The organism is Vibrio sp. Vb0598, assembly GCF_033338935.1.
In the GTDB taxonomy this organism is placed as follows: domain Bacteria; phylum Pseudomonadota; class Gammaproteobacteria; order Enterobacterales; family Vibrionaceae; genus Vibrio; species Vibrio alginolyticus.
This window is the reverse complement of the sequence record NZ_JAWOTP010000002.1, coordinates 346,029-392,364: the sequence shown is the minus strand read 5'-3', so window position 1 is coordinate 392,364 and position 46,336 is coordinate 346,029. Positions and strand designations below refer to the sequence as shown.

The following is a 46,336-nucleotide window of genomic DNA, read 5'->3' as shown; positions in this document are numbered from 1 at the left end:
TGGAGGCGCCTCCCGGAGTCGAACCGAGGTCCACGGATTTGCAATCCGCTGCATAGCCACTCTGCCAAGGCGCCTTTTTTATTACGCTTCAGGGCTCTACCCCGTTGCGTTGGTGGCTACTTTACGGATTGAGAGAAGATAGTCAAACAAAAATATTTCATTCTCTGTTCGTTTGATTTCTTTTAAGTCAATTCGACCAAAGTTCGATCTTATTGGCTTAAAACGAAGCAATATAAATCTCGCTTTCAGTTCGTTTTGTCCCATGAAACAACAAGGCGTTTAATAGTTGCTGACCCTTTTTAGCAATCTTCCCACAACATTAGGGTGATAAGACCAAGTGTGATCAAACATCGACATTAATGCAGGATTTCCGTATTTCGATAAGCTAATCGCGTGAAAACGGTTTTTCTTCGCTTTGAGCGCATCCACTTTGGCCAGTAACTCGTCTTGTTGTTTTGGCGCGATAAAGTCGGAAATGACTACCATGTCTGCGTTTTTATATTTATCACCGCTCATCAAGTCGATAGATTTAATCAAAGTTGGCTCTAAGTCTGTACCACCATGGAAGCTATAAGTTAGAAAGTCCGCCGCCTCGCGCAGACCATCTTGTTTGGTTAGTTCGTAGGTAATGTGTTCCGTAGAAAAAATAATGACATAGCAATCACGTTGCTCCGCTAGTGCGATTTGCATCAGAGCATAAGCCATGGCTTTGGCGCATTGCTCAGGAAAGCCACTCATGGAACCGGACGCGTCCACACAAACAATGAAGGGGCCTTTTTCGATATCTACCGCTTTATGGTCAGGTCGGTGAGCTTTAACTTTACGTAACGTGCGCGATTTGCCTTGTGTACGATAGTTCATGAGCCGTTTATCAACTAAGTGTTTATAGAACACAACTTCAAGTTCAGGATACGCCAAAAACATCGTTTCGTTGGGAAGTAGCTTATTTAGATCATCGCTTTCGTGAATACCGACAATATCATCCGTCGCCTCATCACTTTTCTCTTCGACCAATTGAAGTTCTTCAGTGGGCGCACGATTTAGTTCAGGATCATTTACTTGCCCCGCCATACGACCGAGTTGCTCCGCAATTTCTTGCAAGCCTTGGTGCTTCTTCAGAAACTCAGCATGGCGTTTCATCACCGTTAAGTCTGTTTTACTCAACTTGGCAGATGCCATATCCCACAGGCGCCCTACACTTTCAGCGTCACCCGACTCCGTGACTTTATCCATATTACGCATGGTTTCCATACGTTGATACAGGTCATTCAGCACCTTTTCTTTATTGGCTTCAAGCTCGCTTACTTGCGCTTGTTTTATAGCATCGGTGAGGCTTTGGTACCATTGATCACAAAAGTAATGAGGGAACATAGGGTTATTCATCCCTTTGTTCTTTTCCATCATTCTGCGAGCTTGCATGTAAAACGCAGAGTGCCATTCCAGCTTTTTAATCACATCTTCGATGTTTTCAAAAAACGCCTCTTCATCCCAATGAATAACCTCTTGATATAAAGACAGCTCTTGTTGGAAACGCTCTGTCTCACATACCTTGGTGATCCGTTTTTTGACGCTGCCTCGCCACTTTAACAAGTGACCTTTGACCGAAGATTTAACACCTCGGTTTTCTGCCATCATCATGACTTGTGAACGCGCCATCAAATCATTAACTGCGCTATCGATGATGCCGGAGTCGGCCACCATCAGCGCGAGGTTAAGTCCGTCTGCACCTAGCATGTCGTCTCCTTATGAGAAAAACTGATGTAAGTTTTTAAAGCGTTGGATAACTTTTTCACTTTCTGCTTGGATTGATTCAAGTCTCTGACTGACCTGTTGCAGACTCGACTCCATTAGGCGGGGTAATTCAGGATCAACAAAGCTATGCGGAAGCGCATCATGAAAGTTCGCTTTCACCTTACGCATATGGTGTTCTGCCTCACTAAGCTGATTTACGGCTTTTTCGCTCTGCGTTAACCACTTTTGGTAAAGCTCTACATCCAAGCCCTCTTGAGTCACTAGACTAACCAGAATGCCTCGGTTCGCGATATCACGGATAACTAGGTTGTTCGCCGCGTCAACGTCAAATCGTAAACGGCACATGTTGGTGTTTTGATTGACGTAACCATACACATCACCGCTTCCCTCTTTAATGACTCGATCTAACTCATCTTTGGGTACATAAACCCAGCGGCTATCACCTTTTTCTGATTCTGAAACCGACATGTTGCTTTGCAAGACAACCAATTTAACTAAGTTAACGGCTGCGCCAACTTTGTACATCTTGGCTTTAGAGGTATCAAAGCGCATGGTTTCTTTACGCAAAATACCCGTTGCCGCTTCAGACGTTAACGTCATGCGGTAGGCATCTTCAAGTTCATGTTGAACATCAACCAAAGACTCACGGCAGTACTCAATTTCCTGCTCCGCGTCTTGTTGATCAAATGCATGTTTTAAGGCGAACTCTTGAACCACTTCACGTACCACATCTCGCGATTCAGGACTGTTCCATAAACAATCTTGCAACAGTAGAAGGTCAAGCGGATTTATTTCATCGCGACCATTAAAAAACGCGCTCGCTTTTAACAACTTCACGGCTTTCTTCCAGCGGCGGTCAGAGACATACATGTCGGTATTGGCCACATCACCAAACTGAGCTTCAACTTTGCTTTCTAACATCGTTTTAAGCTGGAAAAGCTTTTCGAATGCATTGTCGGTTAACGTCAATTTGTCGAGCTGTTGTTGCCATTGATGATATTCTTCATCAGTTATCGCTAGGCCTTCTGGTACTTGTGCCTCTTGCGATGTGCCCACAGTCAACATCGACTTAAAGTTTTGTTTATTCTGAATTCGATTCACAAACACACGCACCAACATGCGGTCGTAGAGCGCATCCAATCCACTATCTTCATCGGGTAATTCATTGGAAGCCGATACCAACAAGCGCATTGGCACACGCTCGATATCGCTGCCATTTTTGAATGTTTTCTCATTAACCACTGTCAGCAATGTATTAAGAATTGCAGGGCCCGCCTTCCAGATTTCATCCAAAAATACGACTTGTGCAGTTGGCAAATACCCCTTAGTTAAGCGAACATAACGGCCGTTGTCTTTTAGCTCTTGGATACTCAGTGGCCCAAACACCTCTTCAGGGGTTGAGAAGCGCGTCATCAGGTATTCGAAGTAACTGCTGTTATCGAACGCTTGGATGAGTCGTTTGGCAATTAAGCTTTTTGCAATACCAGGGGGGCCTAAAAGAAAAACACTTTCACCAGCAAGTGCAGCAAGAAGGCAGAGCTTGATCGTATGTTCACGCTCATAAACGCCATCCGTTAACGCTTTCGCCAATTTATTGATGCGTTCTGAGAGAAGCGCTTTTTCGGCATTTGAGGCAAATAAGGTTTGTGTCATACGTTCTCCGGCTGCTGAAGTGGTATTGCGTTAACATTTTTATACACTTGTTATCACTTTGTTACAAATGTATTTTATCGAATTCCCCTTATAGCAGATGCTTTTCCCCATCTTGACGAAGCAATCAAAGTTTCCATTTATGAGACATTGCTCACTTAAAGTGCAAACGCTTTCGTCGTGTTGCAGTATTTTTTGCTTTTGTTTCCCACCATTTGTGGTTAATGTCGAAAAACGTCAAAAATGTGGTAACAGCTAGGGTTCATAACTGCATGAGCAAGATAATTCATAAATGGAAGCAAATTTCTCTGATTGAAGAAGACGTTATGCTTCCTACAGGACAGGCAATTACGCACACCAAAATCCACCATCCGGGCGCTGCAGTGATTCTCCCTATTACAGCGGAGGGTGAGATTGTCCTTGTCCACCAATTTCGGCCTTCACTTAATAAATGGCTATTGGAGCTTCCTGCTGGTACCAGGGAAGGCAACGAAGAGCCACTCTGCTGCGCCAAAAGAGAGTTAGAGGAAGAAACTGGGTTTAGTGCAGAGAAATTCACGTCTCTCGGCCAAGTCACCCCTCTTGCCGGATTTTGTGATGAGATACAGTATCTATTTGTTGCCGAAAAGCTCAATAAAACAAACCGTTACGAGTGCGATGAAGACGAAGTGATTGAGGTCGTCACCTTGTCAATCAAGCAACTCGAAGAAAAGATTGTCGATGGCACGATCACCGATGCCAAAACGATCGCTTGCTTAAGCAAAGCGCGCCTTTGCGGATATATTTAGGACTTTGACCAAGGAGACATTCATGGATTTTCGATCAGATACCGTTACACAGCCCACCCAAGCCATGCGAGAAGCCATGTTTAAGGCCCCCGTTGGGGATGATGTTTATGGTGATGACCCTACGGTCAATGAGCTTGAAAAATTTGCTGCGCAGCTTGCTGGTTTCGAAGCAGCTTTGTTTACCACTTCAGGCACTCAAGCCAATCTGCTCGGTTTAATGGCGCATTGCGAGCGGGGAGATGAATATCTATGTGGGCAACAAGCACATAACTACAAATACGAAGCTGGTGGCGCGGCGGTTTTGGGATCAATTCAACCTCAACCAGTCGAAAATAACCCAGATGGCACGCTACCATTTGATAAACTGGCTGCTGCGATTAAACCAGATGATTGTCACTTTGCTCGCACTAAGCTTCTCAGCTTAGAAAACACAATTAATGGTAAAGTACTACCTCTGTCTTACTTAGCAGAAGCACGTGACTTCGTGAATAAACATAACTTGCAGATGCATCTAGATGGCGCTCGCGTTTTTAACGCAGCCGTTGCACTTGATGTTCCGGTAAAAGAGATCGGTCAGTACTTTGATTCAATGACGATCTGTCTGTCGAAAGGTCTGGCTGCCCCTGTTGGCTCGCTACTGCTTGGTAGCAAAGACTACATCGCAAAAGCACGTCGCTTAAGAAAGATGGTCGGCGGTGGTATGCGTCAAGCGGGTATTCTTGCCGCAGCAGGCAAACTTGCCCTTACCGAACAAGTGGAACAGCTAAAACAAGATCACATCAACGCAAAAACCTTAGCGGAAGGTTTAGCAGAACTGCCTGGTTTTTCAGTCAACCCTGAATTTGTTCAAACGAACATCGTGTTCGCGAAGCTTGCTCCTCAAGTGGACATAGTAAGTATCGCTGCGAAACTAAAGGAACAAAACATCACGATAACCCCTGGAAATCCAATTCGTTTTGTAACTCATAAAGATATTTCAGCGAAAGACATCGACACTTTCTTATCAAGTATAAAATCTCTACTTTAATTTGATTTTGATCATTGAGCTTCCCCTAAGGGGAAGCTTTATTGTATCGGCATGATTTTTAGCGAATAGATAACCTCCATGCTCAGATTTGTACTTTTAATCTCTTTTATTTTCTCTTCCGCTATCTATGCCGAACCGTTTGGTGATGCTGATAAAGGTAAAATCAAATCACCTAGCTGTGTCTATTGCCACGGTGTTACAGGCATCGCAACGAACAACACCTATCCAAGCCTTGCTGGTCAAAATGCTCAGTACCTTTACAATGCAATGAAATCTTACCAAGCCGGTGAGCGTAAAGGGCCACTTGCAGAAATGATGGCAGCACAGTTAAAAATGTTAAATGATGAAGACCTTCGTGATGTCGCTGCTTTTTATGCAGAACAGACAGAAATCAAGTGATTAGATCACCTGCAGATGTACTATGAAAGCTCGTGAATCATCCAAACTCAACGCATATTGAAACATTAACCCAACATTTGACCACAAAACAATCAAATTAACTTCACTTCAAATATTTGATGAATTTATAGTTCAACGTAAGCATTAATATTGACTTTTTATTCTATTTTATCGATATTTCATGCTTTATTGAATTTGACGTGAAGTAAGTTATGTCTCACACACATGCGCAACCAGCAGACTCGGTTGCTACCCCTAAGTCGTGGCAGATGCCAGATACCCTCATTTTGATCTTCATTGTTGGTATTCTTGCTGCGATTCTTACCTACTTAATTCCTGCTGGTCATTTTGATAGCCAACAGGTGACCTACATGGTCGACGGTGCAGAAAAAACTCGCACAGTTATCGATCCTTCTTCTTTCTCTTATGCAACCGACGAAAACGGTGAACTGGTTTACAACAAGGTTGGCCTGTTTGCTTCTGGTGGTGGCATTGGTCTGATGAACTTCCCTTTCGAAGGGCTAGTTTCTGGCTCTAAATGGGGCAGCGCAATCGGCGTGATTATGTTCATGTTGGTTATCGGCGGTGCTTTCGGCGTTGTAATGCGCACAGGCACAATCGATAACGGTATCCTGCGCCTTATCGATAAGACCAAAGGTAACGAAGCGCTATTCATTCCAGTGCTATTTTTGCTGTTCTCGCTAGGCGGTGCGGTATTTGGTATGGGTGAAGAAGCCGTAGCGTTTGCGATTATTATCGCGCCGCTTATGGTTCGCCTTGGTTATGATGGTATCACTACGGTAATGGTTACCTATGTTGCGACTCAAATTGGCTTCGCTACTTCTTGGATGAACCCTTTTTCCGTCGCTATTGCGCAAGGCATTGCGGGTGTACCTGTTTTATCCGGCATGACAGTGCGCATGGGGTTATGGGCTGGCTTTACGTTAATCGGTATCGCTTTCACAATGATCTACGCCGCTCGTGTGAAGTCAAATCCTAAACTTTCTTACAGCCACCGCACAGACCAGTATTTCCGTCAGCAAGAGCTTGGCAATCAAGATTCTCGTTGGAACCTAGGTGACACACTCGTTATCCTTACGGTTATTGCGACCACGGTGTGGGTCGTTTGGGGCGTAGTCGCTAACGCATGGTACATCCCAGAAATCGCTTCTCAATTTTTCACTATGGGCTTTGTTGTCGCGATCATCGGTACGATTTTTCGCCTGAACGGTATGACGCTAAACTGCGCAGCTGATGCATTTAAAGAAGGTGCAGCTATTATGCTTGCACCTGCCCTATTAGTGGGTTGTGCAAAAGGTGTATTGTTGATCCTTGGTGGTGGTACAACTGATGAAGCGAGTGTACTGAATTCAATTCTAAACAGTGCTGGCGGCGTGATCAGTGGGCTTCCTGACGTGGCTGCGGCATGGTTAATGTATGTATTTCAATCTATCTTCAACTTCTTCGTCACTTCGGGCTCTGGACAAGCGGCACTAACGATGCCTCTATTGGCCCCTCTGGCAGACATTGCAGGAGTTACGCGCCAAGTGGCAGTTTTGTCATTCCAACTAGGCGATGGCTTTACTAACGTTATCGTCCCTACTTCGGCATCTCTCATGGCAACGCTTGGTGTCTGCCGTATCGACTGGGGTGACTGGGCAAAATTCTGCTGGCGATTTATTCTATTACTCTTTACCCTATCAAGTATCGTCGTTATCGCAGCTCATATTATGGGTTTTGCGTAAAACGAAACCAATTGGTAATTAAGGCGAGATATGTTCTCGCCTTATTAACATTCATGGTATGACGACGCTAAGGTTTTAGATTAGCTTATGGTTTTGGAGTGGTAACTTTAATGGCAACACAATTTCTCGATGACGTGATTCAGGGTCATCAAGTGATTCAATCTCTCAATGTAGCAGACCTAAATTCGGGCGAGCATAAGTTTTGGTTTCGCATCGCAACGAATGCTCTCTCTCAGTGGCAACACCTACCTGTGCTAGTGTTCAAAGGTGAAAAACCTGGCAAGAAGATCATGATTACCGCAGGGGTTCATGGTGATGAGTACAATGGTGTGTTAGCAGCGCAGAAAACTGCTCGAGAGCTCATCGGCACTGAAGTCGCTGGTACTGTCACTATTGTTCCAACCATTAACATGCCAGGTATGCTAAACCACAGCCGCGATTTCTATTCCGCAGACCCTGATGCGTCTCCTGCAAACTTAAACCGCTTTTTTCCTGGTGACCAAAACGGCAATGAGGCCCAACGTTACTTATATGCATTGTGGAATGATTTGCTCAAGCCAAATGCTGATTTAGCCATTGACCTTCACACTCAAACCAGTGGTGCGGCCTATCCACTTTACGTGTTTGCAGATTTCCGAATCGAGCAATCATTAGAAATGGCTCGCCTCATTAATCCTGATGCGATTTTAAATGATCCTGGAGATGCTGGCGTCCTTGAAACGGTCTGGAATAACCATGGTGTCCCAAGTATTACTGTTGAAGTAGGTATGGGGCGATATACCGAGCAAGAACTTATCAGTCGAACTGTAACAGGCATTTTTAATGTGCTGAAAGAGCATAACATTGTTGAAGGTGATGTGGACACTATTACGTCATGCTTGGAAGGAAACGAAATCATCAGTGTGAAAGCGACACACGGCGGCTTTGTACTGCCTCATGTCAGTTTGATGAATTTTGTCGAGCAAGGCCAACTTCTTGCGATTCAATACGACAGCTTTGGCGCTGAGATTAAACGCTACACCGCCCCAACAAGCGGCACAGTACTTAGCCACAATGTTGAATCTATTCGAGCACCAGGTTCCCTGATCGTTCGTTTGATTAAGTAAACCATAACCGTTTGTTGATAGATCAACCTTTCGACGCTCACTCAAATTTATATAAGCCCCATCACGAGTAATCACAAATGATGGGGCTATATCCATTTTGACCACATTAAGTTACGCGGTAACAAATTACTGTTAAGCGAAATGACAAACTGAGCTCTTAATTAGGAAGCTTCCCCTCTGTCCGCTTTTTCAGCCACGCTGATGAACTTAAAGCTGTCTTTGTTTCTCTTGTTCAACAAAAATGAGCTCGTCTATAGCGAAACCTTTCTCTTTAGCTACGTACTTAAAGCGCTCCACTACTTTCTCATCAACGTTAGGCGTTCTAGACAGTAGCCACAAATAGTCGTGGTTGTAACCGGAAACAAACGCATAGTCATAGTTTTCACCTAGCTCAAAAACAATGTAAGAAGAGTATATTGGCCCAAAAAAGGAAACCTTTAAGTGTCCAACCGTTTTATCTTCAACAAAATAAGCTTTGCCTTCAGCTTCTGACCACTGTCGCTCTTCTTCGGAATATCCACGGTTTATCACCTTAACCCCACCATCCTCGCGAACCTGATACTCAGCGGTAACGTTGGATAAGCCTCGCTCAAATGAATGGTCTAGGCGTGCAATTTCGTACCACTTACCTAGATATGGCTCTAAATCGAAATTATTCACGGGTTCCACCCCATCCGGCTTCGAGGTACAACCAAATAAAGTTGCAAGTGACAAAAGTAAAAATATTTTTATCGATTTCATACAACACCTAAATTTTAATTAGTGATTGATTTTACTCTAGAAGATAACAAATCGATCACTAAGCCGCACCATCGCCCTAATAGGGACACATCACAATTCTTCATCATCAATAGCGCGCTGAACACCGAAACCTCGTCATCTCAGCAAATCGTTAACAAGATTGCTCTATTTTTGACTTACAAGCTGACCATGCTTGTATATTTTGTCAGCATTTAACCCTATGCATATAGAAACTTTGCACAACATAGACATTCGTAGGCATATCACCCTCCTATAATACGTTGCGTTATAGACAGAGGTTATTGTTATGAAATTAAAAACAGTGTCAGTTTGTGCACTTTTGGTGTTACTTGCAGGTTGTCAGCAGGAAAAGCCGAGCGAAACGACACAATTAACGACCTCGGCAGATGTATGTAATGCACAAGGAAACATGCCAGGTGGGTGGAATGAGTTTAACGCGACCCCTGATGCACAAAAGGCAATGGCCTTTGTTTTAAAGAAAATGGACACAATAGCGTCGTTTAAACAAATACTGAATGTTCACGCGCAAATCGTTAGTGGCGTCAACTATGCTATTGAGTTTGAATTGGATGATGGCTCTGTTTGGAACACGATTGTTTATCGCAACCTCGATGGCGAATATGCGATTACCCAATCGCCAAAAGAAGGCCACTTTTGCGAACAGTAGCGACTTAGTCAGAAAGCCCCAACATTAGGGGCTTTTTGATCTAACAGTAGTCACTGAATTAGACAGCGAAGCGACATTGAGATTTAATCGACACCGTTGAACCAAGTCTTGATGGTTCTACATCAATCCTCTGCGCCATTTGTTCTTTCAACTCAGAAACGTGAGAAATAACACCGATCATGCGCCCAGTCTGTTGCAGGTCCACTAGCGTTTGAATAGCAAGATCTAAAGACTCTGGGTCTAAACTACCGAAGCCCTCATCAATAAATAAAGTGTCTAAACGAATACCGCCACTATAGGATTGCACAACATCCGACAAACCAAGTGCCAGAGCAAGCGCTGCCATAAATGATTCACCGCCGGAAAGTGTCGCAACATCACGCGTTTTTCCTGTGTAGCCATCTTCAACCATTAAATCTAAGCCGCGACCCGCAGCACCTTTGAAGCCCTCTGTTTTTCGAGCAAGAATATAGCGCCCTTTACTCATAAGGCTTAAACGTTGAGAGGCCTGAATCAGCACATCATCCAACAGTACACCAAGAACAAAGCGATGTAGGCTAACCCTGCTGCCTGTTTTACCACTAGCAACGTCGTACAACGTACCAAAGACTTTGTATTCTTCTTCTAACTTACTATTTTTCTCATGCAACACGGCAATATCTTTACGAACCTTTTCAAGACGTTCAAATATTGAGCGTGTGGTATCAAGTTGATTCCTTACTTCAATATATTGCGCCTGCAAAGTGGTTAACCTGTCGTTAAACGACTCTAAATTAGGCCTTTCAAGATCTTTCAATGCATGATTTAAATCATGTAGTGTTTGCTCAAGCTTGGTTTGTGCCTGTTTGAAGCTGTCTATTTCTTGCTGCCAGGCTTGAAGTTCATCATCTCCCACTCGACTACTTAGATAATGGCTTTCATCTTCAAATTTACTCGCCTGTAGTGCCTCATTCCACGCTAATTCTGCTTGGCTAAGTTTTTGCTCTGACTCAGATAACCACTGCTTGTTCGTCGCTAAGTGACTTTCCGCATTTGATTTCTCCAATATCGCTTGCTGCAAAGCGTTTTGCGCCTTTTCTAAGCCTGTGTTCAAACTCAGAATTTGCTCTTTTGTCAGCAAAATTTCACGTTCAAGCAAGTCAGCGGAACTGTATTTTGGGTCAATAAAAGCTTGTAATTGAGCCAATTGTTCTTGGTTCGCTTTAACGGTTGATTCATTTGCCGCCATTTGATTCTGCAGCTCATGAATTTTATTTTCACCCACGACGCAGCGTTGATTAAGCTGTTCAACGTTCCTTTCTAGTTTTTCAATATCAATAGCTTGTAGACGTAGGAGTTGAGCATTAAGCGCTTGCAAATCATTTTGAACCGTCGAGATCTCAGATGTAGCATACTCACCCAACTCCTCTTTCAACTGGTTATACTGATTCTGATACTGACTAATGACAACGTTATGTTGTTCTAGCTGATTGCTTAGTTGGTTCAACAAGGTTTGAGCTTCTCGCTCTTTCGCTCTAGCCGCCTGAACTTGCTCTTTTGTAACGGCTTCTTCAACAAACGTTGCGGGGTTAGGATGTGTTTCGCTACCACACACCGGGCATGCTTCACCTGCTTTTAGTCGCAGCGCTAATACTGCTGCTTGAGCGTTGTGCCACTTAAGCTCTATCGTATCAGCGTCTTGTTGACACTGCATATAGCGCTGACTGGCTTCGTTTAGTGACTGCTGCTTACTTACAGTTAGCGCATTGAGTTTAGAGAGCTCTAAAGTAAGATCATGCAGCTTTTGTAGATCCTGTAGCAGCCGTTGTTTTTGTTTTATTTCCGCATCGATGCTGCCAATAAGCGCAACATCAACTCGTGCTTTCTCTAGCTCCTTCTGTCCCTCCTGGGCCTGTAACGTTAACTTATCTTTTAGTTCTATGTACTGTTTTAACGTTGCTTCAAATTGTTGTTTTTGTTGATAACCCGCCGTTATTTTACTTTCCAAATTGTCTTTCTCGACCAACTTGTTTTTCATACTTTCAAGCTGATACTGCAGTTGCGTTAACTGCGGGACCTTTGCCGCGGCCTCTTTTGCACTTTGCTGCAAGTTTTCTTGTCCTCTCGCAACGACATGAGCTTTTTCGAGACTCTCTTTCAAAGCTACGATTTTTTGCCTAAGCTCTTGCGTTTGAGCTTTTGCATTTTGTAATGAGATGTAGGGCAACTCTATCTTATTGGCATTTTTAGCGTTTTCTAATTGCTGTTGACGAGCTTTTATCGAATCTGAGTGTTCTAGATGCAGCTTGAGTGCGCTTTCTGCTTGCTCTCGTTTCGAAAACTCTCCATTCAAGGTTTCCGCTTTTTGCAATTCAGATTTAGCAGTATTGAGCTTATCTAACGCTGCTTGCTCATTCTTTTTATCAGACTCTAATTGCTTAGTTACTTGTTCCAGTTGTTGTAATAGCTCTTGTTCAGAACTCGCTTCTGCAACTTGTAAAGCACCTCGAATTTGATTATCAAATTCGCCTTTCGCTTTACTAATTGCACTCGCTTTATCTTTGAGCGCGTACTCAATTTTTTTATATATGTCAGTTTGAAAGAGCTGGCCAAAAATTTCTTCACGCTCTTTAGAGCTAGCAAGCAACAGTTCTCGGAATTTTCCTTGAGGCAACACCATAACTTGACGAAATTGAGTTTCATTCAATCCAATAATATTGCTAACTTCAGTTTTAACCTGAGTCGTCTTGCTGGTGATAAGCGTTTCAGTCTCACCGAGTTCATAAAGAGCCGCAGTGTGCTTTTTAATCGTCACCCCTTCGCCACGGGCCTTGGGCGCTTCCTGCTCAGGAGATCGAACAACTCGGTATTGTTTGCCGTGTAACGAAAATTCGAGAACTACTTCGGTTGGTAAATCTTGCGCGGATAAGTCACACCGCATCTGAATACCTTGTCGCTCATTACCTGTGGTTTCACCATAAAGGGCGAAGCAAATGGCATCTAAGATCGACGTTTTACCGGAACCTGTAGGACCATTAATCAAAAATAGAGGGTTACTGCCAAGCTTCTCAAAATCAATGATTTCAGTTTTTGCAAACGGACCAAAGGCTTGCATGGTTAGTTTAATTGGTTTCATCTTTGGTCCCTATTGCTGTGATAATTGCTTAATAATGTTAGTAACAGCTTGCTCTTGCTCTTTAGACAACTGGCCATCTTGCGCCTCAATAAAAAAATCTCGGAACATATCAATTTCGCTTCGCGCCAACTTTGCTTGCGCCATTTCCTGCTCTACCCCAATTAACATGCCAGGTTTCTCAAGGTGTAAAACGTTTGGATACACTGAACGAAGTTTTTCCATTGGGTTTAAAATCGCATGTTTATCCATCAAACGAACTAACAAATAATCTTCATTCTTGGGGTCTGTTTTCCCTTGCTCAATAACTTTATCCAGCTCGCCCTCTACAATACGCATTTCATGAGGAGCCGTAAGATCAATATGCTCTGCAGAAACGAATCCTTTCTTGTCCAGTTCAACTAACGTGAAACCTTTTCTCTGGTTCTGTTCACCAAAGCTATACTTCATGAGAGAGCCAGAGTAACGGATATGCTCTGCGCCTTTCTTTTGAGGCTGATGCAAATGACCAAGTGCGACGTAGTCAAAATCTACGAAGTGTTCATGACTCACGCGATCTGAGCCACCAATAGATAATGGTCGTTCAGAGTCTGACTCGATGGCCCCATCAACAAAACAGTGACTCACGAGCACGCGCTTTTGCTTAGAGATAAAGCGCTCTTTAATTTGCTCAACAAGCAATTGATGAGCCTCATCATGAGTGGATACCGAGGCTTTGTAGGCAAACCTGACCTGTTCAGGGTCGTTATAAGGCATACCATAAAACGCGACCTCGTCCGCAGAGTCCGTTTTTATGATGATGGGAGTGAGCATATCTTCAAAGTTGCTAACAATATGGAGACCTGCATTTTTCATTTGCTTTGAGCCGAAACCTAACCTTTCTGCACCATCATGGTTGCCAGATATCAATATCATTGGTGTTTCTAACTCGGTACAAATGCGTTTCACGACTCGATTTAACAGTTCTATTGCAACCGTTGGTGGCACCGAACGGTCATAGATATCTCCCGCCACTACAACTGCATCGACGGGGTTGCGTTCAATATAGTTAATCAGTTGTTCGAGTACTGCTTGTTGATCTTCGAGTAGTGATACGTTGTGGAATTGTCGACCAAGATGCCAATCTGAGGTGTGGATAAACTTCATTCGAATTCACTTTCCGCCAATTCTATGAGTAGGCTTGCTTCTGTCAGAGTCCGTGTACCGTTTATAAAAAGGAATGCGTCACGGGTGGGATCTCGAACAAGCCAAAACTCAAGTTATTTTATTTCGGTAAGGATATCTTGAGTCGAACAGCTTTTCATGTGGTTTGTGTTCTATGGCTGGCTATTTAATCAGAAAGCGAGAAGAACACTGTAAAAACGCGGTGAGCAAAGCTATTTTGAAAAGCAAGCTGCGCCTAGTCATTGTCCAAACATCATTAAAGGGCCAGTTTCGAGTCAATCCCCCATAACATTTGCATCACTAAAACCTCAGCTACTACTAGAAGGAAAAGCAATAGCCAGACCTATTCACTACGCCAATTGTATATTACTCCTACCGCATAGCCATCTGACTCGATGTCCGCTTGCAACACGTGAAAGTCTGGGCAGGGGCTGCTTCTTTGAAGCTCATCAATCACTAACGCTTTTAAAACGCCGCCACATGCACCCAATCCGCCAAGTTTGATATCAACAAATTGATACTGAGTTTGATCGGTCACCCACGGAGACAAGAATTGCATTGAGTTTAACCATTGCGGTTCTTCCTTATTAACGGATAAATACAATTGACTGAGTGGATGTTCACAACTTACTCCTAATTGCTTAAACACCTTGTCCACGGCGATGCGTTGTTGTTTGGCATCTAAATCAATTCGAACAACATCAGGCACAAGACCTGAATGTCGAAAAAAACACTTGGTTAAAATGATAGAGCTTTGAGGTTTGACATGCCCTTCTACATCACTCGTAACCTCTATAGCCAGTATCCAAGTCGCTTGCGTTTCATTAACTTCACGATTTATCCGATTTAGTGCCATCAAAAATGCAGCTTGGCCATAAGGATAAAAGTAAATTTCAGTATTGACAGTTTGGCCAACGAAAATAGAAAGCTCGCTTATCAATGCTTTAAGCAAGCTTTTGTCTACCGAAGATGGTAAAAGAACACAGAGATTCCCTTTGATATCAACTTGCTCAAGACTCTCGCGCTCAGAGCGCACGAGGCTTAATATATGCTCATCTATTGATTGAGCAAAGTCAGGGGGTCGGATTTCCTCGGACAATCTAAAAGAATCATCAGCTATCTCGCGAACGGTGTGTGAACGGCCATTAAAGGATAGAAGATGCGTTTGAAATGCGAGTGGCATCTAGCCTCCGATTAAAACCGTAGGCATACCAGATAGAATTTTGCCACCATGAGACGTTGAATCGCCGACTCTTGCGGCTGGTTTACCGTTGATTGTTACGCTAGAAGAACCTGCTGAGATACTATCCGGAGGACCGATACAAATAAGCTTGTCGCCTTGTCTTGCCGCAGGTATCCCGCCAATCGTTACGTTTGGTGAACCAACAACGACGGGACCACCGACATGCGGTATCTTTCCTGTTTTTTTAGGGCAAAGATGAAAGCTGCCCAAAATTGCGGCTGGTTTACCCACTTTAAATCACCTTAGTTCAATGAAATTTGCCCAGCTTTAAGAGCAATAGCTGAGCCGTTAATGGATATTTTATTACCTTTGATATTGATTTCTCCAGAGCTAGACATCTGAATAGAAGCACCACCTACTTTGATCTCGACGCTCTTTCCTGCATTAAAAGACAGTACTTCACCCGTTTCATTCGAAAAGTTTTTACCTACTTTCAAGCTCGCGTTCTGACCAACCTCTTGATTAACATCATTGGTCACTTTTTCGGTTTTACTGTTTTCAACGGCGATATCAACACAGTCTTCAACTAGCATTTGGAACAGTTTTTCAGCATGAAGATAAATGTGCTCTTCACCAGGCTTATCATCGAAGCGCAACTCATTAAAATTGGATGTACCTTTTTGTACAGAGCGTGATTTATAACCACTCTGAGAACTTTGCTCTGGTAAAGCGTAAGGAGGGAGTTGACTACCGTTATATAGTGACCCCGTAACGATTGGTTGATCAGGGTCTCCGTTAACAAACTCGACGATGACCTCTTGTCCGACTCTAGGGTGAAACACCGACCCCCATCCGTTACCTGCAATATTTTGCGCAACACGAATCCAACATGAACTATTTACATCGTATTTACCAACACGGTCCCAGTGAAACTGAACTTTGATACGGCCATGTTTGTCTATGTAAATTTCACCATCTTTGTTCCCCGTAACTACTGCGGTTTGCAAACCTTTCATCTGAGGTTTCGGGTAGTTAACTGAAGGACGCAGGATTGTCTTTGAGTCAACACAACTAAACGAGACTTTGACACCTTGCGCACCGGTCCCACCTTGACCAGTCTGGTTATAAACAGCAGCAGACAAAAAAACAGAAGACAGTACATATTCTTTGCCGACTCGAGATTTATCTTCATGCTTTTTAAACTTGAAGCACTTGCCCACACTGAATGTTCTGCACGTAGCCTCGCCACGACACAAATATGCATTTTGCTGTAGTGCTTCTATTGCATGCGTGTTTCTCAGTGCGTATTGATCATTGCTCTCCATTTCACCCATGTATTCAAAATACTCGCTTCCAGGTACTGTAAAAAAATCACTTTCACCCTTTGCAGTATTTTTAGGATTCGAAGAAGGCTTGAGCATGTTATAGCCTGACTTTTGACTCGCTTTAGTAGTCAGAATTTGCGTTTCATGCCAAGAAGAAATGTGGCTAGATTTCGCTGTACCTGTATCAAAATCGACTAAAAACTCAGTACCCGGCTTATAAAAACTGATGTCATCAAAAATATTGAGCGTATGGGCAGACTTAGTATGTGTAAAACTAAATGATAGCCCCTCCTCCGATAACAGACGTCGAACAAATTCAAGATCTGATTCTTCATATTGTACTTTGTATGTGTATTTAGGATAGGACTTGGTTAACTCAAAACTAAAGGCAACACTATGCTCCGATAGTACTTCAGAGATAATTTCCTTTATATCTTTATGCTGAAATATTCTGCAATTTTTTCGATATTCAGCGAAACGTAATTTAGGCTCTATTAATAATTCTATGTTTTTATAATTTTCGCCTTTATGTGTATTAGAAACCCTTTTCCCTTCTAATCTTGCAGCAGAAACATAACCATGCATATAACGAGGATTTGAAGAAACATCCTCATTATTTTTAAGGGTAATGGTAACTTCCTTACCAATAATTTCGTTTAACTCACTTCGTTGATCATTAAAGTAAGCTTTAGCACGCAATGAAAAAAGTTCTGAGATCTCTTCTCTATACTCAAACGAGTTTAGTATGATGGCATCTTTACCGAATGGGGAAGAAATTCGGATGAAATTGTTATCTTGAGTTGCTCTTTTCATTAAATACTTCTTTCAAAAAAATGCGGAGGAATACTCCCCCGCATGAAAATTACATTTGTTGACCTTTAACACCGCTGTAGCCGTATACCAATGGAGCAGAAGTGTTGTTCTTATCGTCAGTAGGAGTCACTGTCATCATCATTTCTGTGTAAGAAATTGTGATAGTTTCAACTGGACGATCGTCTTGGATAGAAACTGAGTAGTTAGAAATCATCGCATCAGTCAGTTCGATCTTCATGATCTCTTCAACCTTCTCACCCTGCTTAGTAATATGGAAAACCGCTGGTTTACCTTTACCAATCGTCGCTTCTTTAAATAAGTCAGGAGAAGAACGGTCTTGAAGTTTGGTGATAGTCAAATCATATAGACGAGTAGCGCTCGCTTCACGGTCCATCGCTGTACCAGTGTATGATGAGATCTCACGACCTACACTCCAATCTACAGATAGTAGTGTAATCAAATCTTTGTATTGCTCGGCTGTTGCCTCACCCTTAATATCTGCGTATTTAAGATACGTATTAGACTGCATGCTAATCTCCTATAGCATTATTAATTGACATATATCGTAGTAATTTAATTATCTGACGTTTGGTGATAATTAGTGATTAATGTATCAAAAACTTCATTTTAAATACGCCCTGTTATATCTTTAAATAAGATTTAATTTAAGCGTTTTTTATAAAAAATAATAGTTAATATGAACCAACTCCCAATTATTATTGAGAGTGTAAAGGATGTTAAACTATTGAGACATCAAGTCCACTAGTTGTACCTTTAACAATAATTTCATCAAACGTCTTATCATTAAGAATTGCATGCAATATTTCATGAGAAATCTTCGGAAGCAATGTATTTTCTATGGTTGTTTGTACCACACGCGCACCACTCCCAGACTCATTGCTATTGTCTACAATATCATTAATTAGTTCCTCATCAAAAAACAGGTCAGCGTTATAGTGCTTACGAATACGAGTCGTAATTTTATCCAATTTTAATTTTGTTATTTCTATCAATACTTTTTTTGATAGAGGCAAATAGGGTAATACATTCACACGCCCTAAAAATGCAGGTTTAAAGTCAACCAACAAATCATCGCGTAAAGCATCTTTTAGTGCTGACGGCTCAGGAGCTAAATCAGGATCAGAATACAAAGACATCGTCGTTTCGGTCCCTGTATTCGCGGTCATAATAATAATAGTGTTTTTAAAGTCTATATCTCGACCTTCACCGTCTTTAATTGAGCCTTTATCAAATACCTGATAAAAAATATCTTGAACACCAGGGTGCGCTTTTTCCATTTCATCGAGGAGAATTACACTATAAGGTTTACGTCTAACAGCTTCAGTCAGTACACCTCCTTCTCCATAACCGACATAACCAGGAGGAGAACCTAATAGCAATGAGACTTTATGCTCTTCCTTAAATTCCGACATATTGATAGTCGTGACATTTTCTTCACTACCATACACTTTCTCTGCAATCGCCAAAGCCGATTCGGTTTTACCCACTCCGCTTGGTCCGGTTAGGAGAAATACACCATTTGGTCGTGTCTCATCCGTGAGCTGCGCACTCGCAGTTTTTATCACTTCAGACATGAGCTCTAAAGCGTGATCCTGCCCGACAACTCGCTTGCACAAACTTTCTTTCAAACCCAATACTGCTTGGATTTCATCATCCTGAAGTTTACCCAGCGGTATACCGGTCCAATCCGAAATAACTTCTGCGATTAGCGCTTCATTTACATGCGAAAAAACTAAGGGCTGTGAGTTAGCGGAGAGGTTATTTTCAAGCTCTTGTAACTTGTCTCTCGCAGTCTCAGAACCCTCCTGGATTATTTGGGTTCTAAGTGACTTAGCTTCATTTACCCATTCTTTTTCTTTTTCCCAAAGTACTTCTAATTCAATAATGTCATTAGATAGCGCATCAATCTCTTTTCGGACACTTTGCAGCTGCACATCAAGAGATGCTCCTAGCCGATTCTCTTGGCTAAGATGCTCATACTCAGCTTGCTTTGCTTTAAGTTTATTTCTTTTCGCATCTAGGCCTCCCGGTGTAGATGACTGACTTAACGCAACTCGAGAGCAGGCCGTATCCAAAACAGAAACCGCTTTATCTGGCAGTTGACGACCATTAATGTATCGAGCTGAGAGTTGGACCGCTGCATTGAGAGCTTGGTTAGTGATATGAACATCGTGGTGTTGTGCCATTACATCAAGTAAGCCTCGTAACATTTCAATCGCGAGCTCAGGGGCTGGCTCATCAACCTTTACGACTTGAAAACGCCTAGTTAAAGCTGCATCTTTTTCAAAATACTTTTTATACTCTGCCCACGTTGTTGCTGCGATCGTTCTGAGTTCACCTCTCGCTAATGCTGGCTTCAGAATATTCGCCGCATCACCTTGGCCCGCTTGCCCACCACCGCCAATTAGGCCATGAGCTTCATCAATAAACAATATAATAGGCTGTGGAGCGTCGTTTACTTCCTTCACAAGGTTCTTAAGCCTGTTTTCAAACTCACCTTTCATGCCTGCGCCGGCTTGCAGTAACGCCAAATCCAGAGACTTAATTGCCACATTTTGCAGAGCGGGAGGTACATCGCCATCAATGATCTTTTGCGCCAAACCTTCAACAACGGCTGTTTTTCCAACACCAGCTTCTCCCGTAAGAATCGGGTTGTTTTGTCGGCGTCTTAATAAAATATCGATCATTAGGCGAATTTCATTATCTCTACCAATCACCGGATCTATTTTACCTTCCCTAGCTTGCTCAGTAAGGTCTGTTGTAAATTGATTCAAGGCGGAATTCGCGTTTGACTGCGCTAAGTCATTCGATCTTGATTGAGGCGCATTACTTTCTTTAAAGTTCAATAAGCGAGATGGTTCTATCTTGTTTAGTTCAGGACTAATCGAACCAGCCATGTTGACTAACGTATCATCAGACAAGTAGGCAAATAAAAGATGGATGCACCCCAACTGTTCTTGATTGAATTCAATGGTTGCAGATAACAAGGCATTTTGCATAACAGTCACTGTATGAGCTGATAGCCCAGGCACCGACTGGCATCCTGTTTTGTATTTTTCTAATGCCTTTTGAATATCTGTTTCAACCTTGATTTTATCGACATCAAATTCGTCAAAAACTTCAGAGTAAATATCGTCAGGATGGCGGATAATCATCATTAACCAGTGAGACATTTCAATACTGTGATGAGTTCGGGAGCTTGCCATCGCAGCTGCCTGTTCAAGTGTTTCCTTAGCCTGAGGAGACAATCTTTCGACCAACGCTGAAAGTGAGAGTGAAGCCATTACATTTCCTTTAAATAGTAATTGTTATAGTTCGATCTTTTGTACGTTCGTGTTTTTTAAGCACAGAACCAATACCTAACTGCCCCTGCTGTTTCGATAAACAAGCTTGTGGTAGCAAACTATGTTTGGTGGTGAGCTGCCACTTCAGTTGTTTATGTTTTCCAATCAACTCATAAGCAGCGTTCTTAATGATTGCTATATTGGGTTGGTTAGGAAGCAATTTACTAACTAGCTGTTTATCTTTTGGCAGAAATTCTATTGTTGTCCCCGCGTTGATATTCCATGCTTTCGAACCCAAAGAAGCTCCTAAACCAAGTTGAGCAAACTGCCCTTCAGGCATAGTTCGGGATGCAAGGCGTGTTTGCTCTTCTTTCGTAAGGTGTAACCATTGTCCTTGAAATTCATGAACTTTTACTTGGCATCCAGATAAACATTCAAGAATACTTTTTAGTCCACCTTTACTTCTCATTGGTGAAGCAAACACACCACCATAGTGCCGGGACAGTGAACTCCCTTCCCCAGTTAATGCCGATTTACAGCTTTCTAACGGCGAACGCGCGCCCTGCGCATGCGCACGAGACTGAACAGTCAGCTGACTCAGTTGCCAACATCGATAATAAAGAGATAATAAGCGATGATTGAAAATATCGTAGAAGTCCACCATAGCCGTATCGCCTTCTTTTTGGCGATGTAAAGCTAATTCACTATAGTGCTGGGGAAGCACACCTTGCTCACCCGTTAGGCCAATTAAATTGGTCTCAATCTCTAACTTGTTGTCATCTATATTTTTCAGTTCACAAAGCTGAGCATTTTCAAAACCTAATGATGGATTAACCTTTAAGTTTAGCTTTTCATGCTTCGGTAACGCATCTGTTCCTATTTGCGCCTCTGCTTGCAGAACTTCGTGTTCAATAAGATGAATCGCTTCAAACAATGGATGTTGCTTTAATTCTCGATAAAACTGTTCCGCGCTCATAGCAACACCTTATCGCCAGTTAATGCGGGCCATACGTGGAAAGACTTTCCCGTGGACTTAAGTCTTATTTCTAACTGCGTAAAAATGTTAATTTCAGCATATTGCGAGAAGTAAACAGATAAAACACTACCTAAGAGAAAGATCTGCTCTTTAGGTAAAATTTGATCAGAAACCGTCAAAATAATTTTTATACCGTGCGCAAATCCAACTTTACCTTTCTGACTAATTCTTCCTGTAGTAGGCTCAAACTCTAACTTAGTTAAAGCATCGATTACCGCTTTCGTTTCTGCTGTCCCAGAAAATGCATAGAGACTAAGGGTCTGCTTCAAAGTTGCTAAACCATCTTCCTCGGTAAAATGGTTTAAAGTTAAAAGCTTAGTTAACTGCCATCGTGTGCTTTCATCCATTTCTGGCCGAATAGTTTCTGATAAAGAAACTAAACAACGAACAGATTCGAAATTGTCATTTACCTCCGGTAAAGATACTTGCGGCAGCCCACCTCCAAATGGAAGTTTCTGCGCTAAGTTGCGGTTACAGCACTCAGCTTCCACGTACATTAACCAGTTTTCCCGGCTATCCGGGCTGAACAACTGATGTTTTTTATCAACAAAAGAAATGTAAGTTTCTCTACCTGGCTCATCATACCCACCAGCCCAGTTCTTATCCTCACGTCTCATCAACCAATAAATCTCACTAGTGTTTGTATAATGCGTGTGCTCACCAGCGTGATAACATGGCAAATTGTGGTACGTTTTGTTCCAGTTTCTCAACGTTACGTCAGAAATTGAGACAACCTCATTACTTTCAGATTCTTGGTATTGCGGAGACAAGTGGTAATCGTATTCAGTTGGTAGAATACGCTTAGGCTCCATAATACTTTTAAATAAGTTGATTACAGGCACACAACCTACCATTAAGCTTTCTTCGTCCACTTGCTTTGGAAGCCAGTCATCGTTGGTATCAAAGTAAAAATACAGTTCGACTTGCTCTCCAAGATCTAGCTCAGATAATCCAAGTTCGGTGATATCAAAGAACATAAACTTCTCAGGAAAGTGCAAATACTCAACAAGTAATCTTGCTCCTGAAAAGCTTCTTTTACTGTATGGCACAACTTTCTCATCTTCTGAAAATCCTACTTCAGAAAGATGTCTTTTGGTTAAAGGACGAACTTCTTTGCCATCCACAACAACAGATAAACCAATTAGGTTTTGAAACAGCATTTGGTAGAGCTTAAAAGTCAATTGAGATTGACCGTTTAAATAGAAGCGCAGCCGTTCTATCCCCATTTCACCAAGAGGAGTCTCTTCATCTTGAGCCGTGAGCTGTACTTTCAAAACTGAATGAGCATTGCTTTCCCATCGTGAGCCAACTGGCTTGAAAGGCGCATTTTTAAAAACGCCAGAGGTCACATCAACAGGATACATTCTGACCGGATAACAAGTTCTAAACTCGCATTCATGATATCCAGTAGCACCGATAACAACTCGCTCGCCTTCTTCTACATCAAAATAAGAGGAAGTGGAGTTAGAACAGCTCATTTTAATGACTGACATTGACGGGATTGGGGCGTGAAAATCCGGATATAACTGTCCCATCAAAGACTCTGTAAACTGAGGGTAACTATTGTCTAAGCTTTGTCTAATCCTTGCTGTTAGAAATGCGCAGCCTTCTAACAATCTTTCTACGTGTGGATCGTCAACCTGTTCCTCACTAATACGAAGTCTCGCGGCAATCTTGGGATACTGCTCACCAAACTCTTGCCCTTTGTGACGCAAATAAGCTAACTCGCGATTATAGTACTTGAGAAACTCTTCACTCATTTTGCTCTACTCAGTTTCATACCTAAATTTACCGGCTCTACTTCAGAATTGAATCGCACTTCATGAATACTGTTATCAATTAAGCAAGTGGCATTTATCTGTAACCTCAATACCCTATCAATAGCGTTTTTCTCGTCCGAAATCTGGACATGAGGGTTCCTTAACCTCGGCTCAAACTCTTTAATTGCATCATGAACGATGTCGCAAAGCTGATTCTGCCCTTCTTGGCTGCTATAGGGCATTGAGGAAAAATCTGGCAGCCCATAGTTCAATATTGAATAACGAACCTCTAGAAGATCATCAGGAATATTTTTCCATCCAATACGACTATTCAGCATCGACTCTAGATCTCTAAGTAAGCTGCTCAACATCTGTTGCTGGCTTGCAGGGAAGTCTTTCTCATCCCGAGCGAGAGGATCACTATCTATCAATTTGTCGAGCAGAGAAACGGTTAACGACATGATATTTCTACGCTATTTGTTTCTGTTCTAATAATGTAGTCAAATCACAGATTGGAAGCGCTGAGTCACCGACTAACCAACATTTTTGACCCAAGCCAACAAAAGATTCTTGCTCACCAATCTGCTTCCAATCCGTTTCTCGACCTAACTTTTGCGCATCGGTCTCTGAGTCGACATACGTCAAAGGCATATGGCCTTCGCCTTCACCAAGTCCATCGATATCAAACTCGACAGGTCGCCAAATACTCTCTAACAAAGAAGCAGGTGCTTTAACTTCTAGCGTATGGATACTCGATATGGGTACAAGAAAATAGTTACCTGCTGTAGAAAACAGTTCAATGTAACCACCTAAACGATCATCAATATCTCTAGCATCTTCGTAGTTTGTGCCGTTTACGTTAAACCCTTTAATAGTACGATGCTCTTCAATGCGATGCGATAGACGTGACGCTTCTTCGTACTCTTGATTTCCGAGAGCAAGATTAAATCGAACAAGCTCTTTAGTTAATTCCTCATCACCTAATACTTTGGCACTAGCCGCACCATTGATAAAATCCTTTCTAGCTTGAGCTGCTTTCACTAAATGTCGTAGCTGACTTGCACCAGGCAGATACTCAGGAAACAATTTAATCGATTGCATGAGCTGAGCGTCCGCACGCTCGAAGTCCCCATCAATGCAAAGAAGCTCAATGAAGGAACTTCTCAAGCTCGCATCTTTAGGGGTTGCTTTAATTTCATCAATTAATTGCTCTAGAGCGTGTTGCAATAGGCCTTGGGACAAAGCATTTTTCCATTGAGTCATTGTTATTTCCTTACACCATGTGCTCTGGTGATAATTCGGTAATTAATTTAATGCTAGATACCATTTGATCGAGTTGAAAATGCGGTCGCAAATGGATAACTGAGTAATAATGTCCAGGAGTTTCTCTTTTCTCTCGAACTGTAATTTTCGCTTCATTTAGGGGGTATTTAGCTCGAAGCTCATCAGACGCTTCATCTGATGCGGTAGTGTACTGATGTAACCAGCGTTGAAAGTCACGCTCTAGGCTTTCTGCGTCTTGATACCCACCAATTTTGTCACGCCCCATAACCTTGAGATAATGTGCGACTCGCGATACACACAATGTGTATTGCAACATCGATGTCAGTTTTGCATTCGTTGAAATATGCTTTTCTGCGTATTGTTTGGGCTTGTAGAGAGATACATTTGAGGTCATCCCCACCATATCGGTCTCAGGTATTGGAGAAATAGAAATAAAACCGCACTCAGACAATTCTTGTTCTTTTCTCTCAGAGATTTTCAAGTTTAACGGACATCTTTCACGATCATTCTTGCCATTAACACGCATCTTGCTCCTTGTAGGAGCGACGATAATACCCTGACTGTAATCGCCTTGTTTAATCCCTCGCATATGCGTGAACCAACCATGTTCCTGAAATGCTCTAATTGATACGGCAGCAAAACAGTACGCACTACTCCCCCATAGCAAATCTCGATTGGAGTCGTAGATGTGTTCTTGAAAATTGAATTTATCATTCCGCGAGCCATCACTTTTGTATGGCTGACGGAACAAGACGTTAGGTGCAGTCAAACCAATAAATTTAGCGTCATCGTTGTCTCTCAAACTACGCCACTTTGCATAATCTTCCTGTTCAAATTGGGCCGCTATATCTCTTATCGCAGAGAGTTGAGCGAAACTATCAACACCAAACATCTCTGGCGATGCAGACATGATAAATGGGCTGAATGCTGCAGCTGCAGACTGAGAGATCTTACTCAACACAGACAGATCTCTATCAAAATAATTTTTACTAGGATCACAGCGAAGCTGATAATCTCCAACCACCACACCAAAGGGTTCTCCCCCTGCCATCCCATATTCATTTTGATAGAGCAACTTAAATAGTGCTGATTGGTCAAACTCGATGGCTTTTAAAGCATCTTTACTGATTTCATTCCATGTCGCCGTTAAAACCTTAACTTTTACAGAATCCGATGAACGAGAATCAACCTGTTCACATAAATACCTAACTCCAACCCACCCCCTTTCGAGCTGTTGAAACTCAGGATGATGTAATATTTCATTTAGTTGAGATTCTAATAGCTCATCAATGCGGTTAATTGTGTTCATCACACTATGACGAAAGCTGTCCAAATCTCTTGAACGTGTACCTTCTAGCCAAATTCGCGCTGACGATACAAGATCAGAAGATTCATTGAATCGAGTCAACCACGGGCTATCAAGTTCAGCGTAGCCTCCGGTACTGAACTCATGTTTTAGCTTGCTAGGGTCGCGAAAGTTAAGTGACACTGCTAATTCCATCTAGAACATAAAGATTGGTCATGGCTGGCCTTTCGACCAGCCAATTCGTTTCTTATCCACCTGACTGAGGGATCTTGGCCACAAGTCGCAAAGATGTAGTCAGTTCTTCCATTTGCAACCAAGGTTTCAGCCATGCTACGGCATTGTAAGAACCAGGTGCGCCAGGAATTTCCTTAACCTGAACACGAGCGTCTGCTAGAGGGTATTTCGCTCTGATCTCTTGACCACCGCCTTCAGAAGCATTGACGTAACCTAGGATCCAGCGGTTCAGCCAAGACTCAACGTCTTCTGCTTCCATAAAGCTACCAATTTTATCTCGAGCCATTACTTTCAAATAATGCGCAAAACGAGATGTTGCCATCATATAAGGTAGGCGGGCAGAAATGGCCGCATTGGCCGTTGCTTCAGGGGATTCATGGTTCGCTGGTTTTTGACAGGTTTGCGCACCAAAGAACACTGCATAGTTGGTGTTTTTGTAGTGACAAAGCGGTAAGAAACCAAGCTTACCAAGCTCCGCCTCACGTCTGTCGGTAATACCAATCTCTGTTGGGCACTTCATATCAGGGTCGCCATCATCACTCATGAAGAAATGCGTTGGCAAGTTATCCACTCGACCGCCGCCTTCTGCACCACGGATGGCAGTACAAAATCCATATTTTGAAAATGCGTCAGTTAACTTAACACCAAGAACATACGAAGAGTTCATCCAACAGTAGTCGTTATGTTCAGCGTTAACAGCAATACCTGAAACAGGATCTACTTCGAACTCTTCAAACCCAAACTCTTCGACTGGAGCGGTAGCTTGTCCGTATGGCAAACGAGCAAGGACTTTTGGCATCGTCAGACTAACGAAGCGCGAATCGGCACTCTCGCGGAACGAACGCCATTGGGCGTATTCTAGTGATTCAAATACCTTATCTAGGTCGCGTGGTTTTGACAGCTCAGTCCACTCATCAAAGCCGAATAGTGCTGGTGAAGCCGCGGACAAGAATGGAGAGAAGCCAGAAGCCGCTACATTTGACATTAGGCGTAACGACTCAATATCTTCTGGGTGGTTGGTAAACTCATAGTCTCCAATCAATGCACCATACGGTTCACCACCAGCACTACCAAACTCAGACTCGTAAACCTTTTTAAAGATCTGGCTTTGATCAAACTCAACAGCTTTGCTCAAGTCTTTATGTAGTTCTTTCTTGGTCATACTCATCATGCGAACTTTCAGAGTAGAACTGGTCTCTGAATTCATCACTAGATAATTTAAGCCGCGCCAAGAACCTTCGAGTTTCTGTAATACTGGGTGATGCATTACTTCAGACAACTGATCAGAAATCTGCCTATCGAGCAAATTAATCGCTTCACGAAAAGTTACTGTTAGGTTTTTGTTCCAAGTAACTGTCCCTTTCATTGCTTCTTCAGCGAGCGTTTTAATCAGCTCCTCAGCACGAGAAGCTTCGGTCTGCTTAGTCGCACCAATAGCTTGATCTAAGAATGAAGTTGTCTGTTCATTAACTGTTGGATCTAACTGTTTTTCAGCTTCAGTCGTCATTATTCCGCTCCTTCAGTACTGTCTGACTTCGCTTTCTTGTCAAGATCTAACTCGCCTGCAAGTCTTGCCAGATTGTCCGTATTGTTCAAAACATCCTCTAGGATATTTTCAAGCTCTTCTGAGCGGTCAACTTTTGTCATCAAATCACGCAGTTTATTACGCGTTTCCATCAATTGGCGTAGTGGATCAACTTGATTTACGATCGCAGCAGGCTCAAAGTCTTGCATTGATTTAAAGTTTAAATCGACCTCAAACTGTGAATCGTCATTCGCAAGCTTATTCGCAACTTTAAACTTCACCGATGGATTCATTTTTTTGAGTACATCGTCAAAGTTATCTCGATCGATCTGAATAAAACGGCGGTCTTTTAATGGCTTCAACGCTTCTGTGTTTTGACCAGCGAAATCACCCATTACACCTACAACAAAAGGCAGTTCTTTCTTAAGAGTTGTACCTTCAGTTTCAACATCATAGGTAATGTGGACACGAGGCTTCCGTACTCGTGATAGTTTCGAGTGGATACTCGTCATACCATTCTCCCTTTATTAATTTTCATTTTGTTCTGCTATGCCAACCAAACGGAAGTAGCTTTTCTTTGCATCCCCGTCGGAGATAAGTTCCGCCAGTAACTCCGGCAGAGGCATCCCACACCAACGAATGATCTGTTCGATGGAGTAAGAAACTGGTGAGTGAGGTTCACTCTCTCGGAAGAAATCAGCTACTTGCTGCAATTGTCTAATTGCCTGCTCTCGTGATTTCATGTTTGTCGCTAATAATGCATCACAACTTTGTGCACTTAACGGTTGTTCAGAAGAAGATTCATCAAGATCCTCTAGCTCTTCAATCACTGCTTGTGGTTGATTAAAACGATCTCCAAGAAGGTGCTTTAATGCCGAGTGTATTGATTCAAGTCTTTTTGATATATAAGAGCTAGGAGTCACATCACCGACCGCTTCATCTAATCGCTGACTGAATTCATTAAATGATTCCGTAGCGAACTCCAAATCCGTGATTAATTCTCGATAAAACGTATCAGAAGTCGACTTAACCGTAGTTATAATTTCAGATAGCTCAACAGCCCCAAGCTCGACTCGATTTCGGCACTTATCTTCGTCTAAGCGTTCAAGCTCTATAGCTTGCTGATATTCCCAATAGGCATAAGCTTGCTCCACGCCTAAGTCAGTCAATGGTATACAAGCAATTGGAAAAATAAGTGTTCCTTCACTATCGATACCATTGAGGCCAATAATCGCCGATATTCTTGTCTCAATACCATCTTCATCAGGCATTGGGTACAGATCATCCCAAAAGTTCTCAATTAAACTGGTTGCGAGTTTGTAGCCAACGCCCATACCACGAAAACCATACAATCGAGTTAGGGCTTCTATAAGCCAGGCAACAAATTCCAAATCTTTAGACTGATTCGTGAGTATTTCTGGGACATCTTCAATAAATACTCGCCATAAATTACTGTGGGTATAGATACTTTCTTCTTCTATAAGAGCATTACGTTCAGCGTTGCGGGCGGCCATACGCTGATCTTTCAACCGATAGTAAGCAGACTGTGGTGATACATCCTCTCTAGGATCAATACCTGTAGGATTTTCTTGAGATATAGGAGCCAACGCTTGTTCATACCAATCAAACATTTCATTACTCATAAGCTCTCCCTCTTAGAAAGACAGGTATCGTCGCGTCTTCTCTAGTTACTGTTTCGCACTCCGTTTGCGCTTGGCGAACTTTGATCAAAGCACAAGTTACGTTATCACTTGCGCCCCGAACCAAAGCCGAATGCATGAGCGCTAATCCAGCTTGGTTGACTGAGTCTGCATACAATGTCCGATGAATTTCATCACTCGTAAGTTCCTTAGAGAGTCCATCGCTACAGAGTAGAAACTGATCGCCGTCAGCCAACTGCCCTGAAACTTGATCAATAGTGACACTTTCGTCGACCCCAACAGCTCTGGTAATAACATTTGCAAGAGGGTGAGATTCGGCATCTTCAAATGCCAATAAGCCCTGATCCACTAAGTCCATGACTTGACTATGATCACGTGTTTTTTGGACAAAATTACCACTTCTAAGCTGGTAAATTCGGCTATCCCCCACCCAAAGACAGTGGTAATACCCATCCTGAATAAACAACAAAACAAGTGTTGTTCCCATCGTTTTACCGTCTAAGTGATTTTGTGCGTATTGGTAAATTTCTAAGTTCGCTTCTTGAACCACTCTTCGGATATCATCGATATTAGTATTGGAGACATCCTGCATGTGGCGCGCGACTCTATCCACTAGCATCTGGCTTGCTATATCGCCAGCACTGTGTCCACCCATTCCATCGGCAACCACCCAAATATGCTGCTCTGTCATATCCAACAGAGCATCCTCGTTATAAGGGCGTACTTTTCCTGCGTGCGATTTAGCAAAGGTAAAATAGTTCCAATTCATTCTTCTATCCTACCAATTCCACTTTTTCCAGCCGCCATCAAGCATGGCTGAAAACTGACCAATTGAAGGAAATCCACTCGTAATGAACATGCATGGTTCAACCTTCGTTGAACCTTCAGTCCACCAAAAACATGGTTTACTCAATTTTTCTTTAATGAGGTAATTCAAAAGCGTATTTTGATCAGTATTGCCGTGATCATGAAAAACTGTAGATATTTGGCTTTGATAAAGAAACTCTAGAGGCCTCACTTCACTTGTTACATTCGCAACGAGGTCATTTTTTTCTTGAGTACTCTTATGCCAAACATCAAAGACAAAGTCGTCCTCAAGTACTGAAAGAGCAAGAGCGGCACTGTCCTCTGTCCAAGCTCTGTCACCCCAATATTGCGCAGCTTCACCTTTTACGGCACGAGCTATAGTAAAGAAAAAGTATCTACCGCATGCATCAACACTAGGAATCATGCTACCAATGTAGGTTGAGTCTTCTAAATAGCTAATATCCAAAGCAAAGTGCCACACAGGAGCCGTTAAAAAGTGCTCATTCCAGCTTTCACCCAGTTGTTCCCTGCTGACTGCAATAACCGCCTGTTGCCAATCATGCCAACGCTCCGAGAAATCTTGTGATAAACCATCTTTCACAAAGTCCCCTTTTGCAGGCATTTTACCGATATAGCCCCAGCCTGATGTTATAAGGTTCGTGGACATCTGAACCTCTCCATTTCATTTGACCAAAACGGATTAATGGCACTAGAAGGAATAAGCTCTAGCTGCACCTTATTTCCCTTTAAATCAATCATAACTATATTGTCTTTACGCGATTCTGGCCTTGCTTTAAGTGATTGATCCAAAAGCTTGAATATGCCCCACTCACCTTCATAGGTATGCGCAATTTCGCGTTTAGATTCAGGTGGTGTGAACACAATTCGAGTCTGATCTTGACCGGCAGGCCAACTCAACGATTTAGCTCTTGCTGGTCCATGCTTATAAACCAAATCTTGTCCACCCAACTCTAAGACAAATCGAGTAATGTGCTGGTCTAGATAAACAGGCTTCATCCCAAACTCTACGCGTAATGAATTATCAGATTCAAAGAAAGACTGCCTGATACGTTGCGCTCTTTGAAAGACCATTAGTGTTTCTGGACGAACTCCAATTTCCTTTTCTAATCGCCAACGACTTTTCGAAGTATCCACAAACGGTTCGAGGTATTCTTGGAAGAATGCGTCAAGCGTACCTCCATAACCAAAGAATCGCTTAAAGTCTTTCAATCTAACTTCTCTGCTCGCATTGGGCTCGAATGGATATCTGCCAGCAATAGTCCGCTGATAAGGGCGTACCACTTGTGTTACCCAAAGTTGATTTAGATGATCCTTCGAACCGCTCTCCGCAAACTTAACCGACTCTTGAGAAAGCTCACCTAGCCATTGATTAAATGGTCTCGGCAAAAGTTCTTTAGCACGAGCAAAAGAAGCTGCTACATCTTGTGTAACGGTTCCATCTAAAATACTTTTGTAGGCAATTTTCTGATTGTTACCAGAGCTTGATAAGTCACTTAAATACGAACGCAAGTTAACCATTGCTTGTTGAATATCATCAAAGTCTTGCTCACCAAGGCGTAAGATCTCTGAAAAATGCGATTCGACTTCTTTACCTGGCAGAGCAACATTGAAGCCGTTTTCTTCAGGTAAATACATGTCTAGTCTATCAGCCGTATTTGAAAACTTAACTTTGGCAACTTTACCAACAACTTCAGAAGCGGCTTTTTGATTTTCTGACAATGATACTTTTGATAGAGCAACCTCTTTTTGGATTGCTCTCAACAAAGATTCGATTGGTCTTTCAACTCCAGATAAAACCCTCGCTTGCTCTGTCGCAAGTTCTAGGCTCGGAGCCTGCTTCAATTGAATATCTTCGATCAACGTTTTCCATTCATTAACATAATCTTGATAGTATCGAGACTGAACGCCTTGGATGGCACTATCTTGATCAATTTCATGAGCCTTAAGATCGTCACCATAAACCCAGTTCTCTTCCATTAGGCTTTTTACTGTACGGTTGATCTGAATCTGAAAAATGCTATGAAAACCATTGTACGTGTAGAAACCCGAAATGCCTTGTGATAGCGGTTTTCCACTAGCTCGCTCGAACTGCTCAAGCCCTTTAGGTCCCAATACATCAGTCAAGCGAAATGAAGGTACATGACTCTTAGAAAATTGTATTTTCATTCGCTGATAAGTACGTTCAGGTAGAGACATTTGAGTCAACACTTCTCGAGCACTCGTCACGGCAGCAGTGTTGTAAGTAAAGCCTTGTCCATCGTTGCCTAATAAATATTGAGTGTGCTGTAGCAAACGTCTTCTTAAGTCTGCGTTTAGCTCACCCGGATATTGACGTTCGAAATAAAAGTTAAACCAAGCCAACACTTCATCTTGTTGATATTTGTCTGGATTGAATAACATCAAATACGTTTTTAACGTTTCGTACAAATACTCACGATGCTGTTGATTGCTCTCCATTTCTGACACCAAGCTATCAAGAAGCAGAGGGGCGTAATATTGGGTCAAAGCATCAGAATATGCATTGTTTGCCGCCTGAGACACTTTGTCTCCCTGATAGAGACCAAACCTCTTTACAGAGTCGGCATCACCGTAGTTGCTTTGCTTTCCGAGAGGAAGCGTCATCAACCTATCTAATGTTTCTACAGCTGAAACAATATCCGCTTCAAAATCTAAACTTTGAGCGCCAATCATTGCATCAATATGGCTAGCTTGTTCATTGGTGTCGACAATTAACTGTGAGTTCCACTTATAACTCATAAACCAAAGCGAAGAAGCTCCGAGCAGTAGCGTTGTACATCCAATGTAAACACCTCGACGCATCCAACCTGACTGCTTTTGATAGTGACGATTAACTGTTCCTAACAGTTGCTCTTTGAAAATAACCTTGTCAAAAAGATTCTTTACGAAATAACTATGAGAACCAGTCTGACTCTTTGCTAGAGCTAATCGATTTAACCCAAGTCCATTGGTTGATTCATTCATCAGCTTATCGACTGGTAAGCCTTCTTGAACCGAACTCAACATAAACACACCACGAATCAAGGCAGGCTCTTCAAAACTGTTTTGTGCAAAAATTTCAGCTAAAAACTCGTCAAGATTAGCTTGTAGCACTCTTAATTGCTTTGGAAATTCAAAGATAAGTGCGCGTTTATCTAAATCGTCCTCAGTTTCAAGTATTCTAAGCATACGGGCATCAAGACGCTCCAACATGCCATGAAATTCTTTGTTGAATAGAGAAATAACGCCTCTTTCATCATCCACTTCACGAGGGAACATGAAACCAAATAATTCCTCTCGCTCTTCCTTACTTAAATCGGCAAAGAACTCATTGAAACCGGCAACTAAATCCATTTTTGTGAGCAATACGTAAATCGGAAACTGCATGCCTAACTGGTTTTTCAGCTCTTGAAGTCTCGACTTAATTGCTCGAGCATGAAGACTTCGCTCGGTTCGAGTCTGAGACATCACGCTGGCTAAACTTATCGTAACAATCGCACCATTAATTGGTCTTTGCGTTCTATACTTTTTCAACAATCCTAAGAAACCATGCCACGCTTTAGAGTCGACCTTTTCTTGACTGTCTTGTGTCGTATACCGGCCAGCCGTATCTATAAGAACTGCTTTATTTGCAAACCACCAATCACAGTGGCGAGTGCCACCTACACCGGCAATAGAGTCAGAGCCAAGGCTGTCTCCTAATGGAAACTCTAACCCCGACTGCTTTAATACGGTTGTTTTCCCCGTTCCAGGAGGGCCAATCAACACATACCACGGTAAGTCATACAAACTTCTCTTGCCTTTGTGTGTTTTCGTCACTACTTTGACAGCTTGCTCAATACGCTCGCGCATTAAGTCAATTTCACTTGCCGCTTCTTTATCTGATTGGCTATCAACCTCAAGCAACGTTTGAATACTTTCGTCTTCTTTCACCTTCTGCTTATGCTGCTTGGTAACGTTAAATATCGCCCAAAGCAACACCAACACAAGAATAGTGACTAGCCGTTGAAAGTCACTCTTTAGGGGCTCATATCCCGCTATCGTAATAAGTGGACCAACAACCCAAATGAAAATAGAACAAGCAGCGACACCGATAAGACCGAGAAACCATCTTTGAGTAAATATTCTGCCAATTTCTTTAATACGCATCTCTATCTACCTATTATTAATTCGCGACAAGAAGGTCGATTTCAATCCGGCGGTTAATAGCTCGGTTTTCATCACTACTGTTTTCAACTAATGGTCTTGCATCCCCCAATCCCTCGGGTATCACTCGCCCTTCTAATGCACTATTCGAGATCAGTTGTTCAGACATAGCAGTGGCTCGAGCTAATGATAGGTGCCAGTTCGAGGGATATTTACTCGTGAAAATAGGCCTATCGTCGGTGTGACCAGTAACAATGATCTTGCCTTGGGTCGACTCCAATGTTCTCGCAAGCTTAGAAATAACGGGTTGGATGTAAGCGACAACATCAGCACTACCTGATTCAAATAGATCTTGAGACTTTAACGAAATTCTTACCCTGTCTTGCAGCGGCTCAACATTGATTAGCCCCTTACCGATCTCAGTTGCTAGATACATTGAAATCTTTTCTGAAATTGGCGCTGATTTTGATTCTGACGTTGCATCTTGGTTAAGTTGTTGCGGTTGAATCAAATTAACTAATTGAGAAAAGGTGCGATTTGATGCCTTATTTAGCTCATAGCTAAAATACATATATATGCAGACCAATAATGCCGCCGTTACAGAACATACAACCCAAAGAGGCGCTCTATCAGAAGCCTTTGAGCCATTCAAAATGTGTTGGTCAATACTATTACTGAGATCCTGAGGGACTCCTCTCCCATAAGACTTAAGAGTAGCAATAACTTGTCTTCTCAATTTCCGGTGCGATTCCAGTCCATTTTTTTCTAAACGGTATTGACCCAGAAACCCGAGAGATAAACACACATACATTAGTTCAAGCAAATCTAAGTTCGCATCTGGTTTCGCCATGCACTTATCAAGATGCTTAAAGAAAGCTTCCCCACCTTGACTGCTAGCATAGAAGGAGCTAAGTAATGAATCGTGACTCCAGAATGAACTCCCACCCCAATTGGTGTTAAGGACAACTTCATCTAGTGAACAGCATAAACAATAACGAGCTGTATCAATGGTATCCAAATCAACGTCATGCTGACGTAATCGGTTCTCATAATCTCTAAGCTTTTGTGCCAATGTCTCTTTTAGAAACAACGGATCGGAATGAGTCGCTGTCGACCGAATTTGACCGATAATAGATAACAGGCCATTCGCCTCTGCTAGTAGAGAGTTATTCCCATAAGCGACCACTGAATCATTGTTCACCAATTCAGGGCTTTTTGAGATAACTACGGTATTATCCAGTGACTTTTCTGATTGTGGTTTCGATGCGGGTGCTCTTCCACCCGGTGTTGGTTTTACGATCGTTTGTTCCATACTGAGCGCGCCTATTGATTAATACTCCAAAGCTCAAGTTCAGCATTCGGAAAATGCCCTGATAGGTGAAGCGCAATACCGCCACTATCTTTTAGCCTCATCCAAAATGGCCCTTTCTTGACAACTTCGAAATAGACATAGCCCGTTTGGTAAGGAATCTGTCTCGGGACGACACTCAACGGCACTACGTTTATACCGTTGATCTGATTATTAATTAGATCGCGAATCTGTTCTGCCGGGCCAAACTTGAGTTGCGCTGGGACCAGGCGTCTTATTTCATCTGTTGTGGTATCTGCTTTAATTGCTAGCACAAATTGGCATGACTCAAGCAAGCGTTTATCTGGAAGTGGCGTCACTTGAATACCGTACTGGCGAGGCTCCAACGGAAGTTTGGTCGCAGTTTGGTCAAGAACAACACTGAGGTACTGACTGAGTATCTGATTCAACTCGCTATAGACACTTGATACATCTAAGTGATCATACGCAAGCAAACTTGGGACTCTTTTAGTTTTATTAGAAAAAGTGGCTAACTCACCAATGTAACCTTTAAGTGTCGTCGCTAATTCCAGTGGATGTAACCTATCTAACTCACTGAAATGCTTTAACTTAGCCTCATATCGGTTCAGCATTTGGAGCATGATGAAATCAACAGCAGATGCCGATGCAGATTTACCCTTAATCAAGCGCTGCGCAATAACGTCAGCACGCATCTTTGTCATCGCGATAACGTTACGTAGATAGGCTGACATAACTTTGTCGCTAAGGAGATTGATAAGCGGAGGAACGTACTCATCGTCTAGTATAACTTCCCCTTCAGGAGTTACCTCTTTGATCCTTAAGATAGGTAACTCCACATAACCCGCTAATTTGTCATTACTCGCTTTCAACTCTAGGTTAAGGGCTGCAACTTGGATGGTTTCCTCATCTTGTCCTGTAAGGTTATCTATCACGTCGATATCTTGAAGTACATAACGAGAGACGATCGATTCGCTTACATCCGAAACGTTTTTACCTGTAACACTTGAAAGAGGGAGAGTTATTTTTACTAACGTATTTTCAGTGTTTTTATCAATAAGTAGAGGCGAAACTGAATCGTTGGATATTAACGTATTAACCAACGTCATATCTGGCAAAACAGCTTCAAGATGCTCAAGTTCAATAAGACCATCTTTTAGCGCGTGTTTTTTTACTCGACATTTCCAAACTCCCCAATTGTAAGCCCCACCTAACTGATGTAAGCCCTTGAATTCTTGAGAGGTTGCGCGTTCTTGTTGTTGGAAGTGCTGGGGACGTAAAAACATTCCTTCGCACCAAGCCGTCTTGGAGTATTGCGTCATTTATAATTAGCCAACTAAACGTTATTTAACGACCAAAGACAGATCTTCTAACAATACTTGATATGTGTTGTAACCGGTCTTATCCACTTTAATGACTTGTCGCCAATTTGAGTTTTCAATATCTCGAAACGCGACGACAATGCCTAAATATTCTGTCTTTGGAGACATACTTGCTTGATATGTTTCTTTCTGACCTGGAGTTAATGAAACTTCATATTTATTCACTAAATCAGGTCCTAAGACTTTTTCACTTTCTTCATAAATAGAAAAAAAGTCCTGGCTTTCGAAAATGGTATTTGACGTTAATTCAAATACATACACCACTACAGGAGAAGGCCTGCCGTTTGAATCAGGATTAATGTTATGACTTGCTGCTATTTCTAAATCTGAGTATGGATCAACAACTAGGTTCGCTGCTGAGCACCCAAATAAAGCCATTGAAATTAATAACAAAATATATTGGTAAAACTTTTTCATCACCCTAATTCCTAGCCTTTGTTTTTTAATGCTAATTCATAGTGCTTAGCGAAGTCTTCTAAATAGAACGGAGACTCTTTATTGATAATATCATCGGATAGCTTTTCATGAATATCCTCAAACCTCTTCCAACTTTGAGCATATTTTCTAGCTGGAATAACCTTATTAATAACCGTGTCTTTCGCTAAAGCATCTGAGTATATAGAAGTAGGTTCAACAAGTGACATAACACTTGAAACCGTACCTTCAACACCTTTCATTAAGGCTTGCTCATGACTTTCGATGTCATTAAATGCTTCTTTAATGGCTGCATTCGGCTTTAAGAAGCTAGCAGTTTGACGGTTATATAAGTTATGAATCGCATCTTCTAAGTTTGCAGAAAACTTTAAAGGGTTATTTTCTGACTTACGAAATGCGGTATGACTAAGTCGATTTGTTTGTTTAAACACTGCTCTGTTATGCAGTGTTTCCATTAAGCCAACTAGCATCAAAGAAAATGACTCCCCCAGTTGTTCAAACCATTCCTCTCGGTTATCGCTGGGAATCATCATTGGATCTATACCCACCCCTCTAACAAAAGCCGCAAGTTCACCCCCATTGGTATCAAAGTTGGGAGTCGATAGGTGCTCTGATTGTCGGTTAACTTTCGGTAAAGTTTCAGATACGGTGCTCTGTTTTTCGGGCTTTGGGATATCAATAAAATCATCGACTAAACCAATATCTAGCTGAAAGTCAGAAGGAACACTTTCGTTTAAGAGTTCACTAGCACTAAGGCCTAGGTCAACAAATTCCTCTTCCGATGGACTTGAGACTACTTCAGGGGGGGCGCTAGAAAGACTTTTACTTGTCTCAAGACTGAATACATCTGTATCTGTTTGAACAGAAACTGAAATTTGATAATCCCCTAAGCTAACCATATCGTCATTGCTTAGTGCTATTTCATTTCCTTGACCCACAGGAGTTACAGCATTATTTACAAAAGTACCATTAGTTGAGAGGTCTTTTATCAAGTATTTGTCACCAAACTTAATCAGTTCTCCGTGGGTTCCGGATACCACTCTTTCAGGATCTGGTAGTGTCCAATCACATTGTTCAGACCTACCAAATGTAACCTTGGCATGTTCATCACTTGATTCAAACACGAACTCACTCTCAATCTCTGGAGTAAATTTGTGAAAACTTGTTATGGTTAAAACCAACTTCATGTAAACCTCGCCAAAGACCTGCTAGATATTATTTTTAATTTTATTATTAACTGCTTTCTTATTAACAGTAAGATTAATAAAAACCTTAATACTGCCATTGAAAATCATGCACGGAATAATGAATCATTTTTTTATCAAAGCAATCACGTATTGTTCAACAATTTTAATTATCCAACCAAGTTCAAATTTTTGACACTTAGACTTTCATCAATAAAAAAACGAATGTTAGTTTGGCCGAGAAATTCTAACATAATGACTTTTCATTGAGCAGAAAGGTATATATTCCCCCATCATTTATACGGAGTTCTTGTGATGGAAGACAGTAATAAAAACAATTCTATAAATAACAAAGAAAGCGGAGATAAAACTAAAATTGTAAAGACTCAAAAACGAGACAATGCAATTAAATCAACCAAACTCACTAATAATGAAACCTCCGTTAAAAATAAAAATGAAACAAATACAAAACTGTCTCAAAAAGAAAACACTCCGTTAGTTAATAAGAAAAAAAACAATAAAGATGACTCATTAAATAATAACAAAGATGTTATTAACGAAAGCTTAATAGGAACGACCGTTAAAAATCGGTATGAAATTGAGTCGGTTATTGGGCATGGTGGGCTTTGCGATGTTTACTTAGCTAAAGATAAGATTCTTGAATCTTCAGGTTCAGAAACACCCTACGTTGCGTTAAAAATATTACAGAAAGAGTTTGCTTCTCAACCAGAGACTGCACGCATGTTAATACGTGAAGCTCAACAAACTCAAAGGTTAAGCCACCCTAATATCATTAGGGTTTTTGATTTTGGTGTTGATGGCGAAATATACTTTTTAGTTATGGAGTATATTAACGGAGAAACATTAGAGAGTTTAATACAGCGTTCTAGGCCCCATGGGCTGAAGTTTAATGCAACTTTATCAATCCTAAATCAGGTACTCGATGCACTCTCATATGCTCACTCTCTTGGTGTAGTGCACGCCGACCTAAAGCCCGCTAATGTGATTTTAACGTCTGAGGGTAACGTTAAGTTGCTTGATTTTGGTGTATCTAAAACTCATCAATTAAAGCAGGATCAATATGCGGCTAAACGTAAATCCGAAAATGTTGAAACGCTTGGTTATACTCCCAACTATGCATCACTCAACCTGTTATCCGGTAAGGAACCGAACTTAAGCGACGATATGTTTGCTCTATTTTGTATTGCTTACGAGTTATTGAGTTGCAAACACCCTTACGCAAGAACTCCAGTTAATGAAGCTCTCAAAAAGAAGATCAAGGTCTCTAAACCAACTAACATGCCTGCATCTAAGTGGCCAATATTTTCAAGCGTATTTTCAACTGGCATTATTCCGAACGAACTGACCCCTGAGCAGTTGAAACGCAAATTGAATATGCGCTATTGGCCTATCGCTAGCGGCGCGGCAGCGAGTATATTATTAGTTAGCGGCATTGTATTTGGTTATCAGCAGCAACAAGAAACCATCACCAATTTGGAAACCGTTATTAGCAAGCAAAATGATCAAATTGCCGGACAAGAGTGGCAGCTTGATACGCCAGCAGAAAAAAGTTTGGCACTGATTGATAGTGAAAAAAGCTTACATCCAGTCGTTAAGGCTGGCTTATTACGCTTACACAAGACCTATATTCTCAGCGAGTTTGAATCTGAAATTGATCAGGTTTTGAATTCTGATGCCAACAACTACCCGAATTATGATGAAATTGAGTCCATACTTGATAAAGCAAAAACCTACTACCCTGACTCACATAAAATAGAAGTTCTTGCCTTAGATATTCATTCAAGCAAGCACTCCACGTTACTTTCGATAGCAAGGCAAATCAACAGTCAACTTGAAAAGTCTCGGTACAGTAAAGAAGATGGCATTAAATCCATCTATGAGCTCAAGGATGAGTTAAATCAGATTCATCAAGGTTATCCTTTCACGCCAAGTTCGTTATCTAGCGATGTTTTCGGTCAGCACCTCACTGAAGCACTCCAAAAGAAAGACGCAGCTGCACTTGTTGCTCTTATTAAGGTTGGGAACACCTTCTTTTCAAACGTAGAAGAGCATCAAGAGAACTTACAGATAAGTAATGCGATGAAAGATGCAGTGCTGGAAATGAAATTATATGAGACAGCGCTAGATTCCAACAGCCCTCTACCGTTTCCAGAAGATGCCGCTAGAATCCTGTTCCAAGAAGAGTTTGAAAACTTTTATTCTCGCCTAGAAAAGGCAAGGACGACAACTCATCTCGATAACTTGGTGAAGGATGTGGATCTGTTCTCGAAAAACTTTCCTATTGGTTTTCAGGATGTTAACGATTTAAGATTCAAAACTGCTGATAAATACTTACGCTTCTCCGATATACTACTTAATAAGCGAAGGACTTCAAGCGCAAGACGCGCTATGAAGAAAGCCAACGAGCTTATGAAGCAAATAGAACAGGACTCTAAGCAAAGCTAGTAATACAAAAGGGACGCGAGTCCCTTTTTTGCCGCAGATTACTTGCCAATATGCAACTAGATTGCTAATTTATACTTGTACTTAATGAGGAGAGTTAGCCTTGACTGAAGGAATAGTCAAAGTTGGCGAACGTCTGGCGTCCGTATGTAACGATAGCCTCAAACTAGGACTGCAAGACACTTACCGACTCGGCGTTTTACGTGGAAACGTCCCCTTTGCTACTTGTGTTAAAAACACGCGAGTTGAAGTTTTTTCATCCCTACATTTCGACCATTGCCGTTTGGATATAAGTCAAAATATCTTTAACAATGACTTTCTTTTTGTAAGTTTATCTCAAGCGACAAGCAAACTATTTCTGCTCAAATACTGGTTATGCCATTCATACCTTCGGCTAAGCCTTCATTATCCGAAACATTCCTCTACCTCAACGTTTAATAGGGGTATACATGATTAATTTTGATGTTCTCAATACATACATGGATAACGACGTAGATCTCATCGTCACTGTTTTTTCTACATACCTTGAAGATCACACGAATGATATAGAGCGTATAGATGAGCTATATGCAAGCAGATGTTGGTCAGAACTCTATCTATTAGCTCATAGTTTAAAGGGCATTCTAGAGAGTTTCGGAGAAGACACCGCGGTCATTGCGTTTCAAAGAATAGAAGAAAAAACCAGAAACGATACAGCGCCAGATAGCTCAGATATAGCTATAGTTACTAAAGAGCTAGCTGCAATTAATCAACAAATCTTCGCTTACTTGAAGAATATGCAATAAAGAAATTCAAGGCTTAACTGGGGGAAATATGGCAATGAATAATAGCAATTTCAGGGAGTTGATTGAGTCTCTCAAAGACCTAACACCAACTCAAAAAAGGTACTTACTTAGCCGTACAAAGATGGCGCTAGATGATGAAAGTAATATGTTAAACATCAGTGATATTCTAACACCAGAAGAGTTGGAGGCGTTACTATCACCAGCACCAACAACGAATACAAAATAACAATGATATACAACGCAACCGTCAGATTAACGCTAGGGACCAAGTGAAGCAAATCGACTTTGCTTGGTTGTTAGTTTCTCTCCCAATTCCTTTTCACGACAACAAACGTATTGTTTTCGAAACCTTTTTCCAATTTAAACAGGTCAGATAATTGAGCGACTAACATCAGTCCGCGACCAGAGGAGGACCAACTATCGTCATCCATTAAGTTAGGTGCCTCAATCTGTTTATTTTTATGTTGGGTGAACGTCTTTTCATTGATCGGCGCTCCGCAATCAGAGACTCTCAGTTCCACGAAACCGGACACTTGGTCATCCCCAACCCTACACTCCACTTCAATTGGCAGGCCTTCTATTTCACTGTAAGAATGAATATAAGCGTTATTCATGAGCTCAACGACACAAAGCTCCAATGATTGAATTGCATTTAAGGGGATTTGATGACCCATCAAAAACCGAACAACGTCTTTGCTCGCACTTCGTGAGTGAGTAAGGGAGCTCCCGTAAGTTCGTTTAAATTCGCTCTTTGACATTCTTTTCCTTAAAATCGAGCCTCTCACCATGCCATTTTACCTGTAAAAGGCTGGCATCATCATCAAACTCATCTTCGTTGTGCCAAGATTGTACTTTTTTAAAGACGTCTCCCACTTGATCTTCAACTGGCAGCGTGCAAACAGCTTTTATACTCGATGCCAATCGTTGTAGTGAAAACATCTCCTCACCCTGCCTCGCTTCAATCAAACCATCCGAATAAAGCCACAATGCATCGCCCTCATCTAGACTAATTTGGTTACCGCTATATTCCATCGGCTGCATTGCACCAACGATAAAGTTATCATCACCTATCTGCTCCATCGTTTTCGTACTCGCTCGCCAAACTAAGATCCTGGGGTGGCCAGCCGTGCAATAGCTAAGTTGCCCTGATTTTGTGTTAAGAATGGCGTAAGCCATAGTAAAGTAAAGTTGACTGTTTCTAGTTTGCTGATAACGCCGATTTAGCCGTTCAATCACAGATGCAGGCTCACTTACGCAATAGCCGTCATCTCTCAACTCCATCGTGATCGAATCAGGCCCCTGACTTTGAGATAGCGTCTGTTGAATAGAAAAAGCCATCAAAGCTGAAGAAATACCATGACCAGAAACATCAAATACATAAAACGCAACATGTTGTTCATCGAGCTCCAAATACCCCAACATATCACCACCAATCTGGGAGCATGGTTTGTAGACATAACTAAACTGTATATTTTGGATAGTTGATTCAGAAGGGAGTAGTTGCTCCATCAGATGACTCGCAGACTGTAGGTCTTGGTGGATTGTTTGATAGGCCGCATCTAGCTCTTTATTTCTCTCAACGAGTTTGTTGTGCAGTTCTAAAGTACGAAACCCCGCACGGATTCTGGCCTGAAGTTCCTCTACAGACGTCTTCTTATCTACGAAATCATCTGCGCCAGCATCAATGCCTTTCACGATCGAACTTTGGTCATTTCTAGAAGACAGTAGAACAAAGAAAATGTAACGTTCGCTAACTTTAGATTTTAATTGGCGACACAATTCAATACCATTAATTCCAGGCATCATTAAATCACTCAGCACAAACTGAATATCAGGGCGGTGGGTTAGCACTTCGAGCGCCGCTCGTCCGTCTTCAACAGCAAGCACTTCATAGCCTTGCTTTTCCAATGCACTGCTGATGTAAAGCAGTACTGTTTTACTGTCATCGACCAAAAGAATGGGTTTCATCTGCCTCCTTAAAGTGGTTGCTATACTGGCTAACGCAAAACACTAGTCACTGACTGCTCATTTCTAAAACGGCTGTAGTCTTCGGCTAATAATTGGTGTTGATATCGAGTGTAAGACAACGCTTCATTAGAAATTAGTATCTGATGCTCTTTTTCGATTAACTGACTTTGCAGCCTTTCAATCTGTTCATTCTGCTGTGTGTAATTGAGGTACAGTGCGAATAGACCAAAAACCGAAACCATTAACAGGGCTATTAGAATATTATTGATAGTTTTCACTTGAATATTCATGACCTCTCCTTGTCTATTATTAGACTTTCCATGATGAAAGAGAGCGTCTACGGACCAAGAGCTCGAGGCTCTAAAACGCAACGAAGCAAATTGAGGTTGTTTTTCCAATTATAGGCGATAGGAGAAAAAATAAGAAAAATCTGAAAAAATTTGAATATCCTGCTGAGTTAAGAACCTGTAAGGTGGTAGCAGCGAGCTATCATCCACTCGCTGCAATACATTAACTCTGAAATGCAGGTCTAGCTAAAATTTGGTTATACCATCGAGCAATGCTTGGCGACGTCGATAGCACATCAATTTCTAGGCCTTTAATTGCGAAACTGATCAAAATAAAGCCTGTTATATCGACGATAGTAAAATGGTCTACGGCGATAAAATCATTATGTTCAAGGCGCTTGTCTAAGACAGGCAGAAATTCGTAGACGCGTTGTTTTGATTCTTCGCCCCATGCTTCAACGCAACGTTCTCTGTCTCCATAAACTCCGGTCATGTTTCGAAACGCCTGAAATGCCGCATTTAGTCCTTGGAACTCCACCACACGATGCCACATTTCCACCTGAGCACGTTCGAGCTGGTTAGCACCAAACAGCGCCAGATCATTTTCAAACGCTTCATCTAGGTAGCGACAAATCGCCACACTTTCACAGATCGTCGTACCATCATCCAGTTCGAGCAAAGGCACTTTGCCGTTCACGCTTTTCGATTTAAACGGTTCAGATAGGTTATCGCCCTCACGAACGTTCAGCGCAATTCGCTCAACCTCGCCACCGATTTCCTTTAGAAAAATGCTAACTCGCTTACAACTTGGAGTCATTGCGGTTTCATAGAGCTTCATTTCACATCCTTTTATCTTTTTCTAACCGATTGGTTAGGATATACTGTAGCCAGTTTATAAACGATCAGTCAAGAACTTCACTATCAAAAATTTTCAAACAGTTGTGGGTCTGTTTGCTGAGCGAGATTTTTGATGCCGTTTGTGAGTTCACATGAATTTGGAGGCTGATACCCAAGGATAGATGGGTATTCATCATATTGGTTCAGTTCGAGCGCTAGAGGTTCTCTGTACCATCCCTCCAAAGCAATTTAATTACCCGATAAGCAGACCCAGGCAGGTAATTTATGGCAAGAAAAGCCAACTTCGACCGAGATGAAAAGCTTCTCGTGGCTATGGATGTGTTTTGGCGCAAGGGCTTTGCGAACACGTCTATCTCGGATCTCACCGACGAGTTGAACATCAACCGCTTCAGTCTTTACAACACCTATGGTGACAAGCAACAGCTCTACTACGAAGCGCTCGATACTTACTTAAAAAAGGTCTCGCTACCGTCACTGAATGATTTGGAAAAAGACGATGCGTCTTTACCTGAGTTGGAATCGTTCCTTAAATCTTTTGCTGAACTGCAACGCAAACGCAACTGTGGGTGTTTTATCCAAAATGCGTTGATTGAGCACGCTGGTGAAGACGATGACGTACTGCGTAAAGGGCATTTTTTGTTTGACCATCTTATCGACATCATTGCGGATGCGCTGACCAATGCGCAAAAAGAAACCTTAGTGCCGAAAACGCTGAAACCAGAAGAGCTCGCTCGTTTTGTTCTCAACAACATGCAAGGTATGCGCGTACTTGGCAAAGCCAAACGTTATGCCGACTTGGATACCGCGCTTTCCTGCTTGCTGGTTTTGATTAGGAAGTGACATGTCGATTGAAGTGATAGCAGTACGTCTTACCAAAGGCATGGACTTAAAGCTGAGCCTAGCGAAATTGGTCGAGCAGCATGGTATCAAAGCAGGCTCGATTGCCTCATGCGTTGGCTGTATCTCTAACCTCAACCTTCGTTTGGCAGGTGCAGAGAGTACGTTAACCAAACAAGAGCCATTTGAAATCGTCTCTGTGATGGGAACACTAACGCCTGAGCATCAGCACGTT

At 42.0% G+C, this 46,336-nt stretch carries 40 protein-coding genes and 1 tRNA gene (1 of these 41 running past the window's edge); 11 read left to right on the top strand and 30 right to left on the bottom strand.

The window, feature by feature from the left end:
- The 3 genes from R7Q38_RS04210 to R7Q38_RS04200 all read right to left on the bottom strand — a co-directional run bounded on the left by R7Q38_RS04210 (position 1) and on the right by R7Q38_RS04200 (position 3,405).
- Positions 1 to 74 (bottom strand) — tRNA-Cys (locus tag R7Q38_RS04210).
- A 205-nt stretch (positions 75 to 279) separates the two neighbouring features.
- A complete protein-coding gene (gene viaA, locus R7Q38_RS04205) occupies positions 280 to 1,734 on the bottom strand; it encodes an ATPase RavA stimulator ViaA (protein WP_033907023.1) in 1,455 nt (484 codons plus the stop codon).
- Between the two features lie 9 nt (positions 1,735 to 1,743).
- Entirely contained in the window at positions 1,744 to 3,405 is a 1,662-nt protein-coding gene (locus R7Q38_RS04200) for an ATPase RavA domain-containing protein (RefSeq protein ID WP_053303672.1), read from the bottom strand.
- A gap of 269 nt (positions 3,406 to 3,674) precedes the next feature.
- Here R7Q38_RS04200 and R7Q38_RS04195 point away from each other — a divergent pair, with 269 nt between their 5' ends.
- The 5 genes from R7Q38_RS04195 to R7Q38_RS04175 all read left to right on the top strand — a co-directional run bounded on the left by R7Q38_RS04195 (position 3,675) and on the right by R7Q38_RS04175 (position 8,467).
- On the top strand, positions 3,675 to 4,190 hold the full coding sequence (locus R7Q38_RS04195; RefSeq protein ID WP_318114092.1) for an NUDIX hydrolase: 516 nt from the start codon (positions 3,675 to 3,677) through the stop codon (positions 4,188 to 4,190).
- Positions 4,191 to 4,212: 22 nt separating this feature from the next.
- The gene (ltaE, locus tag R7Q38_RS04190; protein ID WP_042520986.1) at positions 4,213 to 5,217 is read left to right on the top strand and encodes a low-specificity L-threonine aldolase; all 1,005 of its coding nucleotides are present in this window, start codon (positions 4,213 to 4,215) and stop codon (positions 5,215 to 5,217) included.
- Positions 5,218 to 5,295: 78 nt separating this feature from the next.
- On the top strand, positions 5,296 to 5,616 hold the full coding sequence (locus R7Q38_RS04185; protein ID WP_149192240.1) for a c-type cytochrome: 321 nt from the start codon (positions 5,296 to 5,298) through the stop codon (positions 5,614 to 5,616).
- 212 nt (positions 5,617 to 5,828) lie between these two features.
- The gene (gene yfcC, locus R7Q38_RS04180) at positions 5,829 to 7,361 is read left to right on the top strand and encodes a putative basic amino acid antiporter YfcC (protein ID WP_005387492.1); all 1,533 of its coding nucleotides are present in this window, start codon (positions 5,829 to 5,831) and stop codon (positions 7,359 to 7,361) included.
- 110 nt (positions 7,362 to 7,471) lie between these two features.
- Positions 7,472 to 8,467 carry a succinylglutamate desuccinylase/aspartoacylase family protein gene (locus tag R7Q38_RS04175; RefSeq protein ID WP_239939060.1) on the top strand — a complete coding sequence of 332 codons (996 nt, stop codon included), beginning with the start codon at positions 7,472 to 7,474 and terminating at the stop codon, positions 8,465 to 8,467.
- A 207-nt stretch (positions 8,468 to 8,674) separates the two neighbouring features.
- Here R7Q38_RS04175 and R7Q38_RS04170 read toward each other — a convergent pair whose 3' ends face one another.
- Positions 8,675 to 9,208, bottom strand: coding sequence for a lipocalin family protein (locus R7Q38_RS04170; protein ID WP_017820207.1), 534 nt, complete (start codon positions 9,206 to 9,208; stop codon positions 8,675 to 8,677).
- A gap of 307 nt (positions 9,209 to 9,515) precedes the next feature.
- On the opposite strand from R7Q38_RS04170, the gene R7Q38_RS04165 reads away from it, so the two are divergent.
- Positions 9,516 to 9,896 carry a cystatin domain-containing protein gene (locus R7Q38_RS04165; protein WP_005387498.1) on the top strand — a complete coding sequence of 127 codons (381 nt, stop codon included), beginning with the start codon at positions 9,516 to 9,518 and terminating at the stop codon, positions 9,894 to 9,896.
- Positions 9,897 to 9,954: 58 nt separating this feature from the next.
- On the opposite strand, the gene R7Q38_RS04160 is transcribed toward R7Q38_RS04165, so the two are convergent.
- The 22 genes from R7Q38_RS04160 to tagH form a co-directional block, all read right to left on the bottom strand.
- Positions 9,955 to 13,011 carry an AAA family ATPase gene (locus tag R7Q38_RS04160; RefSeq protein ID WP_239939061.1) on the bottom strand — a complete coding sequence of 1,019 codons (3,057 nt, stop codon included), beginning with the start codon at positions 13,009 to 13,011 and terminating at the stop codon, positions 9,955 to 9,957.
- 9 nt (positions 13,012 to 13,020) lie between these two features.
- Positions 13,021 to 14,154 carry an exonuclease SbcCD subunit D gene (locus tag R7Q38_RS04155; RefSeq protein WP_239939062.1) on the bottom strand — a complete coding sequence of 378 codons (1,134 nt, stop codon included), beginning with the start codon at positions 14,152 to 14,154 and terminating at the stop codon, positions 13,021 to 13,023.
- Positions 14,155 to 14,515: 361 nt separating this feature from the next.
- Positions 14,516 to 15,355 carry an NAD/NADP transhydrogenase subunit beta gene (locus tag R7Q38_RS04150; protein WP_239939063.1) on the bottom strand — a complete coding sequence of 280 codons (840 nt, stop codon included), beginning with the start codon at positions 15,353 to 15,355 and terminating at the stop codon, positions 14,516 to 14,518.
- Positions 15,356 to 15,646: a PAAR domain-containing protein gene (locus tag R7Q38_RS04145; protein WP_005375969.1), complete on the bottom strand. Its 291-nt coding sequence runs from the start codon at positions 15,644 to 15,646 to the stop codon at positions 15,356 to 15,358. It lies immediately after the preceding gene.
- A gap of 11 nt (positions 15,647 to 15,657) precedes the next feature.
- The gene (gene tssI / locus R7Q38_RS04140) at positions 15,658 to 17,493 is read right to left on the bottom strand and encodes a type VI secretion system tip protein TssI/VgrG (RefSeq protein ID WP_239939064.1); all 1,836 of its coding nucleotides are present in this window, start codon (positions 17,491 to 17,493) and stop codon (positions 15,658 to 15,660) included.
- 49 nt (positions 17,494 to 17,542) lie between these two features.
- Positions 17,543 to 18,022 carry an Hcp family type VI secretion system effector gene (locus R7Q38_RS04135; RefSeq protein WP_005375967.1) on the bottom strand — a complete coding sequence of 160 codons (480 nt, stop codon included), beginning with the start codon at positions 18,020 to 18,022 and terminating at the stop codon, positions 17,543 to 17,545.
- Positions 18,023 to 18,230: 208 nt separating this feature from the next.
- Positions 18,231 to 20,798 carry a type VI secretion system ATPase TssH gene (gene tssH, locus R7Q38_RS04130; protein ID WP_239939170.1) on the bottom strand — a complete coding sequence of 856 codons (2,568 nt, stop codon included), beginning with the start codon at positions 20,796 to 20,798 and terminating at the stop codon, positions 18,231 to 18,233.
- Between the two features lie 10 nt (positions 20,799 to 20,808).
- Complete coding sequence (gene tssG, locus R7Q38_RS04125; RefSeq protein WP_053349935.1) at positions 20,809 to 21,774, bottom strand: type VI secretion system baseplate subunit TssG; 966 nt, start codon at positions 21,772 to 21,774, stop codon at positions 20,809 to 20,811.
- Positions 21,771 to 23,594: a type VI secretion system baseplate subunit TssF gene (tssF, locus tag R7Q38_RS04120; protein ID WP_318114086.1), complete on the bottom strand. Its 1,824-nt coding sequence runs from the start codon at positions 23,592 to 23,594 to the stop codon at positions 21,771 to 21,773. The genes tssG and tssF overlap by 4 nt, the downstream gene beginning before the upstream one ends.
- Entirely contained in the window at positions 23,591 to 24,055 is a 465-nt protein-coding gene (tssE, locus tag R7Q38_RS04115) for a type VI secretion system baseplate subunit TssE (protein ID WP_042520997.1), read from the bottom strand. Before tssE ends, tssF begins: the two co-directional genes overlap by 4 nt.
- Positions 24,056 to 24,062: 7 nt before the next feature.
- Positions 24,063 to 24,857, bottom strand: a complete 795-nt coding sequence (locus tag R7Q38_RS04110) for a type VI secretion system accessory protein TagJ (RefSeq protein WP_005387519.1) — start codon at positions 24,855 to 24,857, stop codon at positions 24,063 to 24,065.
- A gap of 10 nt (positions 24,858 to 24,867) precedes the next feature.
- Positions 24,868 to 26,379, bottom strand: coding sequence for a type VI secretion system contractile sheath large subunit (gene tssC / locus R7Q38_RS04105; protein ID WP_025767712.1), 1,512 nt, complete (start codon positions 26,377 to 26,379; stop codon positions 24,868 to 24,870).
- Positions 26,380 to 26,431: 52 nt separating this feature from the next.
- Entirely contained in the window at positions 26,432 to 27,925 is a 1,494-nt protein-coding gene (tssC, locus tag R7Q38_RS04100) for a type VI secretion system contractile sheath large subunit (protein ID WP_239939169.1), read from the bottom strand.
- Positions 27,925 to 28,455: a type VI secretion system contractile sheath small subunit gene (tssB, locus tag R7Q38_RS04095; RefSeq protein ID WP_005387524.1), complete on the bottom strand. Its 531-nt coding sequence runs from the start codon at positions 28,453 to 28,455 to the stop codon at positions 27,925 to 27,927. The genes tssC (R7Q38_RS04100) and tssB overlap by 1 nt, the downstream gene beginning before the upstream one ends.
- 15 nt (positions 28,456 to 28,470) lie before the next feature.
- A complete protein-coding gene (gene tssA / locus R7Q38_RS04090) occupies positions 28,471 to 29,586 on the bottom strand; it encodes a type VI secretion system protein TssA (protein WP_239939168.1) in 1,116 nt (371 codons plus the stop codon).
- Positions 29,579 to 30,373 carry a PP2C family protein-serine/threonine phosphatase gene (locus R7Q38_RS04085; RefSeq protein ID WP_005375947.1) on the bottom strand — a complete coding sequence of 265 codons (795 nt, stop codon included), beginning with the start codon at positions 30,371 to 30,373 and terminating at the stop codon, positions 29,579 to 29,581. Before R7Q38_RS04085 ends, tssA begins: the two co-directional genes overlap by 8 nt.
- Positions 30,374 to 30,382: 9 nt before the next feature.
- Positions 30,383 to 31,078, bottom strand: a complete 696-nt coding sequence (gene tagF / locus R7Q38_RS04080; protein WP_005387528.1) for a type VI secretion system-associated protein TagF — start codon at positions 31,076 to 31,078, stop codon at positions 30,383 to 30,385.
- Positions 31,060 to 34,578 (bottom strand): type VI secretion system membrane subunit TssM, encoded by a 3,519-nt coding sequence (tssM, locus tag R7Q38_RS04075; RefSeq protein WP_213970836.1) that lies wholly within the window; start codon positions 34,576 to 34,578, stop codon positions 31,060 to 31,062. Before tssM ends, tagF begins: the two co-directional genes overlap by 19 nt.
- Positions 34,579 to 34,594: 16 nt before the next feature.
- Positions 34,595 to 35,887: a type VI secretion system protein TssL, long form gene (gene tssL / locus R7Q38_RS04070; RefSeq protein ID WP_213893379.1), complete on the bottom strand. Its 1,293-nt coding sequence runs from the start codon at positions 35,885 to 35,887 to the stop codon at positions 34,595 to 34,597.
- An 11-nt stretch (positions 35,888 to 35,898) separates the two neighbouring features.
- The gene (gene tssK, locus R7Q38_RS04065) at positions 35,899 to 37,224 is read right to left on the bottom strand and encodes a type VI secretion system baseplate subunit TssK (RefSeq protein ID WP_080276943.1); all 1,326 of its coding nucleotides are present in this window, start codon (positions 37,222 to 37,224) and stop codon (positions 35,899 to 35,901) included.
- Positions 37,225 to 37,245: 21 nt separating this feature from the next.
- Positions 37,246 to 37,701, bottom strand: a complete 456-nt coding sequence (gene tssJ, locus R7Q38_RS04060) for a type VI secretion system lipoprotein TssJ (protein ID WP_017820223.1) — start codon at positions 37,699 to 37,701, stop codon at positions 37,246 to 37,248.
- Positions 37,702 to 37,712: 11 nt separating this feature from the next.
- Positions 37,713 to 38,906: a type VI secretion system-associated FHA domain protein TagH gene (gene tagH, locus R7Q38_RS04055; RefSeq protein ID WP_053307738.1), complete on the bottom strand. Its 1,194-nt coding sequence runs from the start codon at positions 38,904 to 38,906 to the stop codon at positions 37,713 to 37,715.
- A 312-nt stretch (positions 38,907 to 39,218) separates the two neighbouring features.
- Here tagH and R7Q38_RS04050 point away from each other — a divergent pair, with 312 nt between their 5' ends.
- From R7Q38_RS04050 to R7Q38_RS04040, 3 genes are all read left to right on the top strand, one after another.
- Complete coding sequence (locus R7Q38_RS04050; protein ID WP_213893378.1) at positions 39,219 to 41,369, top strand: serine/threonine-protein kinase; 2,151 nt, start codon at positions 39,219 to 39,221, stop codon at positions 41,367 to 41,369.
- A gap of 446 nt (positions 41,370 to 41,815) precedes the next feature.
- The gene (locus R7Q38_RS04045) at positions 41,816 to 42,151 is read left to right on the top strand and encodes an Hpt domain-containing protein (protein ID WP_025767707.1); all 336 of its coding nucleotides are present in this window, start codon (positions 41,816 to 41,818) and stop codon (positions 42,149 to 42,151) included.
- Positions 42,152 to 42,185: 34 nt separating this feature from the next.
- Entirely contained in the window at positions 42,186 to 42,377 is a 192-nt protein-coding gene (locus tag R7Q38_RS04040) for a hypothetical protein (protein ID WP_025767706.1), read from the top strand.
- A gap of 70 nt (positions 42,378 to 42,447) precedes the next feature.
- Here R7Q38_RS04040 and R7Q38_RS04035 read toward each other — a convergent pair whose 3' ends face one another.
- From R7Q38_RS04035 to R7Q38_RS04020, 4 genes are all read right to left on the bottom strand, one after another.
- The gene (locus tag R7Q38_RS04035; protein ID WP_232462655.1) at positions 42,448 to 42,825 is read right to left on the bottom strand and encodes an ATP-binding protein; all 378 of its coding nucleotides are present in this window, start codon (positions 42,823 to 42,825) and stop codon (positions 42,448 to 42,450) included.
- Positions 42,826 to 42,889: 64 nt separating this feature from the next.
- The gene (locus tag R7Q38_RS04030) at positions 42,890 to 44,119 is read right to left on the bottom strand and encodes a PP2C family protein-serine/threonine phosphatase (RefSeq protein WP_054730367.1); all 1,230 of its coding nucleotides are present in this window, start codon (positions 44,117 to 44,119) and stop codon (positions 42,890 to 42,892) included.
- Between the two features lie 29 nt (positions 44,120 to 44,148).
- Positions 44,149 to 44,409, bottom strand: coding sequence for a hypothetical protein (locus tag R7Q38_RS04025; protein ID WP_005375908.1), 261 nt, complete (start codon positions 44,407 to 44,409; stop codon positions 44,149 to 44,151).
- Between the two features lie 220 nt (positions 44,410 to 44,629).
- Positions 44,630 to 45,244 (bottom strand): glutathione S-transferase family protein, encoded by a 615-nt coding sequence (locus tag R7Q38_RS04020; RefSeq protein WP_053349944.1) that lies wholly within the window; start codon positions 45,242 to 45,244, stop codon positions 44,630 to 44,632.
- A gap of 284 nt (positions 45,245 to 45,528) precedes the next feature.
- On the opposite strand from R7Q38_RS04020, the gene R7Q38_RS04015 reads away from it, so the two are divergent.
- Positions 45,529 to 46,104, top strand: a complete 576-nt coding sequence (locus R7Q38_RS04015) for a TetR/AcrR family transcriptional regulator (RefSeq protein ID WP_005375904.1) — start codon at positions 45,529 to 45,531, stop codon at positions 46,102 to 46,104.
- Position 46,105: 1 nt separating this feature from the next.
- Positions 46,106 to 46,336, top strand: the 5' portion of a protein-coding gene (locus tag R7Q38_RS04010) for a PPC domain-containing DNA-binding protein (RefSeq protein WP_053349945.1). The gene runs 174 nt beyond the window's last position; the window shows 231 of its 405 coding nt (coding positions 1-231); its start codon is at positions 46,106 to 46,108; its stop codon lies beyond the right edge, outside the window.

Excerpts from the sequence above, each read along its gene's own strand:
- viaA (WP_033907023.1), bottom strand. The coding sequence starts at position 1,734 with ATGCTAGGTGCAGACGGACTTAACCTCGCGCTGATGGTGGCCGACTCC.
- R7Q38_RS04200 (WP_053303672.1), bottom strand. The coding sequence starts at position 3,405 with ATGACACAAACCTTATTTGCCTCAAATGCCGAAAAAGCGCTTCTCTCA.
- R7Q38_RS04195 (WP_318114092.1), top strand. The coding sequence starts at position 3,675 with ATGAGCAAGATAATTCATAAATGGAAGCAAATTTCTCTGATTGAAGAA.
- ltaE (WP_042520986.1), top strand. The coding sequence starts at position 4,213 with ATGGATTTTCGATCAGATACCGTTACACAGCCCACCCAAGCCATGCGA.
- R7Q38_RS04185 (WP_149192240.1), top strand. The coding sequence starts at position 5,296 with ATGCTCAGATTTGTACTTTTAATCTCTTTTATTTTCTCTTCCGCTATC.
- yfcC (WP_005387492.1), top strand. The coding sequence starts at position 5,829 with ATGTCTCACACACATGCGCAACCAGCAGACTCGGTTGCTACCCCTAAG.
- R7Q38_RS04175 (WP_239939060.1), top strand. The coding sequence starts at position 7,472 with ATGGCAACACAATTTCTCGATGACGTGATTCAGGGTCATCAAGTGATT.
- R7Q38_RS04170 (WP_017820207.1), bottom strand. The coding sequence starts at position 9,208 with ATGAAATCGATAAAAATATTTTTACTTTTGTCACTTGCAACTTTATTT.
- R7Q38_RS04165 (WP_005387498.1), top strand. The coding sequence starts at position 9,516 with ATGAAATTAAAAACAGTGTCAGTTTGTGCACTTTTGGTGTTACTTGCA.
- R7Q38_RS04160 (WP_239939061.1), bottom strand. The coding sequence starts at position 13,011 with ATGAAACCAATTAAACTAACCATGCAAGCCTTTGGTCCGTTTGCAAAA.
- R7Q38_RS04155 (WP_239939062.1), bottom strand. The coding sequence starts at position 14,154 with ATGAAGTTTATCCACACCTCAGATTGGCATCTTGGTCGACAATTCCAC.
- R7Q38_RS04150 (WP_239939063.1), bottom strand. The coding sequence starts at position 15,355 with ATGCCACTCGCATTTCAAACGCATCTTCTATCCTTTAATGGCCGTTCA.
- tssI (WP_239939064.1), bottom strand. The coding sequence starts at position 17,493 with ATGAAAAGAGCAACTCAAGATAACAATTTCATCCGAATTTCTTCCCCA.
- R7Q38_RS04135 (WP_005375967.1), bottom strand. The coding sequence starts at position 18,022 with ATGCAGTCTAATACGTATCTTAAATACGCAGATATTAAGGGTGAGGCA.
- tssH (WP_239939170.1), bottom strand. The coding sequence starts at position 20,798 with ATGGCTTCACTCTCACTTTCAGCGTTGGTCGAAAGATTGTCTCCTCAG.
- tssG (WP_053349935.1), bottom strand. The coding sequence starts at position 21,774 with ATGAGCGCGGAACAGTTTTATCGAGAATTAAAGCAACATCCATTGTTT.
- tssF (WP_318114086.1), bottom strand. The coding sequence starts at position 23,594 with ATGAGTGAAGAGTTTCTCAAGTACTATAATCGCGAGTTAGCTTATTTG.
- tssE (WP_042520997.1), bottom strand. The coding sequence starts at position 24,055 with ATGTCGTTAACCGTTTCTCTGCTCGACAAATTGATAGATAGTGATCCT.
- R7Q38_RS04110 (WP_005387519.1), bottom strand. The coding sequence starts at position 24,857 with ATGACTCAATGGAAAAATGCTTTGTCCCAAGGCCTATTGCAACACGCT.
- tssC (WP_025767712.1), bottom strand. The coding sequence starts at position 26,379 with ATGGAATTAGCAGTGTCACTTAACTTTCGCGACCCTAGCAAGCTAAAA.
- tssC (WP_239939169.1), bottom strand. The coding sequence starts at position 27,925 with ATGACGACTGAAGCTGAAAAACAGTTAGATCCAACAGTTAATGAACAG.
- tssB (WP_005387524.1), bottom strand. The coding sequence starts at position 28,455 with ATGACGAGTATCCACTCGAAACTATCACGAGTACGGAAGCCTCGTGTC.
- tssA (WP_239939168.1), bottom strand. The coding sequence starts at position 29,586 with ATGAGTAATGAAATGTTTGATTGGTATGAACAAGCGTTGGCTCCTATA.
- R7Q38_RS04085 (WP_005375947.1), bottom strand. The coding sequence starts at position 30,373 with ATGAATTGGAACTATTTTACCTTTGCTAAATCGCACGCAGGAAAAGTA.
- tagF (WP_005387528.1), bottom strand. The coding sequence starts at position 31,078 with ATGTCCACGAACCTTATAACATCAGGCTGGGGCTATATCGGTAAAATG.
- tssM (WP_213970836.1), bottom strand. The coding sequence starts at position 34,578 with ATGCGTATTAAAGAAATTGGCAGAATATTTACTCAAAGATGGTTTCTC.
- tssL (WP_213893379.1), bottom strand. The coding sequence starts at position 35,887 with ATGGAACAAACGATCGTAAAACCAACACCGGGTGGAAGAGCACCCGCA.
- tssK (WP_080276943.1), bottom strand. The coding sequence starts at position 37,224 with ATGACGCAATACTCCAAGACGGCTTGGTGCGAAGGAATGTTTTTACGT.
- tssJ (WP_017820223.1), bottom strand. The coding sequence starts at position 37,701 with ATGAAAAAGTTTTACCAATATATTTTGTTATTAATTTCAATGGCTTTA.
- tagH (WP_053307738.1), bottom strand. The coding sequence starts at position 38,906 with ATGAAGTTGGTTTTAACCATAACAAGTTTTCACAAATTTACTCCAGAG.
- R7Q38_RS04050 (WP_213893378.1), top strand. The coding sequence starts at position 39,219 with ATGGAAGACAGTAATAAAAACAATTCTATAAATAACAAAGAAAGCGGA.
- R7Q38_RS04045 (WP_025767707.1), top strand. The coding sequence starts at position 41,816 with ATGATTAATTTTGATGTTCTCAATACATACATGGATAACGACGTAGAT.
- R7Q38_RS04040 (WP_025767706.1), top strand. The coding sequence starts at position 42,186 with ATGAATAATAGCAATTTCAGGGAGTTGATTGAGTCTCTCAAAGACCTA.
- R7Q38_RS04035 (WP_232462655.1), bottom strand. The coding sequence starts at position 42,825 with ATGGGTCATCAAATCCCCTTAAATGCAATTCAATCATTGGAGCTTTGT.
- R7Q38_RS04030 (WP_054730367.1), bottom strand. The coding sequence starts at position 44,119 with ATGAAACCCATTCTTTTGGTCGATGACAGTAAAACAGTACTGCTTTAC.
- R7Q38_RS04025 (WP_005375908.1), bottom strand. The coding sequence starts at position 44,409 with ATGAATATTCAAGTGAAAACTATCAATAATATTCTAATAGCCCTGTTA.
- R7Q38_RS04020 (WP_053349944.1), bottom strand. The coding sequence starts at position 45,244 with ATGAAGCTCTATGAAACCGCAATGACTCCAAGTTGTAAGCGAGTTAGC.
- R7Q38_RS04015 (WP_005375904.1), top strand. The coding sequence starts at position 45,529 with ATGGCAAGAAAAGCCAACTTCGACCGAGATGAAAAGCTTCTCGTGGCT.